The following is a 57,671-nucleotide window of genomic DNA, read 5'->3' as shown; positions in this document are numbered from 1 at the left end:
TTTTTATAAGTAAACTTATAGGTGGTGAATAACAGTGGCTAAAAGAGATTACTATGAAGTGCTTGGGCTTCAAAAAGGTGCTTCAGATGATGAGATAAAAAGAGCTTTTAGAAAAATGGCTATGAAATATCACCCGGATAGAAATCCTGGAGATAAGGAAGCGGAAGAAAACTTTAAAGAAGTAAATGAAGCATATGATGTTTTAAAAGACCCTGATAAAAAAGCTAAATATGATCAATTTGGTCATGCTGCTTTCGATGGAAGCGGTGGCTTTGGTGGTGGCGGATTTGGCGGCTTTGATGCTGGTGGATTCGACTTCTCAGAAATGGGTGGCTTTGGAGATATTTTTGAATCATTCTTTGGTGGAGGATTTGGTGGCGGATCATCTAGAAGAAGAAATGCTCCTCAAAGAGGTGCTGATTTAGAATATAGATTAAATATAACATTTGAAGAAGCTGTGTTTGGATGTGAAAAAGAAATATCTATAACTAGAACTGAAAATTGTGAAACTTGTCATGGTACAGGTGCTAAAGCAGGCACATCTCCTAAGACTTGTCCAAAATGTAACGGTTCAGGTCAAATAAGAGTTCAAAGACAAACTCCTTTAGGAAGCTTTGTATCTACAACAACTTGTGATCAATGTGGTGGAACAGGTAAAGTAATTGAAGATCCATGTCCAGATTGTAAGGGAAAAGGAACTGTTAGAAAGAACAGAAAGATAACAGTTAAGATACCAGCTGGTGTAGATACTGGAAACATAATACCTTTAAGAGGACAAGGTGAGCAAGGTGCTAATAATGGTCCTGCAGGAGATTTATATATAAGAGTAAATGTTGCTCCATCTAAGATATTTAGAAGAGAAGGTTCAGATATTTACTATGATTACAAGATAAGCATGGCTAAGGCTGCTTTAGGAGCAGAAATAACTGTTCCGACTGTAGATGGAAATGTTAAATATAAGGTTCCAGCAGGTACTCAACCAGGAACTAAGTTTAGATTAAAAGGAAAAGGTGTTCCTCACGTTAATGGTGGAGGAAGAGGAAACCAATACGTTCATATGGTAGTAGAGGTTCCAAAACATCTAAACAAAGAGCAAGAAGAAGCATTAAAAGCCTTTATGAAGGCATCTGGGGAATCAGTTGATGATATAGATGAAAAAGATGAAGGATTCTTCTCAAAATTTAAAAAGAAAAAATAGTTAATTTAAATACTCTAGTTAGAAATGACTAGGGTATTTTTTGTTTATATAAATTTAAAAAAAGTAAATGATTTACAAGTTGGTGTATTAGTGGTATAATACACTTAAGGTTAGTGTATTAATGAAGTAATACATGAGTACAAAAATATATTAACATAAATCTAGGGGTGATTAAATGATAGAAGTGGTTGGTGTTAAAAAGAAGTTTAGAAGAAAAAAAGTTTTAGAGAATATTACTTTTAATGTAAAGAAGGGAGAAATAACTGCTTTACTAGGGTTAAATGGAGTGGGAAAGTCTACTCTTTTAAAGATAATTATGGGCCTTGTTAAGCAAGATGAGGGGGAAGTGCTTTTTAATGGAGAAAAGCTAAATTATAAGACCTATGAAAATATTGCATTTGTACCTGATGTTTTAAATACTTATGGTGACATGAAAATAAAAGATGCCTTTGAATATATGAGTATGATGTATGAAAAGTGGGATATGGATAAAGCTTATGAAATGTTAAAAGATTTTAAATTAACTGATGACTTAAAAATAAATAAACTTTCCAAGGGGAATATAGCAAGGGTAAAACTTATACTAGGTTTTGCTAGACACCCAGAATATTTACTTTTAGATGAACCTTTTTCAGGTATAGATATTTTTACAAGAGAGAAGTTTATAGAATCTTTAATTGGCTATATGGATAATAATATTGGAATTTTACTAACAACTCATGAATTAAAAGAGGTTGAAAATATAGTTGATAAAGTTGTCTTTTTAAGTGATGGAAATATTAAAATAGAATTTTATGTTGAAGATGTAAGAGAAAATGAAGGATTGTCAATGGTAGAGAAAATAAGGGAGGTACATGAAGGTGAGTAAGGGGAATTTTAAAAAGTTAAGTTATCTTTTAAACTTACAGATATTAAGAGATTTAAAAATAACAATAGGATCAGCTGTTGGAATTATGCTTTTAAACATTGTCTATTTTAGTTATAGTTTAAGTGATGAATTAAAGATTTATTTAGAAAAAACAGAGAATATAGGTGCTATTCAAATGTTTTCTCCTATAGGTTCTTTTAGTAGTTTTTCTAATCGTGGAAAGGGTATGCTATTAACGCTTTTAATACTAGGATGTTTTTGTTTATATTGTTGGTATCTATGGCTTGGTGAGTTTAAAGGAGAGAATAAAAGTGCATATACTCTTTTAACATTGCCATTTCCTAAAAAGTTTATTATTATATACAAGTTTTTAGCAGCATGTTTTTATTATTTATCTTTAGTTTTCTTTCAAATAGTAGCATTACTTATAAATTATATAATATTTAATATTATGGTTCCAACTGATGCTATAGTAAAAGAAAGTTTAATTACCATATTATCTAGTTCAATAAGTAATTTTTATGGATTGATTCCAGTTAGTTTTGTTAATTTAATAACTCATGGCTTATTTTTTATAGCAATGATATTATTAACTTTTTTATTTGCAATATTAGAGAGAAGTTTTGGAGTAAAGGGTGGAATATTAGGGGTAATATTAGGATGTTCTTTTCTTTTCTTAGTTTTAATCTTCCCAGGAAAAATGGATTTTTATATGTTTGAAAAATTTATTTGGTTTGTTTTCATAGCAATCTTATATGATTTGTTTGGATGGTTTTATTCAAAGTATTTGCTTGAAAAAAAGGTTCATGTGTAAGGAGGAGTAGAAATTATGAAAAAAAGAGTACCTTTGGTATTAACAGTAATATTTTTTAGTGCATTTATAGTTTTTTCTGGAATATTTATTTACACAAATTGTTCACCAATAAAGTTTAAAGATATATATGGAAGTAGAAGTGAGCTCGGAGATGTTGACTTAGTTTTTTATAAAGATAGAGATATTTTTGAGGAAGAAGTAACTGTTGGAGCTGAAACAGTTAGTAGAAGAAATGTTATTAATGAGAGGCGTTTTGATGGTATTGATGTGCTTAAGGATAAGAAGTTTTTTAGAGGAATATACCCAACAAGAAATACTTTCTTTGAGGATGACGATGTAATGGTTGATGTTACTCATATATATGGTAATGGTATTCAAAAGCTTGAAGTTAGATTTAAGGATAAAAAATCTAATACTTATGAAACTTTTGATGTTAGGGTAGATGAATATATTAGAAATAATAATATAGATAAAGTCACTTATAAAGATGGAAAAATAAATATATTATTTTCAATGAATTACGAGGAAAATAATATAGTATTTGGAGAAATAAATTTATCTGATAAAAAATTTAATATAGTTGATATAATAAATTTAGATGAAGAATTGCACTTAAATGAAGAATTTTCTCATATAAATTCAATACCTCAAGAGTTTGGAACTTTATTAAATGCTGAAGAAGATACAGTATATTATAAATTAAACGAACTTGATAAGACTGATAAGAGGGGAATATATAGTGATGAGAGCATTATTGAATTAAATGTAAATACTAAAAAAATAAAAAGATATAATCCTGATGAGAAAATAAGAGATGAAATAAAGGAATCTTCCTTTGATCCAAATGGAAAAGGTGGTACAATGTTTGAGGCTTATGGTGAAATATATATTACCCAGACCTCAGATGAGAAGACTTCAGCATTAGTGTTTGACACTAAAACAAAAGAGTTTAAATTTTATAAAGATATTGTAGAAAATGAAAGATTAAAGAGATATGGGGTAGAAGTTAGAGATTTAGGTAAATTTATAATTGTAGGAAATAAAGTTATAGCTAATTTTGTTAAGGTTAGAGATGATGGTTTTGTAAGTGGAGCTTATTTAGCAGTTATAGATATACCTAGTAGAAATCCAGTTTATATAGGTGAGTTAGAATATGGATATTTAAGTGACATTAAGATAGCAGGAGGTAAATAAAATGTTTTTTGAAGTAAATGATAGAGAACCAATTTATCTCCAAATAATAAGACATATAAAACAATCTTTAGTTATTGGAAATTTAAAGCCAGGGGATCATATACCATCAAGGAGGGAGCTTGCAGAAATGTTAAAAGTAAATCCTAATACAGTTCAAAGAGCATATAGAGATATGGAGACTATGGGACTTATAGAAACAATAAGAAATAAACCAAGTACTATAACAGAAGATGAAGAAATATTAAAAAACATAAGAAAAGAGCTTGTAGAGGATGCATTAGATGGATTTATAGAAAGTATGAAAGCTATAAAGTTAACTAAGGAAGAAGTTTTAGAAATTATTAGAGAGAGATATTAAATATTTATAGAGTTTAAATAAGATTAAGTTTAAAGGTTATGTCAATAATAGACTATAGCCTTTATTTTTTTTATGTGTGATAATAAAAATAATGATAAGAAGTTTATCTTAGAAATTTTAATAAAGCATATGAAACATAATAATGCTTATAAGCTAGACAGATACTACACTAAAGTGTAAAATAAATTATTAGTCAAAGTAGCATAAGAAAGGATTGATACATAAATGGAAGGAACTTGGATTGAAGTTAGAGTAATAACTAAAAGTGAGGCATTAGAACCTATATCAGGAATATTTTACGGATTAGACTGTAAGGGTGTTGCTATAGAGGATCCAAATGATATATTAGGAAGAGAACAAGGACCTTTAACTTGGGATTTTGCAGATATAAACATATTAGAACATAAGGGGAAGGTTGCCGTTGTTAAAGGTTATTTCTCAGAAGAGGATAACATTGATGATGTAATAGCTTATGTTAAGGAAAGAGTAGAAGAGTTAAAAGAATCAGGATTAGATGTTGGTGAAGGAACAGTTGAAGCAGAAAAAATGTTTGAAGAAGACTGGGCTAATAACTGGAAGAAATACTATAAGCCAATAAAGATTGGAGAAAAAATAGTTATAAAACCAATATGGGAAGAGTATGAACCTACTGGAGAAGAAATGGTAGTAGAATTAGACCCAGGTATGGCTTTTGGTACTGGAGATCATGAAACTACAAGAATGTGTGTTCAAGCTTTAGATAAATATGTTAAGGCTGATACTACTGTATTTGATATTGGAACAGGTTCAGGAATACTTGCTTTAGTTGCTTCTAAACTTGGTGCAAAACATGTTCTAGGAGTTGACTTAGACCCAGTTGCTGTAGATTCAGCTAAGGAAAATATATCATTTAACAATGTTGACAACATAGAAGTATTATATGGAAATCTTTTAGATGTTGTAGATGGAAAAGCTGATATAGTTGTTGCAAATATAATAGCTGAAATAATCTGCATACTAGTTGATGATGTTAAAAAAGCATTAAATAAAGATGGAATTTTCATAACTTCAGGTATAATACATGAGAGAAGACAAATGGTTATAGATAAATTAGAACAAGAAGGTTTTGAGGTTATGGAAGTTAACAAAGATGGAGAATGGAACTGTATTGTTGCTAAGTTAAAATAATTTAGTAAGGGAGTATAAAATTATGCATAAGTTTTTTACACCAGCGCATATGTTTTCAGACACTCATGCCACAATAACAGGGGAAGATGTAAAACATATTTATAAGGTTTTAAGGGTAAAACCAGGTGAGAAGGTTGTTGTAAATAACCTTGAAAGTGAAGAGTTTTTAGGTGAGGTAGAAGAGGTTAATAAACAAGAGGTTTCTATCAAAATCTTAGAGAAGCTTGATGTAAACAATGAAAGTAATTTAAATATTACTTTATTTCAAGGAATGCCAAAGGCTGCAAAAATGGATTTAATAGTTCAAAAATGTGTAGAACTTGGTGTTTCAGAAATAATTCCAACAATCACTGATAGAGTAGACGTTAAATTAAAAGGTGAATTTAAAAAATTAGATAGATTAAATAAAATCGCTTTAGAGGCATGTAAACAAAGTAAAAGAACGGTAATACCACAAGTATTAGAACCAATGGACTTTAAAGAGGTTTTAGAAAAGATAGATCAATTAGACCTTATGGTTATTCCTTATGAAAATGCTACAGGATACGGAATAAGAGCTATGGTTAACTCTATAGAGGATAAAGATAGTATAAAAAATGTTGGAATAATGGTTGGGCCAGAAGGCGGATTTGAAGAAAGTGAAATAGAAGCCCTAAAAGAAAAAGGAGCTCATATTGTAACTTTAGGACCAAGAATTTTAAGAACAGAGACAGCAGGATTTACCTGTATTTCTCTTATTCAGTATGAGCTTGGTGATTTAGGAGGAAATATTTAATGAAAGTTGCATTTGCTACACTAGGGTGTAGAGTTAATACATATGAATCAGAAGCAATGACTGAAAAATTTGTTAGAGAAGGCTATGAAGTTGTAGATTTTAATGAAATGGCAGATGTGTATGTAGTTAATACTTGTAGCGTAACTAACATGGGAGATAAGAAATCAAGACAAATAATAGGAAGAGCTAGAAGACAAAATCCAGAGGCTATTATAGCTGTAGTTGGATGTTATGCTCAAATAGCACCTACAGAGGTTTCAGGAATTGAAGGCGTAGATGTAGTTTTAGGTTCAAGAAATAAAGGTGAAATAGTTTATTATGTAAATAAGGCTAGAGATGAAGGCAAGCAACAAGTTAAAGTTGGCGCTGTTTTAAAGAATAAAGTTTTTGAGGACCTAAAAATTGAAGAGTATAATAATAAAACTAGAGCTTTCTTAAAAATACAAGATGGATGTAATAGATTCTGTGCTTATTGCTTAATTCCATATACTAGAGGTTCTGTTTGTTCAAAAGACCCTAAGAAGGTTTTAGATGAAATAAGAAGTTTAGCAGAGCATGGATTTAAAGAAATAATATTATCAGGAATTCATACAGCATCTTATGGTGTTGATTTAGATGAAAAAGTAACATTAGTTGATTTACTAGAAGAGATAGAAAAAATCGATGGAATAGAAAGAGTTAGAATAGGTTCAATAGATCCTACGTTCTTTACAGAAGATGTTGTAAGAAGAATCTTAGCTCTTAAAAAACTATGTCCTCATTTCCACTTATCACTTCAAAGTGGATGTGATGCTACTTTAAAAAGAATGAATAGAAGATACACTGCTAAAGAATATGAAGATATAGTAAATCTTTTAAGAGATAAAATAGAAGATGTTTCTATAACAACAGACGTAATTGTTGGTTTCCCTGGAGAAACTGATGAAGAATTTGAAGAAACTTACGAATTCTTAAAGAGAATAGCTCTTTCAAAAACTCACATATTTAAATATAGTCCTAGAAAAGGTACTAGAGCAGAGAATATGGAAAATCAAGTTGATGGAAATAAGAAAGACGAAAGAAGTAAAAAACTTATTGAATTAAATAGAATTAATGAAAAAGCCTTTGCTGAAAAATATATAGGTGAAGTTATTGATGTTTTATTTGAGGAAGAAGTTGAATTAGGAAGTGGAGTTTACACTGGATATACAAGAAATTATATAAAGGTAAATGCTAAGGCTGATTGCAACGTTTCAGGTAAAATATTAAATGTAAAAATTAATTCTTTTGAGGGAGAAGTAGCAAAAGGTGAAATAGTATTATAAAAAGAAGATTTTTACATTCAAAATGAGTTATAATAGATAATAGATTCATTGCTTAGGAGGTGAAAATCATGTCAGATTGTATTTTTTGTAAAATAGTAGCTGGAGAAATTCCAAGCAAAAAGATTTATGAAGATGATAAAGTTTTAGCTTTTCATGATATAAGTCCAGAAGCACCAGTACATTTTTTAGTTATTCCTAAAGAACACATAGCTAGTTTAAATGAAGTTAATGAAGAAAATGCAGAAGTATTTGCACACATTTTCAAGACTATTAATAAACTAGTAAATGAACAAGGAATTGCAGAGGATGGATACAGAGTTGTCACTAATTGCGGAGAGCAAGGAGGGCAAACAGTAGGACATATCCATTTCCACGTTCTTGGAGGAAGAAATTTAAATTGGCCACCAGGCTAAAATTTAGATTTAACTTCTTGACATTAAAGAAAACTATGTTGTATAATATAGCGTGTGTTATTTAGCCCATGGCTGTGAATTACATTAATAATTTACGCTAGCGGAGGGAGGGATAAAGAATGTCAGAAATCAGAGTAAAAGAAAACGAATCATTAGAGCAAGCATTAAGAAGATTTAAGAGACAATGCGCTAGAGCTGGAGTTCTTTCAGAAGTAAGAAAAAGAGAACACTACGAAAAGCCAAGCGTAAAGAGAAAGAAAAAATCAGAAGCTGCAAGAAAGAGAAAATTCAAATAGTTTTTGGTTTAAATTTATAGAATAATTTCTTTTGAAAGAAGGTATACAAATGCCAACTATTAAAGAAAGACTTCAAGAAGACTGGAAGCAGGCTTTAAAGGCTAAGGATAAGTTCAAGGCTGGAGTTTTAAGTACTGCTAAGTCAGCAATACTTTTAGTCGAAAAGACTGACGGTGTTAAGCTTGAGGATGAACAGGTTATAGAAATATTAGCAAGAGAAATCAAGCAAAGAAGAGAAGCTGCGCTTGAATTCGAAAAGGGAAATAGACAGGATCTAGTTGATCAAAACAATAGTGAGATTGCAATCTTGTTAGATTACCTTCCTCAGCAGTTAAGTGAAGAAGAAATAAAAGATATCATAAAGCAAGCAGCTGAAGAAGTGGGCGCAAATAGCATGAAAGACATGGGAAAAGTTATGTCAAAGGTTAGACCGCAAACAGTTGGTAGAGCTGATGGTAAACTTGTAAGTCAATTAGTTAAAGAATATTTAAATAAGTAAGAGAGTTCATTAGAACTCTCTTTTATTTTTATAGTTTAAAGTTTAGTTTTAAGAATGGATTATGAATAGTTTAGAAGTTTTTAAAGAAAATTTTTTGAATTGTTTTAAAAGGCATATACATAGCTAAAAGGGCTATGTATATGCCTTTTTATATTGCTTAGTTTTTTTATATAAGAATAAAAAAATATAAATTTTCATAGATTTAGTATGAAAATATTTTATGGGAGGTATAGTTGTGGGTGATAAATTAAGACAAGTCACTAATAGAATTGCAGAGGAATTAGATTTACCTAAGGAGATAATAAATGGTGAGCCTAAAATAGTTGTACACGGAAAAAGTGAAATTATTATAGAAAATCATAAGGGTATAGAGGTTTTTAAGGAAAATGAAATTAAGATTAATAGCAATCTAGGTGTTATTATAATCGAAGGAACAAAGTTAGAGATAAGATTCATAGGTACTGAAACTATTGCCTTAACAGGAAGACTTAAGAATTTAAGTTTTGAGGAGGCATAAGATGAATTTGGAGTTTTTAAAAAAGGGACAAGTAAAGGTTGAAATAAAAACTTTTGATATAAATAAACTTTTAAATGTTTTATGGAGAAATGGTATAAATGTTGAAAATGTAAGGAAAATAGATGTAGTAACTGTAACTTTAAATGTGGATTATTCTGATTATGGAAAATTAAAAAGCTATGTTAAAAGACTTAATGGAAAGGTGAAAATAATATCATCAAAGGGAATGATATTTTTCTTGTCCAGAGCTAAAAAGTCTATAAGCATATTTGTAGGAGTTTTAATATTTTTAGTAGGCTTATATATCTATTCTGGTTTTATATGGCGAATAGATATAGAGACAAAGAAAAATATAGCTCCTTTTGAGATAAGAACCATGTTAAATGATTTTGATATTAAACCAGGAGTTAAGAAAAGTAGTGTAAATGTTTATGGATTAGAAAGAAAATTAGAAAATGGACATGGAGACATAATGTGGGTAAATGCTCGTATAGAGGGTGGAACTTTAAAAATAAAGGTTGAGGAAAAGGTTAGTCCAAAAATAAAAGAAGAAAATGAAAATAAAGAGTTTAAGAATATAGTTGCATCTATGGATGGGGAAATAAAGAGAATATACACAACTTCAGGTACAGCTGTTGTAAAGGAAGGAGATGTGGTTAAAAAGGGAGATATTTTAATAATACCACAGCAAGGAATAGAAGGCGGTGAATATGAAGTCGATGCTGAAGGAGAGGTTACTGCGAATACTTTTTATGAAAAGACTATAGAATTGCAAGTTCAGGGTAAAAAAGAGGAGAGAACAGGAGAGGTAGACAGTGATATTTACTTAGAAATAATGGGAAAGAAAATTTATCTAAAAAAGCCTACTAAAGAGTTTGATAAGTATGATAAAATAGAAAGTACAGGAAAGTTTATAAATAGAAACTTATACTATGAGAAAATAGATAAAGACATAGTTGATGATAAGGAAACCATAATAAATAAAGCTGTTGAGTTAATGAAAAACTCAATAAACAAAGAAATAAGTAAGCAATCAAAAATAGTTGATAATATAATTACAACTGAGGATTTAGGGGAAGGGAAGATTAGATTAAAGGTTCTTTTCGTAGTAGAACAAAATATAGCTTTAAGTTACTAGATAAATTAGGACCTAATGAGGAGAAGATGAGTAATTATGGGGAAATTGAAGGAAAAAACATTTGATATATTTAAAGATTACAAAAAAATAATCTTATATATAATAACCTTTATAGTTTTATACTGTACTTTGATGACTGGTATAATAACAAGAAAGTATGATTTAAAGGTAGGAGATATACCTAAGTCAGACATTAAGGCACATAGAGAAATTATTGATGAATCAGCTACTGAAGCAAGAAAAAAAGAAGCTGAAGAAAAGGTTGATAAACAATATTCTCTAAGGACGGATGTTCAGAAGCAAAGTGAAGAAAAGATAAAGGGTTTCTTTTCTTCAGTTGAAAAAGTTTTAGCTCAAGATAAGCCAGAAGAAGAAAAGGCTAAGCTTATTCCTAGAGCACCATTTAAAATAACAGATGCACAGGCAAATAAAATTGCCTCAATGAATGAGCAAAGCACTAAGAAATTAGAAAGCGTATGCATAGATGGTCTAAATAAGGCATATGAGGCTCCAATTGAAGATGGAAATGAGCAAGACTTAAAGGAAGCTAAAAAAGAATATACAGATTTTATATCTTCCAGTGATTTAAGTGATTCAGAGAAGGCTATTGCATTAAATTTTGTTAATGTAGTAGAACCAAATTTTTTCTATGATAAAGAAAAAACTGATGAATTAATAAAAGAAACCTTAAAGCAAGTTCCGCCAGTTATGATAAAGAAAAATCAAATAGTAGTAAGTGAAGGTGAGCCAGTTACAGCACATCAATTAGAGCTTTTAGGAACTTTAGGCTTATTAAGCGACTCAGCTTCAGCGCTATATATTTATATTGCTCTAGGAGTTTTAGTAATAATAGTTATGTATCTTCAATATGGATACATACATAAATATTATCCAGCTATAAATAAAGAGTTTTCCAAAATAGTTATGATAAGCATATTAAATGTATTTCCAGTAATACTAGCTAGGCTTTTTGGCATGATGTCAAACTATATAATACCACTAGCATGTATGCCTATGCTTATAACACTTCTACTAAATTACAAAATATCACTAGTATTTAGTATGTTAAATGTAATTTTAATAGGAGGAGCAGTGGGATTTAATCCTAATATAATAATCCTTGCTATTTTAAATGTTGTTTTAGGAGGAACATTGCTTAGAAAAATGCAACAGAGAAATGATATATTATATTCTTCAATAACCGTTGCAGTTTTAAGTTCAATATTAACTTTTAGTGTTGGTACTTTAACAACTAATAACTTTATGGAAATACTTGCAGATAGTACATTTGCAGCGGCAGGAGCTATACTTTCTGGAATACTTACAATAGGTGTTTTACCATTCTTTGAGTCAACATTTGATATAGTAACTAATGCTAAGTTATTAGAATTATCTAATCCTAATAATCCATTACTTAAAAAATTACTAATGGAGGCTCCAGGAACATATCATCATAGTATTTTAGTAGCAAACTTAGCAGAGTTAGCTGCTGAGCAAGTAGGAGGAAATCCGCTATTAGCTAGGATAGGAGCTTATTATCATGATGTTGGTAAAACTAAGAGACCATATTTCTTTAGAGAAAATCAGTTTGGAAAGAAAAATCCACATGATAGGTTAAAACCAGAAGTAAGTAGTAAAATAATAATATCTCACGTTAAAGATGGATCAGAATTAGCCAAGGAATATAATTTACCTAAGACTATACATGATTTTATAGTTACCCATCATGGGGAGACTTTAGTTAAATATTTTTACTTAACAGTAAAAAATAACTCTGAAAATCCAGAAGAGGTTAAGGAAGAGGATTTTAAATATCCAGGACCAAAACCTATGAGTAAAGAACAAGGAATTGTTATGCTAGCAGATTCAACAGAGGCAGCTGTAAGATCAATTAATGAACCTACTGAAGAGAAAATTGAAAAAATGGTCAATAATATTATTGATGATAAGTTAGCATCTGGACAACTAGACAATTGTGATCTTACTCTTAGAGATATAAGTAAGATAAAAAAATGTTTCCTAAAGGCATTAAATGGAATACATCATGAAAGAATAGAATATCCAGATGATAACAAGAAGGAGAAAAAATAAAATGATATTCATAGATAATAGACAGAATAAATTTGAGGTTACGGAAGAATTAACTAAGAAGTTAGAAGAAGTTATTTCTTTTGTGCTAAAAGAAGAAAAAGTTAAAGAGGATTGTGAAGTTTCTTTAGTCTTTGTAGACAACGAAGAAATTAGAGGAATAAACAATGAAACTAGGGGAATAGATAGAGCAACTGATGTTTTATCATTTCCAATGATTGATTATCCAGAGGATAAAGTTTATAAAGATGTTTATTTAGAACATGAATTTGATAAATGCTATTTTGATGGAGATGAACTTATCTTAGGAGATATAGTTTTATCTCTAGAAAGAACTAAAGAACAAAGTATTGAGTTTAATCACTCATTTGAAAGAGAGGCTTGCTACTTAGTAACTCACTCAGTTTTACATCTTTTAGGTTATGACCATATGGAAGAGGAAGAAAAGGCTAGAATGAGAGGAAGAGAAGAGGAGTTACTTGGTAAGTTAAATATAACAAGGGAAAGCTAAGGTATGAGAATGGTTTAGGAGAATATTATGAAGGTAAGAAAACTTATTGATAGCTTTAATTATGCAATAGATGGTATAATATATGCCTTAAGAACTCAGAGAAATATGAGAATACATTTTATAGTAGCTTTAATTATATTATCAGCTTGTTTTGTTTATGATATAAGCAAAATAGAGTTTATAATACTAGCCATAACAATAACCATGGTAATAGCAGCAGAATTAGTTAATACTGCTATAGAAAGCGCTATAGATCTAAGTACAAATTACTATCATCCTTTAGCTAAAGTAGCTAAAAACACAGCAGCCGGGGCAGTACTTATAACTGCAATAAATGCTGTCTTAGTGGGGTATATTATATTTTGGGATGAGCTTACCAATATAACTTTTAGAATTATGGATAGAGTAAAAGAAACAGAGCCTTATATTATATTTATTGTATTAGCCATAGTATGCATAGTTGTGGTTGCTGCAAAGGCTTATTTTGGAGAAGGAACCCCATTAAAGGGTGGAATGCCTTCAGGACACAGTGCTATAGCCTTTTCTATAGCTACGGCTATATCACTTATAAGTAATTCTCATATTATAATTATACTTAGTTATTTAATGGCTTTAATAACGGCTCAGAGCAGAGTGGATTCAGAAGTCCATAGTGTATGGGAAGTTATTGCAGGAGCAATATTAGGAACGCTTATAACAATTTTAATTTTTAAAATATTTAGTTGATAAATTTTTAGTGTCTAGATTTTAGGATGGAGGATGAATTATTATGAAAAAAGAACTTATAAAAAAAGCTTTAGAGGCAAGAGAATTAGCATATTGTCCATATTCAAATTTTAAGGTAGGTGCAGCTGCTTTATTTGAGGATGGTAAAATATATACAGGATGCAATGTTGAAAATGCATCATTTGGAGCAACAAACTGTGCTGAGAGGACTGCTATATTTAAAGGGGTTTCAGAAGGAGCAAGAGTCTTAAAGGCTATGGCTTTAGTAGGAGATTTAAATTCATACACATATCCATGTGGTATATGCAGACAAGTAATAGTAGAGTTTGCAGAGGATAAAGATATAAAAATATTCATAGTAAAAAGTGAAGATGATTATATAGAGACAACATTAGATGAAATTTTACCTGGATCTTTCACTAAAAAGGATCTGGAAAAATAGGAGGAAATATGTTTAAATCAGGATTTATAACAATTGTTGGTAGACCAAATGTAGGTAAGTCAACATTAACAAACTTATTAATGGGAGAAAAACTTTCAATTGTTTCTAATAAACCACAAACAACAAGAAATAACATTCAAACAATATTAACTGGAGAGGACTATCAAATGATTTTTGTTGATACTCCAGGGATACATAAGCCTAAACATAAACTAGGTGAGTATATGGTAAATAGTGCTACAGATTCTATAAAAGATGTAGATTTAGTATTATTTTTAAGTAATCCATGTGAGGAAGTTGGTAGAGGAGATAAGTTTATAATAGAGCAACTTAAAAATCAAAAAGCTCCTGTTATATTCGTATTAAACAAAGTTGATGAGAGTTCACCAGAAAAGGTTGCTAAAACTTTAGAATTATTCTCAAAAGAATATGACTTTGCAGAAATGATTCCAATATCAGCTATGAAAGCTAAAAACACAGATAAACTTTTAGAACTTATGGTTAAATATTTACCAGAGGGTCCTAAATATTATCCAGATGATATGATAACAGATGTTCAAGAAAGATTTGTTGTAGCAGAGATAGTTAGAGAAAAGGCTCTTAAAAATTTAAGCCAAGAAGTTCCTCATGGTATTGCTGTAGATGTTATACAAATGAAACAAGATGATAATGGTAAGTATAACATAGAAGTAGATTTAATATGTGAAAAAGCATCTCATAAAGGAATAATAATTGGTAAAAATGGTCAAACACTTAAGAAGATTGGTTCTACAGCTAGATATGAATTAGAAAGATTCTTAAGAGCAAAAGTAAATATAAAAATATGGGTAAAAGTTAGAAAAGAGTGGAGAGATAATACTTCACTATTAAAGGAATTAGGTTATAAAAAACTTAAATAGGAGGGATAGCTTCTGGCACTTATAGAGAGTGGTGGAGTTATCATTAAGGCTCAAGATTATAAAGAGAACGATAAATTGCTTTGGATTTTTACCGAGAAAATGGGTAAGATAACAGCTATAGCTAAGGGTGCAAAGAAAAGTAAAAGTAAACTCTTTTCATTAACGCACCCTTTATGCTATGGCGATTATTTATTATTCAAGGGAAAGGGTTTATATAGGTTATCTGAAGGAAAAATAAGAACTTCCTTTCAGACATCTTTAACTGACCTAGAAAAGCTTACTTATGCATCTTACTTATGTGAGCTTATTGATATATCACTACAGGATGAAGAAGAAAATTTTAATTTATATAAAGAGTTTATAACCTGTCTTTATTTAATAAATACTGAGGCTATAAGTTATGAACTATTAATAAGAGCTTTTGAGCTTAAATTATTAAAATACACTGGGTATGGATTAAGATTTGATAATTGTGTATTTTGTAAAAATAAATTAAGTGTTTCAAACTACATTAGTTTAAGATATTTTGGAGGCGTTTGTGATAAATGTCCCAAGGAACATGGGCTTTACATAAATAAAGCCACATATAATGCCTTAAGATTCTTAAATAATACTTCTTTGGATAAAGTATATAGATTAACATTAACAGAAGAGGTTAAAGCAGAACTTTTTAAGGTTACTAGTTTTATAATATCTTCTGTATATTCAAGAAAACCTAAAAGTTTAGAAATGTTAAAGTTTATAAAGGAGTGATTTACATGAGTGAAATAACATTAGAAAAAGTAGACCAGGTAATAGAGAGAACATATGCTACTTACGCAGAAGCTAAAGAGGCATTAGAAGCTTGTGATGGTGATGTTGTTAATGCATTAATATATATTGAGAAAAAAAGAGAAGAAGAAAGTAAAGTAGAAGAAGAAAAGGTAATGGAAGAAAAGGCAGAAAGCTTTGAAGATATAAAAAAATTCTTAAAGGATTTAATTGATAAGGGAAATGTATCTAGAATAAGAATTCTTAAGGATGAAAAAGTATTAACTGATATGCCAGTTAATGCTGGGATAGCTGCAGGGGCCATTGCCGTAATATTCCCAAGTATATTAGCACTAAGTGTGGTAGCCGCTATTGCAACAAAGATTACAATAGAAATAACTAAGGCTGATGGAAGTGTTGAGATTGTTAATAAAATAGTCAAAAATGCAGCTAATGATATTAAGGGGAAAGCATTTGGACTAAAGGAAAAAGCTTTTAGTGTAGCAAATGACATGAAAGAAAAAAGAGAAAATGGAAAAACAAATGAGAATAAAATAAACAAATTTCATAAACATAATAAGTTGGAAAATGAAACAAGTTTTACATATACGGTAAAATTTGATGATGTTGACTAGCAAATAAATGTAAAATAAAGGAATATGGAATAAAGAGGAAAAAACTATATGATTTTAAGTGATAATTATCAGATTTGAATGATTTTTCAGAAAATTTGCTATACTAAAAAGATTTAGGTTGTGTTACAATTAATATATAAAAAAATCACTTTAATATAAAAAATCCTTTTTGTTCCTAGTTTATTTAAGGAAGGAGCATTCAAATTGAAATTAACACCGAGGCAGGAAGAAATAGTTAGACTTGTAAAAGAGGGTCAACCAATAACTTCAGAAGCTTTAGCAGGAAAGTTAGGGGTTACAAGAGCAGCCTTAAGACCAGATCTTGCAATACTTACAATGATTGGCGTATTAGATGCAAGACCAAAGGTTGGGTATGTTTATTCAGATAAACCTTCGAACAGTTTCATCTATGAAAAAATAAAAAATATAAAGGTTAAAGACATAATGTCTAAACCGGTTACAGTATGTGAAGAAACTATGCTTCATGATGCTATAGTACATCTATTTTTAAATGATGTAGGAACTATGTTTGTAGAAAATGGAGGAGTTCTAACAGGAGCTGTTTCCAGAAAAGACTTTTTAAAGGTCGCTATAGGAGGAACAGATATTTATAAGGTTCCTGTTGGTGTTATAATGACAAGAATGCCTAACATAGTATGTGCTGTAGAAGAAGATTGCGCTTTTGATGTAGCAAAAAAGATAATAGAACATGAAATAGACTCCGTACCAGTTGTAAAAAGAATTGAAGAAAATGAGGGAAAAGAGAGATTAGAGATCATAGGAAAAATTTCTAAGACTAACATAACAAAGTTGTTTGTTAAGCTTGGAGAAAATTAAATTTATGGTTAAAAAGAAAGATTAAATGGGTAACTATCGGGGGTAATACTCTGTTAGTATATAAAAATTCAACTATAGTATTGAACGGAGGAGTATTGAGATGGAAAAAAAGCAGTATGTTTATCTTTTTAATGAAGGTAACGCAAGTATGAAAAATTTATTAGGTGGAAAAGGTGCTAACTTATCCGAGATGACTATTTTAGGAATACCAGTTCCACAAGGATTTACAGTAACAACTGAAGCATGTAATAAGTATTATGAAGATGACAAAAAGATTTCTCAAGATATTATTGAAGAGATTGAAAATAAAATGTCTGAGTTAGAAAAAATAACTGGCAAAAAATTTGGTTCTCTTGAAAATCCATTATTAGTATCAGTTAGATCTGGTGCAAGAGTTTCAATGCCGGGTATGATGGATACAATTCTAAACCTTGGATTAAATGATGAATCAGTAGAAGCTATGGCTAAATTAACAAATAATCCAAGATTTGCTTATGATTCATATAGAAGATTTATTCAAATGTTTGCTGATGTTGTAATGGGTGTTGAAAAAAGACTTTTTGAAGATTTACTAGACGAAGTTAAGGAAGAAAAAGGTTATAAAATAGATACTGATTTAACAGCAGAGGATTTAAAAGATTTAGTAGTAAAATTTAAAGCGCTTTATAAAAAGGAAAAGGGAGAAGATTTTCCAAGTAATCCAAAAGAACAACTTATAGAGGCAGTTACAGCTGTATTTAGATCATGGAATAATCCAAGAGCAATTGTTTATAGAAGATTAAATGATATTCCAGGAGAATGGGGTACAGCAGTTAACGTTCAAGAGATGGTATTTGGAAATAAGGGAGAAACTTCAGGAACTGGAGTTGCATTTTCAAGAAACCCAGCTAATGGGGATAATGAATTATATGGTGAGTATTTAATGAATGCTCAAGGTGAGGATGTTGTTGCAGGTATAAGAACACCAGAGCCAATAAGCCATTTAGAAGCTCAAAACCCTACAATATATAAGCAATTTACAGATATAGTTAATACATTAGAAAAGCATTATAGAGATATGCAAGACATGGAATTTACAATAGAAGATGGAAAGTTATATTTCCTTCAAACTAGAAATGGTAAGAGAACTGCTCAAGCAGCTTTAAAAATAGCTGTTGATTTAGTTGAAGAAGGAATGTTAACTAAGGAAGAGGCTATATTAAAAGTTGAGCCTAAACAATTAGATACATTACTTCACCCTGCTTTTGCATCTGATGGCTTAAAAGAAGCTAAAATAGTTGCAAAGGGATTACCAGCATCACCAGGAGCTGCATGTGGTAAAATAGCTTTCACAGCTGAAGAAGCTAAGGAAAGAAAAGCAAATGGTGAAAAGGTTGTATTAGTAAGATTAGAGACTTCACCAGAAGATATAGAAGGTATGATTGCTGCAGAAGGTATCTTAACTGTTAGAGGAGGAATGACTTCTCATGCAGCCGTTGTAGCAAGAGGAATGGGTACTTGCTGTGTAGCAGGATGTGGAGAATTAAAAGTTAATGAAGAAGCTAGAACTTTAGAAGTTAATGGACAAGTATTAACCTTTGATGATTATATCTCAATAGATGGTTCAACAGGACACATCTATGCTGAACAAGTTAAGACAGTATCTCCAGAAATTACAGGACATTTCGCTACATTTATGGGATGGGCTGATGAAATAAGAAAGTTAAAGGTTAGAACTAATGCTGATACACCAAGAGATACTAAACAAGCTGTTGAATTTGGTGCAGAAGGTATTGGATTATGTAGAACAGAGCATATGTTCTTTGCTGAAGATAGAATTTTAGCTGTTAGAGAAATGATTTTAGCTAAGAATGAGGATAGTAGAAGAGTTGCATTAGAAAAACTTCTACCAATGCAAAGAGAAGACTTTATAGGAATATATGAAGCTTTAGAAGAAAGACCAGCTACAATAAGATTCTTAGATCCACCTCTACATGAATTCTTACCAAGTGAAGAGGAAGATATAAATGCCTTAGCTAAAGAAATTGGAGTAAGTCCAGCTGAGATTAAGAATGTAGTTGCTGAATTACATGAATTTAACCCAATGATGGGTCATAGAGGATGTCGTTTAGCAGTATCTTATCCAGAGATAGCTGAAATGCAAACAAGAGCTGTCATAGAGGCTGCTATAGAAGTTAAAAAGAATAAAGGATACAATATAGTTCCTGAAATAATGATTCCTTTAATAGGTGAAATAAAAGAATTAAAATATGTTAAAAATGTAGTTGTTGAAACAGCTAAGACAGTAATGGAAGAGAAAGGTGTTCAATTAGATTATAAGGTTGGAACAATGATTGAAATTCCAAGAGCTGCTTTAACAGCTGATAAGATAGCAGAAGAGGCTGAGTTCTTCTCCTTTGGAACAAATGACTTGACTCAAATGACCTTTGGATTCTCAAGAGATGATGCAGCTAAATTCTTAAAAGATTACTATGAAAAAGGAATATATGAGCAAGATCCATTTGCTAAATTAGACCAAGAAGGTGTTGGAGAGCTTATGAGAATTGCTTGTGAAAAAGGTAAGGCAACAAGACCTGATATTAAATTAGGTATATGTGGAGAACATGGTGGAGATCCTTCATCTGTTGAATTCTGTCACAACTTAGGATTAAATTACGTAAGTTGTTCACCTTATAGAGTTCCATTAGCAAGACTTGCAGCTGCACAAGCACAAGTTAAAAATAAAAGATAATAAATAAGATTATATAAAATAAAGGAGTATTCATTATGAATACTCCTTTATTTAAACTTTAATTTTAAATTCAGTAGAAAACAATGTTCTAAGTTCTCCAACAAATCTAACCTGAGCATAGGTATCTAGTGAAACTTCCTTAAGAGATTCTACAAACATTGATTTATTACATTTTTTTATGTTATTATAATAGTCCTTTGATAAGCGCCAATATTTTTGTGGAAATGCTAGATATGAAAAAACATATTTGAAGTCATCCTCTGTAAGAGGAGCAATTGAATTATATGTTTTAATTATCTTTCTTGTTAAGTCTATATCCCAATTAGTATTTGATCTTTTTAATAAACGTCTCATAAAATAACATAAATCATACATAGAATAATTTAAGGATGCTTTATCAAAATCAATTACCCAAACATCAGTATTATCAATTAAAATATTTTTATTTACATAATCTCCATGGCAAAGAGATCTACTTAAATTTTTGTCATTAATAGAACCTGAAACTAAGAGAGCTTCTTTAGCTAGATAAATATTTTCATCAAAAACATCTAAAAATATTGATGAAAACTTGTCCTTATGTTTCATTTTAGTTGCAGTATTAAATGATGAAAGAATCTTATTAAAGTGTTTTAATGTGGATATGTAGAGACTATCAAATCCAGTTTTAATTAAACTACCTTCAATTGCTTTAAAGTTTCTTGAACAATTATGCATTTTAGCTAGATTTTCTATGGATAGTAAGATATGTTGTAAGTTATCGAAGTTACATTTTTCACCTTTAACCCATGGACAGAGCATAAAAAGCATATTATTTGCTTTAACAAATCTACCATTAAACTTTGAAGGGAGCATTTTTGGAAGCTTAATTTCATTTCTAGCAAACCATTCCATAACTGAATATATGAATAAGAGAGTCCCTTCATCATAATAAACCTTTTTTAAGCAAAAGGTATTTTTAGGATTATTAATATCATCAATTAATTTATAAACAGCTCTATTTTTATCTGTATTTTTAAATTTTATATTCTCTATAGAATAGTTTTCTAAATTATACATAGGTAAAACTATGGATTCTACAGCATTAAAAATTTCATCAGCTTCATTAAACTTTTTAGAATGCTTTCCCATGATTAACCTCCTAATAAAAAATTCCTTATTATAAGCATATTATGATTAACTTTAGATTATACTTTAAAATGTGAAATAGTTTGATTTAAAGTCAAAAAAATTCATTTAGAGTTTGCTTTATAAAAATATATATAAAGTTGTAAATCTCTAGAATTATAAAAGGATTTTAAATAGGTGCATAGAATATATATAGTAGGTGATGCTATGAAAATAAGAGAGAATATTGAAATTTTCGAAAGAATAAAGTTAAATAAAGTCGCAAAGTTTTCAGATGAATCCAGAGGAAGAGAGCGCTTAGAAGAACCAGATGAGATAAGAACCTGTTTTATGGTAGATAGGGATAGAATAATTCATAGTAAATCTTTTAGAAGATTAAAAAGAAAGACTCAGGTTTTTATAAGAACTTATGGGGATCATTATAGAACAAGGCTTGTTCATACTTTAGAAGTTTCTCAAGTAGCAAGAACGATAGGAGTAGCTCTATCATTAAATGAATATTTAATAGAGGCTATTGCTTTAGGTCATGATTTAGGGCATGCAGCTTTTGCTCATATTGGAGAGGATATTTTAAATGATTTTCTTCCAGGAGGGTTTAAGCATAATGAACAAAGTGTTAGAGTAGCAAAAAAAATAGAGAAAAATGGTTTAGGTCTTAATTTGACTAAAGAAGTTTTAGATGGAATATTAAATCATAGTGGTTTTTCAAATGTGAGCAAGGTAGCAGGAACTTTTGAAGGACAAGTAGTTAGATTTGCAGATAAGATAGCATATGTAAATCATGATATAGATGATTCAATTAGAGCGGGAATTTTAAAAGAAGAAGATTTACCTAAGAACATTATTGAAATCTTAGGCGCTAGTGGCAGTGAAAGAATAGATACCTTAGTTAAAGATTGTGTTTTTAATACAATTGATAACATAGATAAAGGAGAACCTAGGGTATCTTTAAGTAATGAAATAGGAGATGCCTTTATTCAGCTTAGAAAATTTTTGTTTGATAATATATATTTAGGGAAATACTTAGAGGATGAGAGGAAAAAAGCAGAATTTGTACTAAGTAAGGTTATAGAATATTATTACAAAAATTGGGGAGAAATGCCTGAACTATATAAAAATATATGTGAAGAAGAAGGAATACATAGAGGGGTTACGGATTACGTCGCAGGAATGACAGATGATTACTGTACAAATGAGTTCAATAAAATATATATTCCAAAGTTTGTGATGTATTAAATATTTTTGGAATAATTAGGGCTAAATATTGCTAAAATATAATTATTATGCGTTTACACTTGAAAAATATTAAAAAAAAAGTTATATTTAAAATTTGAGAAGGATTTTATCAATTGATGTCGAATAATAATTAATTGTCAAAAAATATTAAGAAGGTGAGTAGATTTCTTGCGAATTTCAGAAGAAATTATAGAAAAAGTTAAAGAGCAGAACGATATTGTTGATGTTGTTTCTGATGTGGTAAGACTAAAAAGAACTGGAAGAAATTTTTCTGGTTTATGTCCATTCCATAATGAAAAAAGTCCATCTTTTAGTGTTTCTCCTGACAAACAAATATTTAAGTGCTTTGGGTGTGGGGAAGCTGGAAATGTAATAAGTTTTGTTATGAAAACTAAAAATTTAAATTTTGTAGATGCAGTTAAAGAGTTAGCTGATAGGGCTAATATAATAATACCAATAGAAGATGGTAAGCAAAGCGAATCGCAAAAGAAAAAGCAGGTTTTATATAACATAAATAAGCAAGCTGCTAGATATTACTTTTCTAATCTTCAAAATAATAAGGAAGCTAAGGAATATTTTTTAAGAAGGGGAATAAAAGAAAATATATTAAAAAGCTTTGGTCTTGGATACGCTAAGGATGGATGGCAAAATACCATAAACTATCTTAGAAAACAAGGCTTTAGTAATGAAGCTATTGAGGCAGCTGGATTAGGGATTAAGAGTGAAAAGGGAACTTTTTATGATAGATTTAGAAATAGAGTTATTTTCCCTGTATTTGACTATAAAGGAAGTGTAATAGGTTTTGGTGGTAGAGTTTTAGATGATTCTAAGCCAAAATATTTAAACTCTCCAGAAACATTAGTCTTTCACAAAGGAACTAATCTATATGCTTTAAATTTTGCTATAAAGCATGGATTACAGGAAAGAACATTAATAATAGTTGAAGGATATATGGATTGTATATCACTTCATCAATATGGAATTACTAATGTAGTTGCTTCTTTAGGTACTGCATTGACAGACAATCAAGCTAGATTATTAAAAAGGTATGTAGACAGAGTAATAATATCCTATGACGCAGATATTGCTGGGCAAATGGCTACTATACGTGGACTTGAGATATTGCAAAATGCAGGATTAGATGTTAGAGTACTAACTGTACCAAAAGGCAAAGATCCAGATGAATTTATAAGAGCTAATGGTAAAGAGGCTTTTATAAAGTTAATTCAATCTTCAAAAAAACTTATAGATTATAAGCTTCATAGGGCTAGAATTGGTATAGATTTTTCAGATAATAATGGATTAATAAAGTATGCTGAAAGAGTTGTTAATATACTATCAGATTTAAATCCTATAGAAAAAGATGTCTACATAAAGAGGATTTCAGAAGAAACATCCATAAAAGAACAAGCATTTTATGATTTATTAAATAAAAACTTAATAAATAGTAATAAAAACCATGAAAATGTGAATAATAAGGAAGAATATGGAACAAAATTATATGTAGAACCTCCTTATGTTAAATGTGAAAGAAGTGTTTTAAAACTTCTTTGTATGGAGGAAAACCATTCATTAGTAAAGAAATACTTAGAAGAGGATGATTTAATATCTCCTAATATTAAATCCTTAGAAAAGATAATCAATGATTCAATTGAGGAAATAGGATTTAATAACTTAGGAAAACATGTAGAAGCTAAGTGTGAAGATCCAAAAGTTTTAAAGGAATGGTTAGAAGTAAAAGACTTACTTATTCTAGATCATTCTTCTAATATAGAAGTTCTTGTTAAAGATTATATTAATCTTATTAGAAAATATAAGTTAGAACAGGAGCAGACTACTGTACTTAAAGAATTAAAAAGATGTGAACAAAACAATATGTTTAAAGAGTCACTTGATTTAGTAAAAAGAGCTAAAGAAATAAGTGATAAATTAAAAGAACTAGAAAGGAGTAAGTAGTTTTAATGGCGGAAGGAGGTAATAAAATGAAAGCTAAAACAACAAAAGCAAAAAAAGGTGAAGGTAAAGAAAAAGTTGACAAAATGGTCTTAGTAAAAAGACTTATAGATAAAGGTAAAAAAAGCGGTTCATTGACTTACAAGGAGATAATGGATGAGCTTGATGAAATAGAATTAAACCCAGAACAAATAGAAAAAATCTATGAGGTTCTAGAATCAATGGGTATAGAGGTCATAAGTGAAATAGAGCAAGAAGAGGAAGAGGAGGAAGAATTAGATCTTTCTGTTCCAGAAGGTATTGCTATTGATGACCCTGTAAGAATGTACTTAAAAGAAATAGGTAAAGTGCAACTATTATCATCAGAGGATGAAATAGAGCTTGCTAAAAAAATAGAAGAAGGAAGCAACTATGCTAAGAAAAAATTAGCAGAGGCTAACTTAAGACTTGTTGTAAGTATAGCTAAAAGATATGTTGGTAGAGGAATGTTATTCCTAGATCTTATACAAGAAGGTAACTTAGGTCTTATAAAGGCTGTTGAAAAATTTGATTACAGAAAAGGGTATAAGTTCTCAACATATGCTACATGGTGGATAAGACAGGCAATAACTAGAGCTATTGCTGACCAAGCAAGAACTATAAGAATACCAGTTCATATGGTAGAAACTATAAATAAACTTATAAGAATACAAAGACAATTAGTTCAAGAGTTAGGAAGAGATCCATTACCAGAGGAATTATCAAAACAAATGGATATGCCAGTAGATAAGGTAAGAGAAATCTTAAAAATAGCTCAAGAACCAGTTTCATTAGAAACTCCAATTGGTGAAGAGGAAGATTCACATTTAGGTGACTTTATACCAGATGATGATGCTCCAGCACCAGCAGAGGCAGCAGCCTTTACAATGTTAAAAGAACAATTAATAAATGTTTTAGATACTTTAACTCCTAGAGAGGAAAAAGTATTAAGATTAAGATTTGGATTAGATGATGGAAGAGCTAGAACTCTTGAAGAAGTTGGTAAAGAATTCAACGTAACTAGAGAGAGAATTAGACAGATTGAAGCAAAAGCTTTAAGAAAATTAAGACATCCAAGTAGAAGTAAAAAGTTAAAAGATTATTTAGATTAGTATCTTAAGATTAGTGCCTTAAAGGTGCTAATCTTTTTTTAGTTAATACTTTAAAAGTTTTAATGTTATATAAGATGAGAAGTTTAAAATTATATGAAAAGATTCTGAGTTTAAGGAAATGAATAGATAAAAATTATGATTCATATAAAGTATAGAGGTAATAATAAAAGCTAAGAGCTAGTTTCTGAATAAAGCTTTATTTTATGATATAATTACAATGAGGTGAAGTAGTAAATGACAAAATTTAAGGCTAGAAGAGGCCATGGCGTATTTGAAGTCTTGGCATATCTTTTATTAGGAAATGCACTATTAATCATATTGAATAACATAGTGAATGGTTATTTAGAGAGGAACTTAGTAATAGTATCAAGCTTTGTTTATAGCATTGTATGCATTTATTACATTTTACTTGATTTATCCTTAGTTTACGAAGTTAATGATGATTACATTGAAATAAATTGTTTTAAAGGATTAAAAAAATTTAGGATAAATTTTAAAGATGTAAATGGTTTTTTAGAACAAGATAAAGTTATAAATGGATTTAAATTATCTGGTTTTGGAAAACATAAATATTGTTTTGGTAGATGTGTTGTTCATAATGTAGGAATTGCTCGTATGTTTGTAACTTCTAGTAAGAGGGTTATATATATACATACAGAGGATATAAGTTATGGATTATCTCCAGATGAATTTGAAAAGTTTAAAGAGTTAATAGTATCAAAGGGAATAAAGGAAGAAAGTTTCAAGGTAAAAGTTAATAATGCAAGAGCAATAATAAGGGATAAGGGATTTTATATTCCTTTTATAATAACATCCTTATTAATATTAGGCATTATACTAATACCTTCTATATTATATTTATCAGGAGCTATGCCTGATAAAATGCCAATTGATTTTAGTGCACATTTCATACCTTGTACTATTGGAAGTGCAAAGGATTTTGTAGGAAGACAAATTATATATGGAATAATGAATATGATTCTGTTAGTATGTATTTATTATGCAAGTCATTTTTGTGCTAAATATGATAAAAAGTTAGCTCAAAGATATATTTATTTGTCTTTAATAATATCATTGGTGTTTTTAGTTTCTCAAATACAAACACTGGTAAATTATTTGTAGAAAGTGGGATAATATGGAGTTAAGTAAGAGATTAAAAAGAATAGCAGAACATGTTGATAAATGTGAAAGTGTAGCTGATATAGGTACAGATCATGGATACATACCTATATATTTAGTTAAAGAAGGAATATGCAAAAAAGCAATAGCTTCAGATATAAATAAAGGACCTATAGAAAAAGCAAAGGTTAATGTTGCTTTTGAAGGGGTTTCAAATAAGGTTAAATGCCTTTTAGGACCAGGGCTTAATCCTTTAAAAGTAGGAGAAGTAAATGGAGTTATATTAGCTGGAATGGGTGGAAATCTAACTAGAGATATTTTATTAGCTGATATGGATAAGGTAAAAAAGTATGATTTCATAATATTACAGCCAGCTCAAAACCCAGAGGTTTTAAGAGAGTTTTTATATAAGAATGATTATGAAATAATAGATGAAGATTTAATTAAAGATGAAGGCAGATTTTATGAATTATTTAAAGTAAAATACAATGAAAATTCAGAAAAACTAGTATTTGAGGATGGATTATATTACGAAGTAAGTCCTTTATTAAGAGAAAAAAATCATCCATTATTTAAGGAATTTATAGAAGAAAAAATAAATAGATGTGAGACTATATTAAGTTTTATAAAAGAAGATACAGAAGCGGCTAAAAAGAGAAAAAGTGATTTAGAAGAAAAGATAAATAAACTTAAGGGGATGTTATAATGAAATTAAATGACATTATAAATATAATAGAAGATATTGCCCCAGTTAATTTAAAAGAAGGCTTTGATAATGTAGGCCTTATGGTTGGGGATAGAGAAAAAAATATAACTAAGATTTTATTAGCTTTAGATTGTACTGAAGAGGTTATTAAAGAGGCTAAGGAAATGGGTGCAGAGCTTATTTTAACTCATCATCCACTTTTATTTAGAAAGCCAAGTACAATAACAACAGATACTCTATTAGGTAGAAAAATTATAAGCTTAATAAAAGATGATATAAATCTTTATTCAGCGCACACTAACTGGGACTCAGTTAAAGGTGGATTAAATGATACCTTAGTTGAAATCTTAGGATTTAATAAAGGAATCATAATGGATAAAAGCCCAGTTGATTCTGAGGCTGGAATTGGTAGAGTAGTAGAGTTAACTAAGGAAATGACTGTCCTAGAAATAATAAACCTTATAAAATCATCTTTAGGTATTAAGAATTTAAGATATGCAGGAGATTTAAATGAAGTTATTAAGAAAATTGCTATTGTAAATGGTAGTGGGCAAGATTTCTTTGGAGATGCAAAAAAACTTGGAGCAGATCTAATAATAACTGGAGATACAACATATCATTTTGTTTCAGATTATAAGGAAATGGGATTAAATATTCTAGACATAGGACATTTTAATTCAGAGTGGCCTGTTTTAATTAAGGTAAGTGAAAAAGTAAAAGAAAGATTAGATTCAGACGTGGAATTTATTGTTTCAAAAGAGGCTAAAGATCCCTTTGAATTCATATAATTTTTTTGGTATATAATATTACAATTAAAACATAATATTGGATAAATAACATTATTTGAATTTATGTGATTTTATTATATAATAGGTATGGTGTGGTACTTCACCATACCTAAAATTTTATAAAAAAATCCAATGTAATTTGGTAGAGGTTCGTAACCATCCCTCTATAAAAAACTAAGGGCTGTAACTGTATTATAGGATAGTTATACTCTTTAGTATGCCTGTAATATAGTTTTTATTATTTTTAGGCTGAATTTATAAGCTTTTTTGTAAGTAAATATGAATTTTTAAATAGCTATTAATAACTAACTTAAATTTTAACTAAGATTATTAAAAAGTATAAATGAAGAGTTAAATTATGTTTTTAATAGGTGATTAATTTTTTTTTAGGATTATTATAAAGCTTAGTAAGATTAGTTTTAAAATTTATCTTAGCAAAAAGATAGTTATAAGGAAGCTTAAAGATAATAACAGTTCCTTTTGGTGAAGTTAAATCAAAGGGAGGAAATTAAAATGGATAAGAGAAAGGTAATTGTTGATTGTGATCCAGGGATAGACGATGCTTTAGCCATTATTCTTGCATTAAAGTCAAAAGAGATTGAGGTTATTGGAATAACCACCGTATCAGGAAATGTTAAAAGTTTACAGGGAGCTAAAAATGCCTTAAAGGTACTTAAGCTTTTAGGTAGATTGGATATTCCTGTTTACTTAGGAGAAAGTAAGCCAATTAAAAGAGAGCTTGTAACAGCACAGGATACTCATGGGGAAGATGGCTTAGGAGAAACTTTCTTAGAAGAGGTTTCTAGTGAGTATATTAGAGAAAATAGTGTTGATTTTATTTTAAATACTTTAAAAAATCATGAAAATGTTAGTATTATTGCTCTTGGACCACTAACAAATCTATGCAGAGCTATAGAGAAGGATTCAGAAACTTTTCATAGAGTTAAGGAAATAGTTTCTATGGGTGGAGCTTATAAGAGTCATGGAAATTGTTCACCAGTAGCTGAATTTAATTACTGGGTAGATCCTCATGGAGCAAGGGAGTTTCTAAAAAAGTTTAATGGTGAATTTACCATGGTTGGTTTAGATGTTACAAGAGAGATAGTTTTAACACCAAATTTAAGAGAAATGATACATCAATTTAAAGATGAAATTGGTGATTTTATATATGATATTACTAGATTCTATGTTGATTTCCATTGGGAACAAGAGAGAACACTTGGATGTGTTATAAATGACCCCTTAGCAGTAGAGTATTTTATAAATAGAGAGCTTTGTGAGGGTTTTAAAGCTTATGTGGACATAGCTTGCGAAGATATATCAATGGGGCAAAGTGTTGTTGATGTTGCAGATTTTTATAAGAGAAGAAAAAATGTATTTGTCTTAGATAAAGTTAATAGCAAAGAATTTATGGTAAGTTTTCTTAATAAAATATTCCCAAGCCATAAAGAGGATATTAAAAATGTACTTAATAATCCAAAGTATGGTATTTAATAGGGAGGGAATATTAATATGAGAAATTCAAAAAGTTTAAAGTTAACAATAATGGGAATAGGAATAGCATTAAATATAATTGGAGCTTTTATAGCCTTAAATTTAAGATTACCTATTTATTTAGATTCTATAGGTACAATTATGGTTGGATTTGTATTAGGGCCTGTTTATGGAATGGCAACTGGAGTCTTAGGAAGTGTGGTTAGTGGAATAACCTTTGATATATATTCTTTATATTTTGCACCAGTTCAAATATTTACTGGATTTTTTGCAGGATATTTTTATGAAAAAGGGCTTATGAAAGGAAAGAAATTATTTTTAAGCGTCTTTGTAATGACTCTATTTGTAAGTTTTACAGGAGCTTGTTTAACTGCCTATATATTTGGTGGTATTACTTCATCAGGTTCTAGTTATATAATAGTTATTTTAAATAATTTAGGGGTTAACCCTGTGGTAAGTGCTTTTATAACACAATTTTTAACAGATTATTGTGATAAATTAGTAGCAGTTTTAATAATGTTACAGGTTGTTGTAAGATTGCCTAAAAATATTTTGTTAAGAGTACAGAATAATTAAATGGAGATGAAAAAAATTTGGATAGATATAATGTTATAGATAATAAAAATAATAGAGAGATAGTTCTTCTAAAATCTTTTCCTTGTGTATGGGGAAAGTGTGCCTTTTGTGATTATATAGAAGATAACTCAAAAAATACTGAAGAGATAATAAAATTAAATAAAGAAGTTCTTAGCAATGTAAAAGGAATTTATGGAGTTTTAGAAGTAATAAACTCTGGAAGTGTTTTTGAACTTCCGAAGGAAACCTTAGAAGAGATAAAAAGGATTGTTGTTGAGAAAAATATTAAAAAACTTTTCTTTGAAGCACATTGGTGTTATAGAAATAGATTAAAGGAGATAGAAGAATACTTTGGAGTTCCTATAATATTTAAAACTGGTATTGAAACCTTTGATAATCATTTTAGAAATGATATTTTAAACAAGAATGCTAGATTTAATGATGTAGAAGAAGTAAAAAAATACTTTAAGTCAATATGCTTAATGGTTGGAATAAAGGGACAAACTAAGGATATGATAAAGAGAGATATGGACATACTTTTAAATAATTTTAAGTATGGAACAGTTAATATATGGACTGAAAACACAACTTCTTTCAAAAGAGACGAGGAGCTTATTAAATGGTTTGAAAAAGAGTATTCTTTCTTAAAGGATAATAAAACCATAGAAGTATTATTTGAAAATACAGACTTTGGGGTAGGAGATTAGTATTTTTAGATATAAACACATTAAATTATTATAAGAATATAAATAAATATAATATATAAACATAATTTTATAATAAACTTTTAGGAAAAAGAGCTTGTTTTATGGAGAAAACAAGTTCTTTTTCATATAATGGTGTATAAGTAATACTTAGGGTGGAGAATTATGTGGTCCAATTTTGGAAATAGATTTAATGGAGACTGCTTTAAAGACTTAAGGAGAGATTTCAATAGATTAATGAGAAATTTTAAGAGAAATGCTTGTAAAAGATGTCTTATTAATAATTGCTATTTCAGAAATGCCTTAAAGTGGGGGGCTGTAGGTGGCATATTAACCTTCCTTATAATAAGTCAAATAGGAGTTCCTTTAGCAATTGTTTGTATTGGAATAGTAGCAATATTTGTGATTTGTAATAAATGGTAGAAAAAATAATTTGAAAAAAATAAGTATATATGTTAATATTAATCTTGCGAGTAAGCCAGACAATCGCTGCTAGTCTTAGAACTAGGAGAGGAAAGTCCGAGCTCCATAGGGCAGGATGCTGGATAACGTCCAGTGGAGGTGACTCTAAGGATAGTGCAACAGAAATAAACCGCCTAGATTTATCTAGGTAAGGGTGGAAAGGTGAGGTAAGAGCTCACCAGGGTATAGGTGACTATACTGCTATGTAAACCCCATCTGGAGCAAGACCAAATAGGAGGACATATAGGGGCTGCCCGTCCCGTCCTCGGGTGTGTCGCTTGAGCCTATCGGCAACGGTAGGCCTAGATAGATGATTGTCAAATACAGAACTCGGCTTATAGACTTATCTCGTATTTATAAAACACTAGGTTATAATACCTAAGTGTTTTTTTATTTTACAAAAAAATATACTGATAGTTTGTTTCCTTATTAACTTTAATCTTACAGTATTAATTTAATTTTATTGGATATATCTAATAGAGGAGATTATAAATTTGAAAGGAATTCGTAATTTAGAAAAATATGAATTCATAACTAATAAATTCATAAGTGTTTTGTAAGAATTTAAAGGAGTTGAAACAAATGAGAAAAGTATTTGAGATTATAAAAGTTATATTTTTTGTTTTATTTTTAGGCTATGATGAAAGAAAATTTAATTTATAGATAAAAGTTATATTAATAGTTATTTATGAATTAATTATGAGATTTTAAAAAAAATAGATAATTTTAATAAATAAAATAGAACTTTGTAATAATATTGTATTAAAAATAATGTATAATAGATAAGTGATATTTTAAAAACAATAGAATGTAAGGGTTAGTTGGTTTAGATTACAAAGGAAATTTAATTATTTTAAATTAAGGAGGAAAAATGGGGAGAGATAGTAGAAAGAAGAGGAGAAGTAAAAAGAAGTGGAAGACTATAGCGATATTTATTGCTTTTGAATTCATATTCACTGCTGTTACAGCGCCTTTTATACTTTTATATGGACCATTTGAAAATGCTAAAAGGACTTATGTAGGAGCAGCCATGACTAGTTTTAGTCATCAGTGGATGGCAACTACATTTTTATCGGATGAAAAAATTAATGAGATATTAAATTCTAATATTGAGGATACAAATACAAATCATAAAAATACAAATATAAAGACAAATGTTAATTTACCAACTAAACATGATAATAGTATAGAATTATACTCTTTTGAAAACTTTAAATATAGTGGATATTATATAGTGGTAAAAGATCCTACTAGAGTAAAAATAGGAGTTTCTAAATATCTTGGAGAAGAAGGACAAACTACTTCTGAAATAGCTAGGGAATACAATGCTGTTGCGGCTGTAAATGGAGGAGCTTTTACAGATAAATCTAGTACTGCTCAATGGACTGGTAATGGTGGAACTCCTGCTGGAATAGTTATATCAGAGGGGAAATTGGTTTATAAAGATGTACCAGACGATGAAAAAATTGAGTTAGTTGGCATAACAAAAGAAGGAAAAATGATTGCAGGTATGTATTCATTTAATAATCTTAAAGAATTAAATGTTAAAGAAGCTGTAAGTTTTGGACCTGTTTTAGTTAAAGAAGGAGAACCTACACCTATGAAAGGTGATGGTGGATGGGGAGTTGCTCCAAGAACTGCTATGGGACAAAGAGCTGATGGATCAATAGTAATGTTAGTTATTGATGGTAGAAGTTTAACAAGTGGAGGAGCTACTTTAAAGGAATTACAGGAAGTATTATTAAATACTTGTAATGTAGTTACTGCTATAAACCTTGATGGTGGTAAATCAACTACTATGTACTTAAATGGAAAAGTAATAAATAATCCAGCATCAAATGTAGGGGAGAGATCTATTCCTTCAGCTATAATAGTAAAATAACAAAGAGGAGAATTTTATGGATAAATTAAAGCAATTTTTAAAGTGGGGACTATTGTCTGTAATTTTACAATGCTTAGTTTTATTTGTTTTTGATAAATTTTATTTTAAGTTAAATTCTGATGTAAATGTAAAAGCTATAGATATAGCTAGCCAACATACAAAAGAGAATAATGATGTAAAATTACCAGGGAATATGATGGATAAAAAGATATCTTATGATGGAGAATATATAGCATATTTAAACAATAATGATGAACTTAAAGTCTTTAATACTCTTAAAGATGATGAAAGTCATGTTGATATAGAAAATGAAAAAGCATCTTATTATACTTGGCTTAGAGATAGAAATAGACTTATTGTAATTACGAATATTAAATATAATAATAAAAAGAATACAGTTAATTTATATTCTATTGATGTAGATACCAATAAAACTAAGAAAATTGAGCTTGGTAACATTAATTCTTCTTATAAAGTTAATGAGATAACAGTTTCAACTAAAACAGGAGTTATATACATTGAATTTAAGAATGAAGATACAAAAGAGTCTATAGTTAAGAGAATAGATAATAATGATGATATAACTGATGTAAGACTAGTAACTGATTCACCAGGAAATATTGAAGTAATGCCAAGGGCAGATAGATTAGTATATGACAGTGAAAAAGAATCAGGAATATATCTTACACAGCCAAATAAGAAATTAGGAATTAATCCAATATATAAAGTTAGACTTTTAGGTGTTGATGAAACTGGAAATATATACTTTGGAGAAATAAAAGATAATAAAGTATTTAAAATAGTTTATGGAAATGTAGAAAAGTCAATTGATACTTGGAATAAAATACCTCTAGAAAAAAGCTTAGAGTTAAATAAGATCTATATAGGAAAAGATGGAGAAATATACGTTTTAGAAGAAGAACAAAAGATTGTTAAAGATGTTAAAAATGGAAAAGAGTACAAATATGAAGGTGACTTCTTACAAATGTATTCTAATGGATTTGCAACAATTATAAATGGAAATAAACTTCATAGAGTATATTTTGATTCATCTCAAAATACTTAGTGGAAATATTATATAGAACATAAAATGAATTTAAAATAATTTATATAAAAAAGGCAAAGAATAATTTACATTAAAATAAGTTATTCTTTGCCTTTTAATTTAAATTAGCATATGTTTTTAAAATTATATTTAAAAATAAATATGGATTTAAAACATGTGTTTATTTTTTGAAGGTTTAATCTAATCATATATTTAAAATATATTTTTAGATATTAAAATGCCCAGTTACCATCTTTAAATACTGGAATTTCAACATTATCATGAGTTAAACCTGTGATCTTTAAATCTTTAGTTCCTATCATGAAATCTACATGAGTTAATGAATCATTAGCTCCAGCTTTTTCAAGTTCTTCATTAGTCATATTTTCACCATTTTTTATGCATAGAGAATATGCTTTACCAAAAGCTAAATGACAAGAAGCATTTTCATCATATAGAGTGTTGAAGAAAATTATTCCTGAGTTTGATATAGGAGAATTATAAGGAACAAGAGCCACTTCTCCTAAGTATTTAGCACCTTCATCAGTATCTAGAAGATGTTTTAAAGTATCGTATCCTTTTTCAGCTGAGAAATCAACAACTTTTCCATCTTTAAAAGTAACTGAGAAATTATCTATTAAATTTCCACCGTAGTTTAAAGGTTTAGAACTAAATACTGTTCCATTAACTCCAAACTTAGAAGGCATAGAGAATACTTCCTCAGTAGGCATATTAGCTATGAATTCAACCCCACCTTGAGTATATTCAGCTCCACCAGCCCAAAGATGATTTTCTGGTAATTCTATAGTTAAATCAGTTCCAAGTGAATTTTCAAAATGAAGTGATTTTAAATTCTTTTCATTTAAGTAATCCATATGGTATTTTAATGTTTCTTTATGTTTATTCCAAGCTTCAACAGGGTTCTCTGTATCAACTCTAACTATTTTAAAGATTTCATTCCATAATTTATCTACTGCTTCTTCTTCAGGTAAATCAGAGAAAACTTTTTTAGCCCAAGCTTTAGTTGGAATAGAAACTATTGACCATGCATTTTTATTGCTCATTAACATTTCACTAAATTCTTTTAAAGCTGTACTTGATGATTTTCTAAAGGCTGCTATTTTTGCAGGGTCTATATTTTTTAGAAGTTCAGGATCAGAGGCAGAAATACTTAAGAAGCAAGCTCCTTCTTTAGCATAGCTTAATCTTGATTCTTTCATCCAATCTGGGAAGTTTTCAAAAACTTCTAATGGAGAGTGTTCATATTTAATTTTGCCGCATATTTCATCATTCCATTGAACAACAACATCCTTTGCTCCCTTTTCATAAGCAGATTTAACAAGCATTCTTGTAAATTCTGCACATTCTACAGGAGAAGATATAACAAGGGTTTGACCCTCTTGAACATTTACTCCTATATGAGTAGCTAACTTTGCATAATTTTCTAACATGCTTTCAAATTTGTTCATAATATCAGTCCTTTCTTTACAAATTCTTACCATTATTATAATGCAGTAAAATTTATAAAACAATTAATTAATAAAGATTATTTTATAAAAGTCCATTTGTTTTCATAAGAAGGTCGTAATATAAGTCTCCTTCCTCAGAAGTGCAACCATAATCTATTAAATAATAGGTATCATTTATAATTCCCCAAGAACTGTGAACATATAAATCTTCTTTAAATAGAAAATATTTTTCTCCAAGGGTATAAATATCTTCTTCTATAGAACTTTCTTCACGCAATTTTTTTAAATCAACAAAAGTTTTTCTTCTTATGTTAGGGAAAACTTCTGCTCTAGGCATTATTAAAATCCTTTTATTATAAAGAAGTACAGGACATAAATATCTTTTAAGATTATATGGAGCATTTTTAAAAATATAGGATTCAACAAAATTTTGATGAAGCCCATCTTCATCCTTAGCAACTTTAACCACTAAATTTTTATTTAAAGAAAAAACTTTTCTTGCTATTCCTTCTCCTAAAAAGGTAAATTTCTTTTTATATTCTTTCATTGGAAGATTGCTTAGATATTTCACAAGTATATTAATATCATCTATATCCATAATAAAAAAACCTCAAAGCTTTTTATTATATATTCTATGAAGGAACTTTAATAAAAGTTGATTGAAGTAATATATTATTTAGATAATAAACATAAATTACTAATATTTTTTCTGATATTACATATAGAACATAAAAGTATTTTAAAAGATTTATAATAATTCGTTGAAAATGTTATAATGTTTATATATTAATTATTAATTTATTGAATAAAAAAATTAAACTAAGGAGCGAACAAAAGTGAAAAATTTTCTTGAGAGTTTAATAGAAAATAATAGACAATATGTTGAACATGGAAAACTGGCATCTTATATTCCAGAATTAGAAAAAGCTAATAAAGAAGATTTAGGTATATATATAGTTACTCTTGATGGAAAAGAAGTAGGGGCAGGAGAGTATGATAAAAAGTTTACTATTCAGAGTATATCAAAAGTAATAACTTTAATGCTTGCAATATTAGATAATGGAAAAGATAGAGTCTTTTCAAGAGTAGGTGTTGAACCAACTGGAGATAGCTTTAATAGTATAGTAAGTTTAGAGAGAAAGCCTTCTAAAAAACCTTTTAACCCTATGGTTAATTCAGGAGCAATATTAACAACATCTTTAATTGAAGGTGATAGTGAAGAGGAAAAGTTTGAGAGAATTTTAGAATTTACTAGAAAAGTAACAGGAAATGATGATATTCAATTAAATGAAGATGTTTATTTATCTGAAAAGGAAACTGGAGATAGAAATAGAGCCTTAGCATACTTTATGAAAAGTAATGGAGTTATAGAAGGAAATATAGATGATATATTAGATTTATATTTCAAACAATGTTCTCTAGAAGTTAATGCTAAAGATTTAGCTAGATTTGGTGCTATGCTTGCTAATGATGGAGTATTACCTTGGAATGGAGAAAGAGTAATATCTAGAGAAATTTGCAGAATAATAAAAACAATAATGGTTACTTGCGGTATGTATGATGACTCAGGTAAATTTGCTGTACATATAGGAATTCCAGCAAAAAGTGGAGTTGGTGGCGGAATAATGGCTGCTGTTCCAAGAAGAATGGGAATAGGTATTTTTGGACCTTCTTTAGATGATAAGGGAAATAGTATAGCAGGAACACATGTTATGAAGGATTTATCTGAGGAATTAGATTTAAGTATTTTCTAAAATGTGTTAATATTATTAGAACTAATGGGAAAAATCATTAAAAGAGATGATTGTTTAAAAACTTTAAAAATAAAATTATAAATATATTACGAGAATTACTAGATTTCATTAAGAATTTATAGCAATTACTTCTAATAATTTGCTAAAGCGAAAAAACTCCCTTCGGTCAAACAGATTTCGCTTATTAACGCAAATTATTATACGTAATAGCTTAAATTCTAAAATTCATCTAGATATTCTCTTCATATTATTTATAATTTTATTTTAACTACTTTTTACAGAGTAGATTAGAAGTGAAATTTATTAATAGTAAAGTTTTTTGTTAGATTAATAGAATAATATATTGGAGGATTAGAATGAAAAGATTATTGATATTAGACGGGAACAGTCTTTTAAATAGAGCCTTTTATGCTGTGCCTTTGCTTAGCAATAGTGAAGGAACTCATACAAATGCTATTTATGGTTTTACAAATATGCTTTTTAAGATGAGAGAGGATATAAAACCTGATTATATAGTTTGTACTTTTGATAAAAAAGCACCAACTTTTAGACATTTAGAGTATGGGGATTATAAGGCTGGAAGAAAGAAAATGCCTCCTGAGTTAGCAGAGCAGTTTCCTATTGTTAAGGAAATGCTAAAGTTATTTTCAATAACAACTTATGAATTAGATGGATTCGAAGCAGATGATATTATAGGAAGTTTAGCTAAGGTGGCTGAAGGTGAAGGAATCGAAGTTTATATTATGACTGGAGATAAGGATGCCCTTCAACTAGCAGCTAAGGATATAAATGTATGTATAACTAAGAAGGGTGTTTCTGAAATAGAAGTTTATAACTATGATAGAATGGTTGAAGAATATGGAGTTACTCCTACTCAGTTCATAGATGTTAAAGGACTTATGGGAGATAAATCTGATAATATTCCAGGGGTACCAGGAGTAGGAGAAAAAACAGCCTTTAAATTAATAAAAGAGTATGGTTCAGTAGAGGCAGTTTTAGAAAATATAGATAACATAAGTGGTAAAAAGTTAAAAGAAAATTTAACTGAGTACAGCGAACAGGCTATATTCTCTAAAAAGTTAGCTACTATTATGACTAATGTTCCTATAGATTTTGATTTAGATGAGATTAAATCAAAGGATGATTATAATAAAGATCAGTTAAAAGCTTTATTTACAAAGCTTCAAATGAAATCTATATTAGATAAATTATCAAATGGGGAAGAAGAAGAGCCAGAAATAGAAGTTAAAATAACTAATATAGAAAATAGTAAAGAATTAGAAGAGTTATTTAAGAATATAAACGAAGAAGTATATATTAATTTTACTTATTTAAATAAAGAAAAGTATTCTACTATAGAGATTGATAAAATATTTATTAATTATGATGAGAAAAATTATTTAATTAACTTTAAAGAGTTAGTAAAAGAAGAGGAGAATATTAAATCCTTTAAAGAATTTTTTGAGAATGAAGATATATTAAAAAATGGCTATAGTATAAAAAATGCCTTAACAGCATTAAAAAAATTAGGAATAGATTTTAATGGATTAGCCTTTGATTGTGAATTAGCAGCATATTTAATAGATTCATCTAAGGGAGAATATACTCTTTTATCCTTAATAAATAACTATCTTTCAAAATTCCCTAATGTAAAAGAGGGGGAAGAAGACTTAGTTGGAATTTCATTTATGAAAGAGTTGACTTTAGTTCTAAAGAAAAAGATAGAAGAAGAGAAAATGGAAAGACTTATGTATGATATTGAGCTTCCTTTAGAAACAGTTTTATCTTCTATGGAATCAATAGGGTTTAAAGTAAATAAAAATATTTTAGATGAGCTATCTATTAAGTTTAAAAGAGAGTTAGAGGAAACACAAAAAGAGATCTTTGAACTTGCAGATGAAGAGTTCAACATAAATTCTCCAAAACAATTAGGTAAGATATTATTTGAAAAATTAGATTTACCAGTTATAAAGAAAACTAAAACTGGCTATTCAACTAACGCAGAAGTTTTAGAAAAGCTTAAGGACAAACATCCTATAATAGAAAAAATAACATATTTTAGACAGCTTTCAAAAATATATTCAACTTATGTTGAAGGATTAAAGTCTGTTATAGATACAGATGGTTCTATACATTCAACATTTAATCAAACTGTAACTACTACAGGTAGACTTTCATCAACAGAGCCTAATCTTCAAAATATACCTATAAAATACGAAATGGGTAGAGAAATAAGAAAGGTATTTATACCAAAAGAAGAAGGAGATTTATTAATATCAGCTGACTACTCACAAATAGAACTTAGAGTTTTAGCTCATATTTCTGGTGATGAAAATATGATAGATGCATTTAATCATCATTCAGATATACACACTAAGACTGCTTCTGAAGTATTTAAAGTTCCAGTTGAAGAGGTAACTCCATTAATGAGAAGTAGGGCTAAGGCAGTAAACTTTGGTATAGTATATGGAATAGGAGATTTTAGTCTTTCACAGGATTTAAATATTTCAAGAAAAGAAGCTAAAGAATATATGGATATATATTTTGAAAGATATCCAAAAATTAAAGAGTATATTTCTAAGGTTATTCATGAAGCTCAAACAAAGGGATATGTATTAACTATGTTAAATAGAAGAAGATATATACCTGAAGCAAATTCTTCAAATAAAATAGTAAAAGCCTTAGGAGAAAGACTTGCAATGAATGCTCCAATACAAGGAACAGCAGCAGATATAATAAAACTTGCTATGGTAAATGTATATAACAAGTTAAAAGAATTAAATTTAAATAGTAAGTTAATATTACAGGTTCATGATGAACTTATAATAAATGTTGTAAAAGGAGAATTAGACATTGTTAAGAAACTTCTAAAAGAGGAAATGGAAAATACAATTAAATTAAGTGTACCATTAGATGTTGATGTTAATGTTGGAGAAGATTGGTATAAGTTAAAATAAGGAGGGTACTGATTCTATGATTAAAGTAGGCCTTACAGGAGGAATATGCTCAGGCAAAAGCACTATTTCTTCTATGATAAAAGAGGCAGGAATCCCAGTTATAGATGCAGATATTATTGCAAGAGAAGTATTAGAAAAATACCCAGATATACTTTTAAGGGTAAGAGCTACTTTTGGAGGTCATTTCTTTGATTGGAGAGGTGATTTTAGAAGAAGAGAGTTTGGAAACCATATTTTTAGATTTCCAAAGGAAAGAATAAAGTATGAAGAAATCATAATGCCTTATATAAAAGAGGAAATAGAGATTAAACTTAAAGAATATGAAAAAATAAATACTAAGCTAGTTATTGTAGATGGGGCAACCTTAATAGAAAATGATATGCATAAGGATATGGATATGGTTGTTCTAGTTTGGGTAGATAAAAGTAGCCAAATAGAAAGAATGGGATTTAGAGATAAACTTAGCAAAGGGGAAGCTATAAATAGAATAAATTCTCAATTAAGTCTTGAAAGAAAAAAAGATTATGCTAACATAATAATTGATAATAGCGGTAATTTAATTAAAACAAAGGAACAAATTGATGATTTGTTAGAATTTTTTACTTTATACCAGTAGGAGAGTTATATGAAGAAAATTATAAGGCTAGTTATAATTGTTTTAGCCATATATTTACTATTTTTAGGGAGTGGATATATATTAAAAAATGTTATATTTCCATTAAAATATATAAATTATGTAGAGAAATATAGTAAAGAGTATAATTTGGATCCTTATTTTGTCATGGCAGTTATGAAAGCAGAAAGTAACTTTGACGAAGATGCTAAATCTAATAAGGACGCAAGAGGGCTTATGCAAATTACCACCTCTACTGGAAAGTGGATAGCTGAAAAACAAGGGATTATTGATTTTGATACCAATTTATTATTAGAGCCAGAAGTTAATATAAGGTTTGGATGTTGGTATTTAAATAATCTTCATAAAGAGTTTGGAGATTGGGACCTTGTAATTGCAGCTTACAATGCAGGAAGAGGACGGGTTCAAGAATGGCTTAATAGTGCTGAACATTCTGATGATGGAAAAAATCTTACTTATATACCATTTAAAGAAACTGATAAATATGTTAAAAAAGTAAATGTTTATTACAATATATATAGGTCACTTTATTCTTAAGTGACCTATGTATTTTAATATACTATGGATAAAGCTTTGGGAGGGGATGTTTTGAAAAAATGGCTAATAGCTATAGGTGGTATTTTAATAATTGCTATTTTTATATTATTTTTTAATAGAGAATATTTAAAACCAGTACATATGGATATTAATTGGAATGATAATTTTAATCCACCAGAAGAAAAAATGCTTTTTGATTTTATAGAGAAGGATTTAAGTAAAAGTGGATATGGAATATATACAAATTATATAGATAAAAGTTCAGAAGGAGATATAACTAAGGGTCACTCAGTATTATCAGAGTCAGAGGGGCTTATGATGTTATATTCAGTAAATGCTAATAATAAAGAATTATTTGATGAGCATTTTGACATAGTAAAAGAAATGAGATTAAAAAATGGACTTATTAGTTGGAGAAAAGAAGGAGATGAGAATTCACCTTCCTCTGCAACCATAGATGAACTTAGAATAATAAAAGCTCTTCTTTTAGCCAACAACAGATGGAATAGTTTTTATTATAAATTTTATGCTATAAATATTGCTAACTCTTTACTTAAACATGCAGAAGAAAATGAAACTTTAGTAGATTATATAGATAACTATGGAAAAGGTAATACAACCACTTTATGTTATTTAGACTTGCCTACTATGAAATTATTGAGTCAAGTGGATAAGAAGTGGGAAGGAATTTATGAAAAATCTAACAGTATAATAGAAAATGGAAAAATATCTGAAGAGGTTCCTTTATACAGAAAAGTATTTTATGAAGAAACTCAAAAATATGATGAAGAAGAAAATGTTGATTTCTTATTATCTACAATAGTAATTTTAAATAGAATTGAAGCTGGAGAAAATGAGGAGTCATCTATTAAATGGATAAAAGAAAAGTTTAAGAAAGATGGATTCTTAGTAGCTACCTACAATGGTAAAAATGGAGATGCTACCTCACAGATTGAATCTCCATCAATATACTCTAATGTAGCTTTAATAGCAAATTACATTGGAGATAAGGAATTATTTAACAAGGCTATAGATAAATTAAAATATTATCAAATAAAAAATAAAGATAGTGTACTTTATGGTGGATTTGGAGATGAAAAGACAAATAGCGTATATTCTTTTGATAATTTAAATGCCTTACTAGCTTTTCAAAAATATAAGGATTAAAATAATAAGTAATAATATAAATAATATTGTTCATATACTTAAAATGGGCAATATTTTATGCAGATATGGTGGAATGGCAGACACGATATCTTGAGGGGGTATTACTTTTAGGAGTGTGCGGGTTCAAGTCCCGCTATCTGCACCAATTTGGTATTAAAGAATAGTATAACTTAAATTTTTATATACCTATTCAATGTGACTAATTTCTTAATTAAGAAATTAGTCATTTTTTATTATAAAAAATGTATAATATAGTATTAAGCACTTATTAATAAGAGGGGTAAAATGAGTAAAAATTTTGATTATAGCCTTAAAGATATAAGTAGTAATTTAGAAAAATCTTTAAAAGAAGCAGAATTATTAGGGGAGGGGCATAATGGTGTGGTATTTCTCCTTAAAAATAATAAAGCAATAAAAATTTTTAGAAGAATGAGTGTTTGGAAAGATGAAAGCAGTATATTAAAAAGAGTTAGAAAGTCTAGATTTTTTCCAAGGATATATGAAGCTAAGCCAGGATATATTATACGGGAATATGTTGATGGGGTTAGATTAGATAAGTATCTAAGAAGGGGAAATCTAGATGAGGAACTTTGCAAGGAATTATATTTAATGATTTTAGAATTTGAAAGATTAGGATTTAAAAGAATTGATATAAGGTGTAAGGATATATATATACAAGATGATTATACTCTTAAAATAATAGATCCTAAAAATAACTATAAAAAGAGGGTATCATTTCCTAGACATCTTTTTAAGGGGCTTTTTAAAAGAGATGAGTTAAATAGATTTTTAAATTATGTAGCTGAAATTGATGAAAAAAGAGCTCATATATGGAGAGAAAAGTTTGAAATTTATGCAGAGGATAAAAATTTGTTAATATAATATTAATAAGTTAATAAAAAATAGTAAATCACTTAAAGTATCTGTTTAAAGATTTTAGATTAAGTAGTATCTTAGTATTAAGAAGATTTTTATACTACATAGTCTAAAAGGAGTTGATAGATTTGAGAGAAAATTTTATATTTAAAGATGATGAAGGATTAGAATTACAAGGATATAAATGGAGTAATGGTAAAGAATTTAAGGCAGTTATTCACATATTACATGGAATGACAGAGGATGCTATTAGATATGATGAATTTGCAGAAAAACTTGTTGAAGCAGGATTTTTAGTTTATGCTCATGACCATAGAGGGCATGGCTTTACAGCTAAGGATTTAGATTCTTTAGGATATCAAGCAGAAAATGATGGTTTCCAATGGATGATTGATGATGCTAAAACTTTAATAGAGTCTTCTAAAGAAAAACATAAAGGATATAAAATAATACTTTTTGGACATAGTATGGGATCTTTTGTAAGTCAGAGGCTAGTTCAAGAATATAATGATTTAGTGGATGTTTTGATTTTATCGGGAACTAATGGTGAGCCAGATAAGTTAGCCCCACTTGGAGAATTTGTAGCTCAAGTAGAAATGTCATTAAAGGGAAGAGAACATAAAAGTAAACTTATGGACAAGTTGATTTTTGGAGGCTTTAATAAGAATTTTAAACCAAATAGGACAGATTTTGATTGGCTTTGTAGTGTAGAAAGTGAAGTAGACAAGTATATAGAAAATGAAAGATATGGTTTTATATGTTCAAGTTCCTTTTATTACGATTTGTTAAGAGGGGTAAGAAGCATACATAAAGCTGAAAATATGAATAGAATAAATAAAGAAATGCCTATTTATATTTTCGGAGGAGATAAAGATCCAGTAGGTAATTTTGGTAAAGGTGTAATCAACTTAAAAGATAAATTAGAAAAAGTAGGAGTAAAAAATATTGAGTATAAGCTATATGAAAATGGAAGACATGAAATGTTAAATGAAAAAAATAAAGTAGAAGTTATGGAAGATACTATTCAGTGGTTGTTGAAAAATATTTAAAAGATATATATAATTAATTAGAGTATTAATTAGGAGTGTGTCAAAATTTTGATACCTCCTTTTTGCTTTATGTAAGTTAAGATGATTTTGATATAATAGATTAGAAAAATAGGAGAAGATATGGATAATAACTATAGAATTATAGATAATTATATACGTAGTGGTGATAAAGCTCATGATGAAGGGAATTTAATAAAGGCCTTAAATTATTATTTAAGAGCTGAGGAGCTTCTAGAAGGAGAAAGAGATATTGATTTAATAATAAGCATAGCTTTAATGCTAGATGAGTTAGGAGATACTGAAAAGGCTAAGGAAAAATATGAAGAAGCCTTAAGTATAAATAGTTTTGAGGTTAGAGCTTATTATGGATTAGCAGTGATTTATGATGAAAAAGAGGATTATGTAAAGGCTATAGAATTATATAAAAAGGCTATAGATATAAATCCTGTTTATGATAGGGCTATATTTTTCTTAGCAAATGCATTAGATAATGTGGGAGATAAAGAAGGTGCAATAGAGTATTACAAAAAGACAATAGAGGTTTGCAAAGAAGACTTTTGGGCCCATATAAATTTAGGATCTATATATGAAGAAAGGGATATGCTTCAAGAGGCCTATAGAATGTTTTCTAAAGCCCTTCAAATAGATGGAGAGCACTATTTAGCTCTTTTTAATATGGGAGTAATATATAAAAGATTAAATGTATATGATAAGGCTAAGAAATTTTATGAGAAAGCCATTAAAAAGAATTTTGGTTATGCTTTTTCATTCTTAAATTTAGCAGTTATATATAAAGAAGAAAATAATATAGAAAAAGGAATAGAGATATTATCACTGGGCTTAAGGTTTAATCCAGAAAATCATTTTTTATATTATAATAGAAGTTGCTTTAAGGCTATTTTAGGAAAAGATTTAGAGGATGCCACAGAGGATTTAATTAAAGCTGTTGAGTTTTATCCAGAATTTATAAAATATATAAATAAAGATAATGATTTAATTGAGGTAAGAAATAGTAATAAGTTTAAAAGTTTCTTAGAGACCTTAGATATTGGTTAATTCCAATATTTAAGGTCTTTTAAATTACAATTAAATACAATAATTTACAAAAATTAAATAATTTCCTCTCTTTTTTATGATAATGTATATTTATATGGTTATATTTAAGGGGGAAGTATATTGGAGTACATAGAAAATGACTATATGTATTTGAAACTTAGTAAAATTAGAAATTTAGTTAATAGTATTATATTTATAGCAATTATTTTATATACGTTATATTTTTTTAATCCACGTACAGCTCTTTATTTATCTACAATTATTGAAACTATAGTAGTGTTTGCTATAACATTTATTGCCACAACTGTATTTAAGTTTTCTAATAAAAAGATTTTTAAATTAATAGGTATTTATTTATTATTAGTTGCCATGTTCAAGTTTGATATACTTGTTTATTTAATAGCCTTTTGGGGAGAAAAGGAAATACTTCAATGTTTAAATTTAAAACCCATAGCTATTTGTACTGTTTTAGAAAGTGTATATTGCTTTATGATAATAGCATATGTAAAGTCAATAGATTTAACTATAAAATTAATTGTTTGTTTTTTAACCCTAGTATCATTAATCAGTATATTTTTTTATGATATGAGTGTTTTTTTGGTAGTATCAACAGTACTTCTTTTAATAATTTTATATCTTTTAAGAAGCTTTAAACTTTTTAAAAATGATTTATTAAATTATTTAAAGTTATTTGTGCTAATAAATTTATCTTTAATAGTATTAGATATTTTATCATATAGTTTAGGTTTAGAGTCACTTATATTATTAGGTGATATATTAAAAATATCAATATATTTAATTATATATGTTTGGATTTCAGAAATGCTTATTACAAAGCCATATAAAACTTTACATGAAGATATAATTGATAAAAATAAAAAACTTAAAATATTAAATAAGAAAATGGAAGAGAGTAATAATGAGTTTAAAGAATTTAAGAAAAAATTAAGAGATAATGAAATTTATTTTAGGAACTTTTTAAATAATGCACCTATGTCTATAGCGATTTTAAATAATGATAATCATAGGATTTTTGCTGTGAATAAAAGATTTTCACATGAATTAAATTTAAAAAGTAATAGAGAGGTAATAAATAAGAACTTATTTAAAATAATAAATATTGAAAATAAAGAGGAATTCTTAAGAACAAAAAAGGGAGAAGCTTCATTTGTTACTTCTGGAATAGAAGTTTTTTGGGAGTTAGATATTTTACTACAATCAAAGGGTTACTTAATAATATCAATGAAAAATATAACTGAACTTAAGTTTTCAGAAAAGATAAAAGATAATTTAAGAAAAAGAACCTTATCAGAACAAATAAAAAATGATTTTTTATCAAGTATTTCTCATGACTTAAAAACTCCTATAAATGTTATATATTCATCAGTTCAAGTGCAGGAGAAATTTTATAGTAATGAAAATATTAAAAAAGTTGATTATTATAACCAAGTTAATAAGGAAAATTGTATGACCTTACTAAGGTTAGCTAACAATCTAATTGACTCATCCAAAATTGATTACGATTATTTAAAACCAAACTTTAAAATTTATAATATAGTAACATTGATTGAAGATTCTATAGGAAATTTAGCTGAATATATAAAAGAGAAAAATTTAACTTACGTATTTGATACCAATGAAGAAGAAGTATATGTTAATTGTGACCAAGAGTTTATTCAGAGAATTATTTTAAACTTAATTTCAAATTCAATAAAGCATACAAGGGAAGGTGGAATTGGAGTAGAGATTAAGGCAAAGAAAAGTAAAGTTATTATTAGTTTTACAGACACTGGTGAAGGTATGGATAAAGAATTTATAGAAAAGGCTTTCTTAAGATATAGCAAGGGAAATAAAAAAGGAGTAAAAAATAAAAGTACAGGAATTGGATTATATATTGTTAAGAATTTAGTTGAATTGCAAAATGGAACTATAAATATAAATTCAATTAAGGATACAGGAACAAATATAAGGTTGGAATTTAGTAGGGAGAAAAGTTGTGGAATATAAAGTAGAATATGAAAATCCTAAATTACAATATTATATATTAAGAATAATATATATATTAATAATACTATCAGCAGTATTGTTTATAAGAAAAGAAAAATATATTATGTTTTATAAATTTTTAGACTTGTCTTCAGTAATAATGTTAGGAACCTCATTATTAATAGGAATAAGCAGTAATGTAGATAAGGAAAAAAACTTAGTTTCTTATACTAATATGGGTATATTTTGGATTATTATTCCTGAGGTTTTTTCTTCATTTGTTTCCTTGGAGTTATATGTAGTAGATAAGATGATAGCTTATAAAATAATAGGCCTATTATTTCAGTATTTTATTACCTTTGTAATAGTTTTAGGGAAGAAAAAGGACTTAGCTTTTAAGAAAATAAATAAAATTTTTCTATTATTAAATATTATCTTTAACATTATTTATCTCATAGTAATAAATAATACAAAATTAATGAGAGCTTTTATTAAAGGTGTATATATAAATAATTTTATGTTTATATTGATTGTTATTTTATTTTTAATATTATTAATAGTAATTGTTGCTGATAAAGAAAATACATCTGATAAATTCTTTTATTATTTAATTGCTTATATATTATTATTCTCAGTAGGAAATATTATTTTATTAAATAATTTTCATAATTTAAGAAATACTTATTTATTAGGAGTTTCCTTTAGTCAAATACTAGACTTCTCAGCATATTACATTTTAGTAGAAGGTATAATAAGATTTTCTTTAAATAAGAATTTTAATAATATAAATAGGATAATGCTCTTAAAAAGAGGTGAATTTAAGAGAAATAAAAGGTATTTAAGAAAAAAAATAGAGGAGCTAAAAGAATTAGAGAATCTTTTAGATAGAGAAGAATTGTTGTTTAATAATATTACTTCAGCCATTGGAGACTATATATTTATTTCTAAGGATGAAAAATTATTTTATTTAAACGACGAAGCCTTGGAATTTTTAGAAGTTGAAAACAAAGAATCTATATTGTTTGAAAGTATGGAAGTATTATATGAAAAAATACTAGAAAAGCAAGTTTATTTAAAAGAGAAAGGAAGTATGGATTCTTATAAAGAAATAATTTTTAAAAATATTAAGGGAGGCTACTCTAATGGAGAATTTTACACAATACCTTTTGGAGATAATTATAAAATTATAATTATAAATGATATTACCAAAAAGAATAATGCTTTAAGATTAAATAAGTATTTAAAAGATAAATTGGAAGAAGAAAATATAAAAGGGGAATTTTTTACAAATATATGTCATGAGTTAAGGACTCCTATAAATGTAATAAGTTCAGCTCTTCAATTAAATAATTTAAATATAGAAAATAAAAATCTTAATTCTATAGAAAGAAATAACCTAGTAATTAAACAAAATTGTTTAAGACTTATAAGGACAATAAATAATTTCATTGATGCTAATAAAATATCAGAGGGACAGATAGAAGAAAACGTTATGGTTCTTAATGTAGTTGAAGTTGTTGAAAATATATTAGATGCCTCTTCAGAATATATAAGTAAGAAAAAAATAAATTTTGTTTTTGATCCTGATTTTGAAGAGATATTTATAGCTATTGATAGTGAGTTTTTAGAAAGAATAATATTAAATCTATTATCAAATTCAGTAAAGTATGGAAGTGAAAATGGAAACATATATGTGAAAATATATTTTGAAGGAAAAGATCTTGTAATAATGATAGAAAATGATGGAATAGCTATAAGTTATGATGAACAAAAATATATTTTTGACAAATTTACTAAAAGTAATAAGGCTTTAAATAGAACACAAGAAGGAAGTGGGTTAGGGCTTTATATAAGTAAATCTCTTATGAAAATGCAAGGAGGGGATTTAAAGGTTGATATATATGAGGGACATGGAAATAGATTTAAATTATATTTTTATGATGTAGATTTATTTAAGGAAACTGATAGAACTGAACATATTTTTAATAACAATTACTATAACTTAAAGGAAAGAGCTGAAATTGAATTTTCTGATATATACATATAATATATATCAAAAGGAATACATATAATTACCTGAGAGGTGATTTATGTGAATATATTCAAGGTTAATGGAAAATTTAATTTAGGTGATTTAATAATAAGTTTGTTAATAACTTTAGGTGGAGGATATGTTATTGGAAAGTTTACTCAGGAGAGTGTACAAGTATATGGCACTTTAAATAAACCTTGGTTTAGTCCACCAGCCATAGTTTTTCCCATAGTATGGACTATTTTATATATACTTATGGCAATAGCAGCCTATAGAATATTTTTAAGGCATAAGCAAGGAGAAAAAACAAAGTCAGCCCTTTGGTTTTATATAATACAACTTGTATTAAATTTTGCTTGGAGCATAATATTCTTTTACTTTAAGTTATACGGATTAGCATTTATAGAACTCATCATATTATTAATATTTATAGTTATAACCACAATTAAATTTTTAAAGTTTGATAAAATAGCAGGAATTCTTATGATTCCTTATATCATATGGGTTTCCTTTGCTGGAGTATTAAACTTTTTTGTATGGATGTTAAATGAAATGTAATTTAAAAATCTCTCTTATTTTAATAGAATAAGAGGGATTTTTTATTTAGTGCTATAATTATATAGAGATATTTAATAAAAAATTTCTTTAAAATAAAGTATGATTTAAAGAATAGCTAAAGGTAATATTTATTAAATCACATAAATAAAAGGGGGATAAAAAATGTTAATTAAAAATGGGAAAATATTTACCTGTGAAGAAGGTAAGATATATGAAAAAGGTGATATTCTAATTAAGGATGGAAAGATAAGTAGAATTGGGGAAGATTTAAGTCAATACATAGGAGAAGAAGAGGTTATTGATGCTAAAGGACTATTAATATTTCCAGGGTTTATTGAAGCACATTGTCATTTAGGACTACATGAAGAAGGAAATAATGGGGCAGGAAATGGAACCAATGAAGCTAGTGAGCCTATAACCCCACAAATGAGAGCTATAGATGGAATAAATCCCTTTGATGGAGGATTCCAATCTGCAATGGAAGCAGGAGTTACCACAGCTGTAATTGGGCCTGGAAGCGCTAATGTAATAGGAGGACAGTTTGCCGCTGTAAAAACAAGTGGAATATGTATTGATGACATGATAATAAAGGAACCTGTAGCAATAAAGGTTGCCTTTGGAGAAAATCCAAAAAGAGTTTATTCTGGAAAGAATAAAATGCCTAATACAAGAATGGCTATTGCAGCTTTATTAAGAGAAACTTTAACAGAGGCTGTTAATTATAAAAATAGAAAAATTGATGCTGAAATAGAGGATAGGGATTTTAGTAAGAATTTAAAATATGAGGCTTTACTTCCCTTAATTAATAGAGAAATACCTATGAAAGCTCATACCCATAGGGCAGATGATATTTTAACTGCCATAAGAATAGCTAAGGAATTTAATCTTAAATTAACTTTAGATCACTGTACAGAAGGACATTTAATAAGTGATTATATTAAAAGAGAAAACTTAGATGCTATAGTTGGGCCAACTTTAAGTTTTAATGGAAAGGCTGAGACTTTAAATAAGACCTTTAAGACTCCAAAGGCCTTAATAGATAAAGGAATTAAAGTAGCAATAACTACAGACCATCCAGTGGTAACAATAGACAATCTTCCACTTTGTGCAGCTATGGCTATGAAAGAAGGAATTACTTTTAATGAGGCCTTAGAAGCAATAACAATAAATCCAGCTGAAATAATAGGTATTGATGAAAGGGTTGGAAGCTTAAAGGAAGGAAAGGATGGAGATTTAGTAATTTTAAATGGAAGTCCTTTTGAAATAGCTACAAAAACTATTTATACAATTATAAATGGAGAGGTAGTTTATAAAGACTAGGAATAAAAGCAATTTTATATTATAATAAATAATGTTTGAATTTGATTTTTAATATATTTTAGATAAATTAATGGAGCTGTATCAATATAACTTAGTAAAACTTATAATTAAATGCTAAGTTTTGAGACAGCCCTTATTATTTTAATAAGTGAAATAAATTTTTAAATCTGTCAAAGATATAGAAGAGGAGATAATATAACAAAAGGATTATAATTAGGAGTGATACTTTGAAAAAGGTAATAATTGCAGAAAAACCATCTGTTGCTAGAAATATTGCAGATGCTTTTAATATAAAAAAGAGAAAAGATGGATACTTTGAAGGCGAAGAATATCTTATAACATGGGCTTTCGGACACTTATTGCAGTTATTTGATGCAAAGGATTATGATGAGAACATGAAGGGATGGAGAATGGAAAAATTTCCTTTTATCCCAGAAGTTTTTAGATATAAAATAAAACAAGATTCTTTAAATAGAAACATCATTGATAAGGGTGCGGAAAAGCAAATAAAGATAATAAAAGGTCTTATAGATAGAGAAGATGTAGATGGAATAATTTCTGCTACTGACTTTGATAGAGAAGGACAAGTAATTGCAGATGAAATTTTCCTATATTTTAGTGAAAAGAAACCAGTATATAGACTTTTATTAAATGAATGGACACCAGATGAAGTTAAAAAAGGAATGGAAAAGTTAAAACCTAATGAGGAAATGCAATCTCTTCAAGATGCTGGTATAGGAAGACAGTGGGCAGACTGGATAATAGGTATAAACTTAACTTCTGTGACAACAATAAAATATAAGCTAAATGATGGACAGATTTTAAATATAGGGAGAGTTCTTCTACCTACTTTAAAAATAATTTATGACAGAGATAAAGAAATAGAGAACTTTAAATCAAGTGCATATTACAAACTTAATGGTACTTTTAAGACTTCAAAAAATGAGGAGTTTGAAGGAACTTATTATGAAAATAATTCAGAGAAGTTTGAAGATAAAAAGGTTTTAGATGAGATTAAAGAAAAGATAAAGGATAAAAATGCTGAAATAATTGAAAAGCAAACAGAAAGAAAAAAAGAATATCCACCATTTTTATTTAATCTTTCTAATCTTCAAGGATACATAACAAGTAAATACAAAGGATGGACTTCAGATAAGGTTTTAAAAGTAGCTCAATCTTTATATGAAAAGAAGTTTATAACTTATCCTAGAACAGGAAGTATGGCTCTAGAGGAGAGCTTAGTTGATAGAACTAGAAATGTTTTAGAAAAGCTTAAGGTAGGCTTGCCTTATGAGGAGCAAATAAAGTTTGTTCAAAATAAAAGGGTTTTTGATAATTCAAAGGTTGAGAGCCATAGTGCCATAGTTCCAACTTACATGAAACCTAATAATTTAACACAAGATGAAAGAATAGTTTACACAGCAGTTAAAAATAGATTTCTTATGCAATTTATGCCCGTAGCTGAATTTGAGGAAACAAAAATAACTTCTAAGGTAAATGATAAAGAGGTTAAGGGCGTATTTATTTCAAAAGGAAAAGTTCAGCTTGTAGAAGGATGGAGAGTTGTTGAAAAAATAGATAGTAAAGATACAATTCTTCCAATGGTAAATGAAAAAGAAGTAGTAGACTTAGTAGATAGTAAAATAAATAAGGTTACTAAAAAACCACCTAAAAAGCATACTGAGAAGACTTTACTTAGGGTAATGGAGACTTGTGGTAAGAGTTTTAAAGAGGATGCAGAGGAAGATAGTGAAGAAATGATGGCCTCAATATTAAGTGGATTTAGTATAGGAACACCTGCTACTAGAGCTGAAACAATTAAAAAGCTTAAGGATGTAGGATATATTACCACAAAGGGAAAAAGTTTAACTTGTACAGAGCTTGGTAGAACCATAGTTGAAATATTCCCTGTTAAGGAACTTTTAGATTTAGAATACACAGGAAGACTAGAAAAAACTCTTTCTGATATAGAAAGAGGGAAGGTAAAAAAAGAAGATTTCTTAAATCTTATAAAAAACTTTACTATAGAGGGAGTTAAGGCTATAAAAAATGATGATTCCATGGCAAAACACTTTAAAGTAGAGGCTCCAGAAGGGGTAGAGGTTTTAGGAAAATGTCCTAACTGTGGAAATCCTGTTATAGAGGGAGAAAGAGGATTTGGATGTGTTAACTGGAAAAATGGATGTAAATATACCATATGGAAAAATGATAAGTATATAGCTTCCTTTGGAAAACAAGTAACACCTCAGATGGTAAAACTTCTATTAGCTAATGGAAAAGTTGGATTTAGAAATTTAAAAAGTAAAAAGGGAAATACCTTTGCAGCATACTTCATATATGAAAAAGATGAAGAAAAAGGTTATTTCACATGGAGAATGGAATTTATTTAATAAAATATATATGAGTTGTATTAAAAGAAATAAAAATGTTATGTAGCAAAATATAATAATAAAACTTACAAACACATTCAGAGAATTACTAGATTTTCCTAAGGTATTCTATTTATGCTGTTTGTAAGTTTTGTAAAAAATTATTTTCATACATACTATTATTAACTTTTGATATAACTCTTTTTGTTTGGTTAAGAGAAAGGTTTAAAATTTTAATTATAATCAAAGATGAATTTGTAAGATAGTTTTGATAAATCTTTTTCTTGTAGGTTAAAAAATTCATTTTCTATGGGAAATAAAATTCTTCTTCCATGTTGTGGAGGAAGTCCCTTAGGGATAACAACACTTTTAAAAGTTTTATTTAGTACCTCTTTATTATTGGTATCACAAACTGAGATATTAAAATTTTCTAAGTTTTCAAAAGTAGTGTTTTCAGTTGTATTTAAAAAATAAGCATCTATAAATAGAGTATCATCTTCTTTAAACAATTGATTTATTATTAAGTTAAGAGTGTTTTTTTCTGTGGTGAAGGCTGTAATATCATATAAAATTTCTTTGTTTTGAATTTGATCTTCTTTAGAAAAAGTGCTTGCATCTAAGGTTAGAGTATTTGGATTTAATAGAACTGCTAAGGCAAAAAAGCCTAGAATTTTTTTATATATTTTCATTTTAATTCTCCTTAATTATAGATTTATATTTTTAGTATTTCTATAATTAAGAAAATATAGTCATAAAAAGAAAAAAACAGTGAAATTTTATCACTGTTTAGACAAATTTTAATATTAATGCAGATAGCATATATATTGGTGGAGCAAGGAAAACTGTTATTAATCCAGCAACACCTATAGATAATGAACTCATAGCACCATGAGTTTCACCAATTTCTAAAGCTTTAGTAGTTCCAACGGCATGGGCAGCTGTTCCCATAGAAACTCCCATAGCAACTTCATGATCAATCTTAAGTAATTTACATACCATAGGAGCTATGATTGCACCTGTGATACCAGTTATTATTACTGCTATAACTGTGATTGAAGGTATTCCACCAAGTCCGCTAGCTACTTCAACCCCTATTGGTGTAGTAACTGATTTAGGAACTAAAGAAGCAATAAGTTCATGATTTACTCCTAAGAAATATCCCATTATTATAACACAGCACATAGAAGCAAAACTTCCAACTATTATTCCTGTCATTATTGGTACAAAATGATTTTTTAAAAGTTGTAACTGTTTATATAAAGGTACTGCTAAAATTACAGTTGCAGGTCCTAAAAATGCATTTATAAAACTACCACCAATATTATAAGTTTCAAAACTTATATGGCATGAAACTAAAACTGCAATTACAAGAGCAATTGCTATTAATAAAGGGTTTAGTAGTGGAATTTTAGTCTTTTTGTATATGGTCATACCAATTTCAAATGCAAAAAGAGTTAATAAAATTCCGAATAAAGGGTTATTAATAAGGTTATTCATTAACTTCATCTCCTAGTAGTTTTTTTTCTTTTCTTCTTATTAAAGCTTGAACAACTAAACCTGTAACTCCTATTACAACAAAAGTTGAGGCTATACAAATAAATAATAATTTAAGAACATTTCCTTCTAATAATCCAACAGATGTCATAAGTCCAACCCCTGCAGGAACGAAGAAGAAGGCTAAATGATCTAAGAAGAATTGAGCAACACAGTCAATAGATTCTACTTTAACAACTTTAGTACATAGTAAAACTAATAATATTAACATTCCAATAATATTTCCAGGTACACTATGTATAAAACTTTTAGAAATAAATTCGCCTAAGAAGTATATAAACACTACAATAAGCATTTCTCTTAAAAGCTTCACTAGATAATCACTTCCTTTTTTTATTAAAAAAATATAAGGAACTATTTTTTAAGTTCCTTATACATTATAGAATGAATTTAAAATTAAAGCTATAATCAAATATCATAATAATTAATGATTTATACTTATTAAAGCGTTTTCTATATCATTTTTTGATAGGTTGCTTAGAATAGACTCATCATACTTAAGTGCTTTATTTAAAAATTCTTTGGCTTTATAAAAATCTTCTTTTTCTTTTGATATAATTCCCATAAAATAGTAGGGTTCTGAAAAATTTACACATTCATCTATTAATTCATCAAAATAAAAGCAAGCTTTTTTTATATCCCCAATTTTATAGAAAATCTCTCCTAAATTAGCTCTTATTATTTGGCTTAATTCATCAACTTTTAATCCTTCATTACTTATTGAAATTGCTTTTTCAAAATCTTCATCTTGAATCAAAACATATCCATAAACTTCATAAAAATCTAGAGAGTTAAAATTATTAGCTTTTAAATCATCTAAGATTTGAAGAGAAGTTTTTATATCATTTAATTTCCAATAAAGTATTGCTTGAAGTAAATCAAGTTGATTTGCATCTTCAGGTAAAAATTTTCTTTTAGATACTATGCTTTTTAAAGTTTCTAAAGCTTCAGTATAAGATCCTATTTTAAGTTCTAAGAAAACATAAGTTTTTATAGCTTTTACATTAGAACTATTACATAGAGCAGCCTTTCTATAAAGAGATAAAGCTTCTTCTAAATTATTAGCCCTAAGTTTTTTAGCACCCTTAAACATATAAATTAAATGCTTGTTTATAGTTAATTTAAATATTATAAATGATAGAAGTAGTATGCTCCCCATAGGCACACTTACCTTAATCATTAAGAAAACTATAAAAATTATTGCAAGGACATTCAATAATGTATTTAAAATAGACCTTTTCATAATAATTATCCCCCTTTTAAATATTAGTTTATTAAAGAAATTATACTATATTTATAAGAGGGATAATATTGAATTTTTTAAAGTTAAAGTTAAATTAAATAAAAATCAAAATTTTAATATAACTTTTATAATAAATGTATGTTGTTTTCTTCACAAGTTCTTATCATATCTTCATCCCACATAGATGCTTGAACTTCTCCAATGTGAGCTTTTCTAAGGAAGAACATACATATTCTAGATTGACCAATTCCACCACCTATAGTATATGGTAATTTTCCTTCAAGAAGCATTTGATGGAATGGTAGTTCTTTTCTTTCCTCACATTCTGCTATTTTTAATTGTTTTAAAAGGCTTTCCTCATCAACTCTTATTCCCATTGATGAAAGTTCTACAGCCTCATCAAATAGAGGGTAGTAGAATAATAAATCTCCATTTAATGTCCAATCATCATAGTCTGGACTTCTATCATCATGTTTTTCACCAGAAGCTAATTTTCCACCAATTCCTATTATGAATACAGCGCCAAATTCTTTACATATAGCAGTTTCTCTCTCTTTAGAAGTAAGATCTGGATAACGATCTTCTAATTCCTGTGATGTTATAAATGTTATATCTTCAGGAAGAATTTTTTCTATGTGAGGGTATTTTGCTACTATAAAATCTTCTGTTGCTTTAAAAGTACCATATATTGATCTTACAGTTTCTTTTAAAGTTTCTAAGTTTCTTT

Annotated in this window: 55 protein-coding genes, 1 tRNA gene, 1 other RNA gene and 1 riboswitch (1 of these 58 cut by a window edge); of the genes, 49 read left to right on the top strand and 8 right to left on the bottom strand. The window is 28.4% G+C overall.

What is annotated here, in order from left to right:
• The first annotated feature begins 34 nt into the window (after positions 1-34).
• From dnaJ to ppdK, 22 genes are all read left to right on the top strand, one after another.
• A complete protein-coding gene (gene dnaJ / locus CPF_RS11145) occupies positions 35-1,198 on the top strand; it encodes a molecular chaperone DnaJ (protein ID WP_003451159.1) in 1,164 nt (387 codons plus the stop codon).
• A 175-nt stretch (positions 1,199-1,373) separates the two neighbouring features.
• A complete protein-coding gene (locus CPF_RS11140; RefSeq protein ID WP_003470891.1) occupies positions 1,374-2,066 on the top strand; it encodes an ATP-binding cassette domain-containing protein in 693 nt (230 codons plus the stop codon).
• Positions 2,059-2,880, top strand: a complete 822-nt coding sequence (locus CPF_RS11135; protein ID WP_041702720.1) for a hypothetical protein — start codon at positions 2,059-2,061, stop codon at positions 2,878-2,880. Before CPF_RS11140 ends, CPF_RS11135 begins: the two co-directional genes overlap by 8 nt.
• Positions 2,881-2,895: 15 nt before the next feature.
• Positions 2,896-4,074: a hypothetical protein gene (locus CPF_RS11130; protein WP_011591028.1), complete on the top strand. Its 1,179-nt coding sequence runs from the start codon at positions 2,896-2,898 to the stop codon at positions 4,072-4,074.
• 1 nt (position 4,075) lies between these two features.
• Positions 4,076-4,432 (top strand): GntR family transcriptional regulator, encoded by a 357-nt coding sequence (locus tag CPF_RS11125; protein ID WP_003451353.1) that lies wholly within the window; start codon positions 4,076-4,078, stop codon positions 4,430-4,432.
• Positions 4,433-4,657: 225 nt separating this feature from the next.
• Positions 4,658-5,599, top strand: a complete 942-nt coding sequence (gene prmA, locus CPF_RS11120) for a 50S ribosomal protein L11 methyltransferase (protein WP_011591027.1) — start codon at positions 4,658-4,660, stop codon at positions 5,597-5,599.
• A gap of 22 nt (positions 5,600-5,621) precedes the next feature.
• Positions 5,622-6,374 carry a 16S rRNA (uracil(1498)-N(3))-methyltransferase gene (locus CPF_RS11115; protein WP_011591026.1) on the top strand — a complete coding sequence of 251 codons (753 nt, stop codon included), beginning with the start codon at positions 5,622-5,624 and terminating at the stop codon, positions 6,372-6,374.
• Positions 6,374-7,678 carry a tRNA (N(6)-L-threonylcarbamoyladenosine(37)-C(2))-methylthiotransferase MtaB gene (gene mtaB / locus CPF_RS11110; protein ID WP_003478502.1) on the top strand — a complete coding sequence of 435 codons (1,305 nt, stop codon included), beginning with the start codon at positions 6,374-6,376 and terminating at the stop codon, positions 7,676-7,678. Before CPF_RS11115 ends, mtaB begins: the two co-directional genes overlap by 1 nt.
• A gap of 68 nt (positions 7,679-7,746) precedes the next feature.
• Positions 7,747-8,091, top strand: coding sequence for a histidine triad nucleotide-binding protein (locus tag CPF_RS11105; protein ID WP_011591025.1), 345 nt, complete (start codon positions 7,747-7,749; stop codon positions 8,089-8,091).
• A 119-nt stretch (positions 8,092-8,210) separates the two neighbouring features.
• Entirely contained in the window at positions 8,211-8,387 is a 177-nt protein-coding gene (gene rpsU, locus CPF_RS11100) for a 30S ribosomal protein S21 (protein WP_003451446.1), read from the top strand.
• Positions 8,388-8,436: 49 nt separating this feature from the next.
• Positions 8,437-8,886: a GatB/YqeY domain-containing protein gene (locus CPF_RS11095; RefSeq protein ID WP_003451322.1), complete on the top strand. Its 450-nt coding sequence runs from the start codon at positions 8,437-8,439 to the stop codon at positions 8,884-8,886.
• A gap of 235 nt (positions 8,887-9,121) precedes the next feature.
• Positions 9,122-9,403: a sporulation protein YqfC gene (yqfC, locus tag CPF_RS11090; protein ID WP_003451079.1), complete on the top strand. Its 282-nt coding sequence runs from the start codon at positions 9,122-9,124 to the stop codon at positions 9,401-9,403.
• A gap of 1 nt (position 9,404) precedes the next feature.
• A complete protein-coding gene (gene yqfD, locus CPF_RS11085; protein ID WP_003478501.1) occupies positions 9,405-10,541 on the top strand; it encodes a sporulation protein YqfD in 1,137 nt (378 codons plus the stop codon).
• 36 nt (positions 10,542-10,577) lie between these two features.
• A complete protein-coding gene (locus tag CPF_RS11080; RefSeq protein WP_003482023.1) occupies positions 10,578-12,632 on the top strand; it encodes an HD family phosphohydrolase in 2,055 nt (684 codons plus the stop codon).
• A gap of 1 nt (position 12,633) precedes the next feature.
• On the top strand, positions 12,634-13,140 hold the full coding sequence (ybeY, locus tag CPF_RS11075) for an rRNA maturation RNase YbeY (protein WP_003455166.1): 507 nt from the start codon (positions 12,634-12,636) through the stop codon (positions 13,138-13,140).
• A gap of 27 nt (positions 13,141-13,167) precedes the next feature.
• Positions 13,168-13,866: a diacylglycerol kinase gene (locus CPF_RS11070; RefSeq protein WP_003455106.1), complete on the top strand. Its 699-nt coding sequence runs from the start codon at positions 13,168-13,170 to the stop codon at positions 13,864-13,866.
• Between the two features lie 43 nt (positions 13,867-13,909).
• Positions 13,910-14,308: a cytidine deaminase gene (locus tag CPF_RS11065; RefSeq protein ID WP_003461827.1), complete on the top strand. Its 399-nt coding sequence runs from the start codon at positions 13,910-13,912 to the stop codon at positions 14,306-14,308.
• A gap of 8 nt (positions 14,309-14,316) precedes the next feature.
• Entirely contained in the window at positions 14,317-15,207 is an 891-nt protein-coding gene (era, locus tag CPF_RS11060; RefSeq protein ID WP_011591023.1) for a GTPase Era, read from the top strand.
• 21 nt (positions 15,208-15,228) lie between these two features.
• On the top strand, positions 15,229-15,960 hold the full coding sequence (recO, locus tag CPF_RS11055) for a DNA repair protein RecO (protein ID WP_136002319.1): 732 nt from the start codon (positions 15,229-15,231) through the stop codon (positions 15,958-15,960).
• A gap of 5 nt (positions 15,961-15,965) precedes the next feature.
• Positions 15,966-16,592: a DUF4342 domain-containing protein gene (locus CPF_RS11050; RefSeq protein WP_003451685.1), complete on the top strand. Its 627-nt coding sequence runs from the start codon at positions 15,966-15,968 to the stop codon at positions 16,590-16,592.
• Between the two features lie 204 nt (positions 16,593-16,796).
• Positions 16,797-17,429, top strand: coding sequence for a helix-turn-helix transcriptional regulator (locus tag CPF_RS11045; RefSeq protein ID WP_003451073.1), 633 nt, complete (start codon positions 16,797-16,799; stop codon positions 17,427-17,429).
• 100 nt (positions 17,430-17,529) lie between these two features.
• Positions 17,530-20,160 (top strand): pyruvate, phosphate dikinase, encoded by a 2,631-nt coding sequence (gene ppdK / locus CPF_RS11040; protein ID WP_003455045.1) that lies wholly within the window; start codon positions 17,530-17,532, stop codon positions 20,158-20,160.
• A 51-nt stretch (positions 20,161-20,211) separates the two neighbouring features.
• On the opposite strand, the gene CPF_RS11035 is transcribed toward ppdK, so the two are convergent.
• A complete protein-coding gene (locus CPF_RS11035) occupies positions 20,212-21,291 on the bottom strand; it encodes a CotS family spore coat protein (protein ID WP_003451193.1) in 1,080 nt (359 codons plus the stop codon).
• A gap of 204 nt (positions 21,292-21,495) precedes the next feature.
• Between CPF_RS11035 and CPF_RS11030 the strand changes: the two genes are divergently transcribed.
• The 13 genes from CPF_RS11030 to CPF_RS10975 all read left to right on the top strand — a co-directional run bounded on the left by CPF_RS11030 (position 21,496) and on the right by CPF_RS10975 (position 34,404).
• Positions 21,496-22,524 (top strand): deoxyguanosinetriphosphate triphosphohydrolase, encoded by a 1,029-nt coding sequence (locus CPF_RS11030; protein ID WP_011591022.1) that lies wholly within the window; start codon positions 21,496-21,498, stop codon positions 22,522-22,524.
• A 168-nt stretch (positions 22,525-22,692) separates the two neighbouring features.
• Positions 22,693-24,480: a DNA primase gene (dnaG, locus tag CPF_RS11025; protein ID WP_003455114.1), complete on the top strand. Its 1,788-nt coding sequence runs from the start codon at positions 22,693-22,695 to the stop codon at positions 24,478-24,480.
• A gap of 26 nt (positions 24,481-24,506) precedes the next feature.
• Complete coding sequence (gene rpoD, locus CPF_RS11020) at positions 24,507-25,607, top strand: RNA polymerase sigma factor RpoD (protein WP_011591021.1); 1,101 nt, start codon at positions 24,507-24,509, stop codon at positions 25,605-25,607.
• A gap of 234 nt (positions 25,608-25,841) precedes the next feature.
• Positions 25,842-26,729, top strand: coding sequence for a PH domain-containing protein (locus CPF_RS11015; RefSeq protein WP_003454720.1), 888 nt, complete (start codon positions 25,842-25,844; stop codon positions 26,727-26,729).
• Between the two features lie 13 nt (positions 26,730-26,742).
• A complete protein-coding gene (locus tag CPF_RS11010; RefSeq protein ID WP_003455116.1) occupies positions 26,743-27,432 on the top strand; it encodes a tRNA (adenine(22)-N(1))-methyltransferase in 690 nt (229 codons plus the stop codon).
• Entirely contained in the window at positions 27,432-28,220 is a 789-nt protein-coding gene (locus tag CPF_RS11005) for a Nif3-like dinuclear metal center hexameric protein (RefSeq protein WP_003455195.1), read from the top strand. The genes CPF_RS11010 and CPF_RS11005 overlap by 1 nt, the downstream gene beginning before the upstream one ends.
• A 139-nt stretch (positions 28,221-28,359) precedes the next feature.
• Positions 28,360-28,404: riboswitch (PreQ1 riboswitch) on the top strand.
• Between the two features lie 329 nt (positions 28,405-28,733).
• A complete protein-coding gene (locus tag CPF_RS11000) occupies positions 28,734-29,714 on the top strand; it encodes a nucleoside hydrolase (RefSeq protein WP_003454942.1) in 981 nt (326 codons plus the stop codon).
• A gap of 18 nt (positions 29,715-29,732) precedes the next feature.
• Positions 29,733-30,290, top strand: coding sequence for an ECF transporter S component (locus tag CPF_RS10995; protein ID WP_003451567.1), 558 nt, complete (start codon positions 29,733-29,735; stop codon positions 30,288-30,290).
• Between the two features lie 17 nt (positions 30,291-30,307).
• Positions 30,308-30,997 carry a radical SAM protein gene (locus tag CPF_RS10990; protein ID WP_003455144.1) on the top strand — a complete coding sequence of 230 codons (690 nt, stop codon included), beginning with the start codon at positions 30,308-30,310 and terminating at the stop codon, positions 30,995-30,997.
• Positions 30,998-31,159: 162 nt separating this feature from the next.
• Positions 31,160-31,417, top strand: a complete 258-nt coding sequence (locus CPF_RS10985; RefSeq protein WP_003478491.1) for a hypothetical protein — start codon at positions 31,160-31,162, stop codon at positions 31,415-31,417.
• Positions 31,418-31,464: 47 nt separating this feature from the next.
• Positions 31,465-31,811, top strand: an RNA gene (gene rnpB / locus CPF_RS14695) — RNase P RNA component class A.
• A gap of 516 nt (positions 31,812-32,327) precedes the next feature.
• Positions 32,328-33,338, top strand: coding sequence for a phosphodiester glycosidase family protein (locus CPF_RS10980; protein ID WP_003454874.1), 1,011 nt, complete (start codon positions 32,328-32,330; stop codon positions 33,336-33,338).
• A gap of 16 nt (positions 33,339-33,354) precedes the next feature.
• Positions 33,355-34,404, top strand: a complete 1,050-nt coding sequence (locus CPF_RS10975; RefSeq protein ID WP_003455008.1) for a hypothetical protein — start codon at positions 33,355-33,357, stop codon at positions 34,402-34,404.
• 212 nt (positions 34,405-34,616) lie between these two features.
• Here the strand turns inward: CPF_RS10975 and CPF_RS10970 are convergent, their stop codons facing one another.
• Both CPF_RS10970 and CPF_RS10965 read right to left on the bottom strand, forming a co-directional pair.
• Positions 34,617-35,852 carry an aminopeptidase gene (locus CPF_RS10970; protein ID WP_003455100.1) on the bottom strand — a complete coding sequence of 412 codons (1,236 nt, stop codon included), beginning with the start codon at positions 35,850-35,852 and terminating at the stop codon, positions 34,617-34,619.
• 82 nt (positions 35,853-35,934) lie between these two features.
• A complete protein-coding gene (locus tag CPF_RS10965) occupies positions 35,935-36,450 on the bottom strand; it encodes a hypothetical protein (RefSeq protein WP_003455181.1) in 516 nt (171 codons plus the stop codon).
• Between the two features lie 238 nt (positions 36,451-36,688).
• Here CPF_RS10965 and glsA point away from each other — a divergent pair, with 238 nt between their 5' ends.
• The 14 genes from glsA to CPF_RS10895 all read left to right on the top strand — a co-directional run bounded on the left by glsA (position 36,689) and on the right by CPF_RS10895 (position 54,168).
• Complete coding sequence (gene glsA / locus CPF_RS10960) at positions 36,689-37,606, top strand: glutaminase A (protein WP_003451262.1); 918 nt, start codon at positions 36,689-36,691, stop codon at positions 37,604-37,606.
• 356 nt (positions 37,607-37,962) lie between these two features.
• Entirely contained in the window at positions 37,963-40,563 is a 2,601-nt protein-coding gene (gene polA, locus CPF_RS10955) for a DNA polymerase I (RefSeq protein WP_011591020.1), read from the top strand.
• 16 nt (positions 40,564-40,579) lie between these two features.
• Complete coding sequence (gene coaE, locus CPF_RS10950) at positions 40,580-41,179, top strand: dephospho-CoA kinase (protein WP_011591019.1); 600 nt, start codon at positions 40,580-40,582, stop codon at positions 41,177-41,179.
• A gap of 9 nt (positions 41,180-41,188) precedes the next feature.
• Positions 41,189-41,734, top strand: coding sequence for a lytic transglycosylase domain-containing protein (locus CPF_RS10945; RefSeq protein ID WP_003455079.1), 546 nt, complete (start codon positions 41,189-41,191; stop codon positions 41,732-41,734).
• A gap of 51 nt (positions 41,735-41,785) precedes the next feature.
• Complete coding sequence (locus tag CPF_RS10940) at positions 41,786-42,901, top strand: glycosyl hydrolase family 8 (protein WP_003455006.1); 1,116 nt, start codon at positions 41,786-41,788, stop codon at positions 42,899-42,901.
• Between the two features lie 59 nt (positions 42,902-42,960).
• Positions 42,961-43,046, top strand: a tRNA-Leu gene (locus CPF_RS10935).
• 140 nt (positions 43,047-43,186) lie between these two features.
• Complete coding sequence (locus tag CPF_RS10930; protein ID WP_003454836.1) at positions 43,187-43,783, top strand: hypothetical protein; 597 nt, start codon at positions 43,187-43,189, stop codon at positions 43,781-43,783.
• Between the two features lie 122 nt (positions 43,784-43,905).
• The gene (locus tag CPF_RS10925) at positions 43,906-44,826 is read left to right on the top strand and encodes an alpha/beta hydrolase (RefSeq protein WP_003473705.1); all 921 of its coding nucleotides are present in this window, start codon (positions 43,906-43,908) and stop codon (positions 44,824-44,826) included.
• A gap of 120 nt (positions 44,827-44,946) precedes the next feature.
• Complete coding sequence (locus CPF_RS10920; protein WP_003451066.1) at positions 44,947-45,882, top strand: tetratricopeptide repeat protein; 936 nt, start codon at positions 44,947-44,949, stop codon at positions 45,880-45,882.
• 120 nt (positions 45,883-46,002) lie between these two features.
• Positions 46,003-47,889: a PAS domain-containing sensor histidine kinase gene (locus tag CPF_RS10915; RefSeq protein ID WP_003455042.1), complete on the top strand. Its 1,887-nt coding sequence runs from the start codon at positions 46,003-46,005 to the stop codon at positions 47,887-47,889.
• Positions 47,879-49,915, top strand: a complete 2,037-nt coding sequence (locus CPF_RS10910) for a sensor histidine kinase (protein ID WP_003454982.1) — start codon at positions 47,879-47,881, stop codon at positions 49,913-49,915. The genes CPF_RS10915 and CPF_RS10910 overlap by 11 nt, the downstream gene beginning before the upstream one ends.
• A gap of 45 nt (positions 49,916-49,960) precedes the next feature.
• On the top strand, positions 49,961-50,458 hold the full coding sequence (locus CPF_RS10905) for a TspO/MBR family protein (RefSeq protein ID WP_003454922.1): 498 nt from the start codon (positions 49,961-49,963) through the stop codon (positions 50,456-50,458).
• A 162-nt stretch (positions 50,459-50,620) separates the two neighbouring features.
• Positions 50,621-51,778 carry an amidohydrolase gene (locus tag CPF_RS10900; protein ID WP_011591017.1) on the top strand — a complete coding sequence of 386 codons (1,158 nt, stop codon included), beginning with the start codon at positions 50,621-50,623 and terminating at the stop codon, positions 51,776-51,778.
• A gap of 227 nt (positions 51,779-52,005) precedes the next feature.
• Positions 52,006-54,168, top strand: coding sequence for a type IA DNA topoisomerase (locus CPF_RS10895; protein WP_011591016.1), 2,163 nt, complete (start codon positions 52,006-52,008; stop codon positions 54,166-54,168).
• Positions 54,169-54,380: 212 nt separating this feature from the next.
• On the opposite strand, the gene CPF_RS10890 is transcribed toward CPF_RS10895, so the two are convergent.
• The 5 genes from CPF_RS10890 to asnA form a co-directional block, all read right to left on the bottom strand.
• Positions 54,381-54,836 carry a hypothetical protein gene (locus tag CPF_RS10890; RefSeq protein WP_003455150.1) on the bottom strand — a complete coding sequence of 152 codons (456 nt, stop codon included), beginning with the start codon at positions 54,834-54,836 and terminating at the stop codon, positions 54,381-54,383.
• 97 nt (positions 54,837-54,933) lie between these two features.
• On the bottom strand, positions 54,934-55,644 hold the full coding sequence (locus tag CPF_RS10885) for an LrgB family protein (RefSeq protein WP_003451174.1): 711 nt from the start codon (positions 55,642-55,644) through the stop codon (positions 54,934-54,936).
• Positions 55,637-56,014, bottom strand: a complete 378-nt coding sequence (locus CPF_RS10880) for a CidA/LrgA family protein (RefSeq protein WP_003451739.1) — start codon at positions 56,012-56,014, stop codon at positions 55,637-55,639. Before CPF_RS10880 ends, CPF_RS10885 begins: the two co-directional genes overlap by 8 nt.
• Positions 56,015-56,125: 111 nt before the next feature.
• Positions 56,126-56,944: a tetratricopeptide repeat protein gene (locus tag CPF_RS10875; RefSeq protein WP_003461934.1), complete on the bottom strand. Its 819-nt coding sequence runs from the start codon at positions 56,942-56,944 to the stop codon at positions 56,126-56,128.
• 125 nt (positions 56,945-57,069) lie between these two features.
• Positions 57,070-57,671: the 3' portion of an aspartate--ammonia ligase gene (gene asnA, locus CPF_RS10870; RefSeq protein WP_003461748.1), read on the bottom strand. 409 nt of this gene lie beyond the right edge of the window; 602 of the gene's 1,011 nt are visible here — the last part of the coding sequence; its start codon lies off the right edge, out of view — the gene reads right to left on this strand; the stop codon is at positions 57,070-57,072.

The organism is Clostridium perfringens ATCC 13124, from assembly GCF_000013285.1.
Taxonomy (GTDB): Bacteria; Bacillota; Clostridia; order Clostridiales; family Clostridiaceae; genus Sarcina; species Sarcina perfringens.
Note: the sequence above shows the minus strand (reverse complement) of the source record. Positions and strands in the feature narration are given on the sequence as shown.

What these genes read in the sequence shown, in the direction of transcription:
- CPF_RS10945 (WP_003455079.1), top strand. Translation starts at nt 41,189, where the DNA reads ATGAAGAAAATTATAAGGCTAGTTATAATTGTTTTAGCCATATATTTA.
- ppdK (WP_003455045.1), top strand. Translation starts at nt 17,530, where the DNA reads ATGGAAAAAAAGCAGTATGTTTATCTTTTTAATGAAGGTAACGCAAGT.
- CPF_RS11140 (WP_003470891.1), top strand. Translation starts at nt 1,374, where the DNA reads ATGATAGAAGTGGTTGGTGTTAAAAAGAAGTTTAGAAGAAAAAAAGTT.
- CPF_RS11050 (WP_003451685.1), top strand. Translation starts at nt 15,966, where the DNA reads ATGAGTGAAATAACATTAGAAAAAGTAGACCAGGTAATAGAGAGAACA.
- CPF_RS10995 (WP_003451567.1), top strand. Translation starts at nt 29,733, where the DNA reads ATGAGAAATTCAAAAAGTTTAAAGTTAACAATAATGGGAATAGGAATA.
- CPF_RS11115 (WP_011591026.1), top strand. Translation starts at nt 5,622, where the DNA reads ATGCATAAGTTTTTTACACCAGCGCATATGTTTTCAGACACTCATGCC.
- CPF_RS10980 (WP_003454874.1), top strand. Translation starts at nt 32,328, where the DNA reads ATGGGGAGAGATAGTAGAAAGAAGAGGAGAAGTAAAAAGAAGTGGAAG.
- CPF_RS11105 (WP_011591025.1), top strand. Translation starts at nt 7,747, where the DNA reads ATGTCAGATTGTATTTTTTGTAAAATAGTAGCTGGAGAAATTCCAAGC.
- CPF_RS11070 (WP_003455106.1), top strand. Translation starts at nt 13,168, where the DNA reads ATGAAGGTAAGAAAACTTATTGATAGCTTTAATTATGCAATAGATGGT.
- polA (WP_011591020.1), top strand. Translation starts at nt 37,963, where the DNA reads ATGAAAAGATTATTGATATTAGACGGGAACAGTCTTTTAAATAGAGCC.
- yqfD (WP_003478501.1), top strand. Translation starts at nt 9,405, where the DNA reads ATGAATTTGGAGTTTTTAAAAAAGGGACAAGTAAAGGTTGAAATAAAA.
- CPF_RS10900 (WP_011591017.1), top strand. Translation starts at nt 50,621, where the DNA reads ATGTTAATTAAAAATGGGAAAATATTTACCTGTGAAGAAGGTAAGATA.
- CPF_RS11035 (WP_003451193.1), bottom strand. Translation starts at nt 21,291, where the DNA reads ATGGGAAAGCATTCTAAAAAGTTTAATGAAGCTGATGAAATTTTTAAT.
- rpoD (WP_011591021.1), top strand. Translation starts at nt 24,507, where the DNA reads ATGAAAGCTAAAACAACAAAAGCAAAAAAAGGTGAAGGTAAAGAAAAA.
- ybeY (WP_003455166.1), top strand. Translation starts at nt 12,634, where the DNA reads ATGATATTCATAGATAATAGACAGAATAAATTTGAGGTTACGGAAGAA.
- prmA (WP_011591027.1), top strand. Translation starts at nt 4,658, where the DNA reads ATGGAAGGAACTTGGATTGAAGTTAGAGTAATAACTAAAAGTGAGGCA.
- CPF_RS11010 (WP_003455116.1), top strand. Translation starts at nt 26,743, where the DNA reads ATGGAGTTAAGTAAGAGATTAAAAAGAATAGCAGAACATGTTGATAAA.
- CPF_RS11130 (WP_011591028.1), top strand. Translation starts at nt 2,896, where the DNA reads ATGAAAAAAAGAGTACCTTTGGTATTAACAGTAATATTTTTTAGTGCA.
- CPF_RS11095 (WP_003451322.1), top strand. Translation starts at nt 8,437, where the DNA reads ATGCCAACTATTAAAGAAAGACTTCAAGAAGACTGGAAGCAGGCTTTA.
- CPF_RS11030 (WP_011591022.1), top strand. Translation starts at nt 21,496, where the DNA reads ATGAAAATAAGAGAGAATATTGAAATTTTCGAAAGAATAAAGTTAAAT.
- CPF_RS11125 (WP_003451353.1), top strand. Translation starts at nt 4,076, where the DNA reads ATGTTTTTTGAAGTAAATGATAGAGAACCAATTTATCTCCAAATAATA.
- CPF_RS10965 (WP_003455181.1), bottom strand. Translation starts at nt 36,450, where the DNA reads ATGGATATAGATGATATTAATATACTTGTGAAATATCTAAGCAATCTT.
- CPF_RS11005 (WP_003455195.1), top strand. Translation starts at nt 27,432, where the DNA reads ATGAAATTAAATGACATTATAAATATAATAGAAGATATTGCCCCAGTT.
- CPF_RS10985 (WP_003478491.1), top strand. Translation starts at nt 31,160, where the DNA reads ATGTGGTCCAATTTTGGAAATAGATTTAATGGAGACTGCTTTAAAGAC.
- mtaB (WP_003478502.1), top strand. Translation starts at nt 6,374, where the DNA reads ATGAAAGTTGCATTTGCTACACTAGGGTGTAGAGTTAATACATATGAA.
- CPF_RS10975 (WP_003455008.1), top strand. Translation starts at nt 33,355, where the DNA reads ATGGATAAATTAAAGCAATTTTTAAAGTGGGGACTATTGTCTGTAATT.
- CPF_RS10875 (WP_003461934.1), bottom strand. Translation starts at nt 56,944, where the DNA reads ATGAAAAGGTCTATTTTAAATACATTATTGAATGTCCTTGCAATAATT.
- CPF_RS11080 (WP_003482023.1), top strand. Translation starts at nt 10,578, where the DNA reads ATGGGGAAATTGAAGGAAAAAACATTTGATATATTTAAAGATTACAAA.
- CPF_RS10920 (WP_003451066.1), top strand. Translation starts at nt 44,947, where the DNA reads ATGGATAATAACTATAGAATTATAGATAATTATATACGTAGTGGTGAT.
- CPF_RS11065 (WP_003461827.1), top strand. Translation starts at nt 13,910, where the DNA reads ATGAAAAAAGAACTTATAAAAAAAGCTTTAGAGGCAAGAGAATTAGCA.
- coaE (WP_011591019.1), top strand. Translation starts at nt 40,580, where the DNA reads ATGATTAAAGTAGGCCTTACAGGAGGAATATGCTCAGGCAAAAGCACT.
- CPF_RS11015 (WP_003454720.1), top strand. Translation starts at nt 25,842, where the DNA reads ATGACAAAATTTAAGGCTAGAAGAGGCCATGGCGTATTTGAAGTCTTG.
- CPF_RS10970 (WP_003455100.1), bottom strand. Translation starts at nt 35,852, where the DNA reads ATGAACAAATTTGAAAGCATGTTAGAAAATTATGCAAAGTTAGCTACT.
- CPF_RS11000 (WP_003454942.1), top strand. Translation starts at nt 28,734, where the DNA reads ATGGATAAGAGAAAGGTAATTGTTGATTGTGATCCAGGGATAGACGAT.
- CPF_RS10930 (WP_003454836.1), top strand. Translation starts at nt 43,187, where the DNA reads ATGAGTAAAAATTTTGATTATAGCCTTAAAGATATAAGTAGTAATTTA.
- CPF_RS10885 (WP_003451174.1), bottom strand. Translation starts at nt 55,644, where the DNA reads ATGAATAACCTTATTAATAACCCTTTATTCGGAATTTTATTAACTCTT.
- CPF_RS10890 (WP_003455150.1), bottom strand. Translation starts at nt 54,836, where the DNA reads ATGAAAATATATAAAAAAATTCTAGGCTTTTTTGCCTTAGCAGTTCTA.
- era (WP_011591023.1), top strand. Translation starts at nt 14,317, where the DNA reads ATGTTTAAATCAGGATTTATAACAATTGTTGGTAGACCAAATGTAGGT.
- rpsU (WP_003451446.1), top strand. Translation starts at nt 8,211, where the DNA reads ATGTCAGAAATCAGAGTAAAAGAAAACGAATCATTAGAGCAAGCATTA.